The organism is Mangrovicoccus sp. HB161399, from assembly GCF_013184745.1.
In the GTDB taxonomy this organism is placed as follows: Bacteria; Pseudomonadota; Alphaproteobacteria; order Rhodobacterales; family Rhodobacteraceae; genus Mangrovicoccus.
In genome coordinates, this window is record NZ_JAATVU010000009.1 from 57,672 (window position 1) to 113,083 (window position 55,412).

53 protein-coding genes and 1 pseudogene (2 of these 54 cut by a window edge) are annotated in these 55,412 nt (G+C 68.3%); 29 read left to right on the top strand and 25 right to left on the bottom strand.

The features are described from left to right. Positions 1-587, bottom strand: the start of a protein-coding gene (locus tag HCC78_RS07020; protein WP_172328039.1) for a pentapeptide repeat-containing protein. It extends 1,078 nt beyond the left edge of the window; the window shows 587 of its 1,665 coding nt (coding positions 1-587); its start codon is at positions 585-587; the stop codon falls past the left edge of the window. 160 nt (positions 588-747) lie between these two features. Here HCC78_RS07020 and yajC point away from each other — a divergent pair, with 160 nt between their 5' ends. The 4 genes from yajC to HCC78_RS07040 all read left to right on the top strand — a co-directional run bounded on the left by yajC (position 748) and on the right by HCC78_RS07040 (position 4,780). After that, positions 748-1,077 (top strand): preprotein translocase subunit YajC, encoded by a 330-nt coding sequence (gene yajC / locus HCC78_RS07025; RefSeq protein ID WP_172328040.1) that lies wholly within the window; start codon positions 748-750, stop codon positions 1,075-1,077. Beyond that, positions 1,077-2,741 carry a protein translocase subunit SecD gene (gene secD / locus HCC78_RS07030; protein ID WP_172328041.1) on the top strand — a complete coding sequence of 555 codons (1,665 nt, stop codon included), beginning with the start codon at positions 1,077-1,079 and terminating at the stop codon, positions 2,739-2,741. Before yajC ends, secD begins: the two co-directional genes overlap by 1 nt. 1 nt (position 2,742) lies before the next feature. Next, complete coding sequence (secF, locus tag HCC78_RS07035; RefSeq protein WP_172328042.1) at positions 2,743-3,720, top strand: protein translocase subunit SecF; 978 nt, start codon at positions 2,743-2,745, stop codon at positions 3,718-3,720. A 193-nt stretch (positions 3,721-3,913) separates the two neighbouring features. Then, positions 3,914-4,780 (top strand): 5'-nucleotidase, lipoprotein e(P4) family, encoded by an 867-nt coding sequence (locus HCC78_RS07040; RefSeq protein WP_172328043.1) that lies wholly within the window; start codon positions 3,914-3,916, stop codon positions 4,778-4,780. Between the two features lie 101 nt (positions 4,781-4,881). Here the strand turns inward: HCC78_RS07040 and HCC78_RS07045 are convergent, their stop codons facing one another. Then, the gene (locus HCC78_RS07045; RefSeq protein ID WP_172328044.1) at positions 4,882-5,241 is read right to left on the bottom strand and encodes a hypothetical protein; all 360 of its coding nucleotides are present in this window, start codon (positions 5,239-5,241) and stop codon (positions 4,882-4,884) included. A 6-nt stretch (positions 5,242-5,247) separates the two neighbouring features. Further along, the gene (locus HCC78_RS07050; RefSeq protein WP_172328045.1) at positions 5,248-5,766 is read right to left on the bottom strand and encodes a hypothetical protein; all 519 of its coding nucleotides are present in this window, start codon (positions 5,764-5,766) and stop codon (positions 5,248-5,250) included. A 186-nt stretch (positions 5,767-5,952) separates the two neighbouring features. On the opposite strand from HCC78_RS07050, the gene HCC78_RS07055 reads away from it, so the two are divergent. Beyond that, positions 5,953-6,345: a ketosteroid isomerase-related protein gene (locus HCC78_RS07055; RefSeq protein WP_172328046.1), complete on the top strand. Its 393-nt coding sequence runs from the start codon at positions 5,953-5,955 to the stop codon at positions 6,343-6,345. Positions 6,346-6,414: 69 nt separating this feature from the next. Here HCC78_RS07055 and HCC78_RS07060 read toward each other — a convergent pair whose 3' ends face one another. The 4 genes from HCC78_RS07060 to HCC78_RS07075 all read right to left on the bottom strand — a co-directional run bounded on the left by HCC78_RS07060 (position 6,415) and on the right by HCC78_RS07075 (position 10,994). After that, entirely contained in the window at positions 6,415-7,887 is a 1,473-nt protein-coding gene (locus tag HCC78_RS07060) for a carboxypeptidase M32 (RefSeq protein WP_172328047.1), read from the bottom strand. Between the two features lies 1 nt (position 7,888). Further along, a complete protein-coding gene (gene ctaA, locus HCC78_RS07065) occupies positions 7,889-9,028 on the bottom strand; it encodes a heme A synthase (protein WP_172328048.1) in 1,140 nt (379 codons plus the stop codon). Between the two features lie 395 nt (positions 9,029-9,423). Next, the gene (locus tag HCC78_RS07070) at positions 9,424-10,128 is read right to left on the bottom strand and encodes a phosphotransferase (protein ID WP_172328049.1); all 705 of its coding nucleotides are present in this window, start codon (positions 10,126-10,128) and stop codon (positions 9,424-9,426) included. Between the two features lie 107 nt (positions 10,129-10,235). Further along, positions 10,236-10,994, bottom strand: coding sequence for an RNA methyltransferase (locus HCC78_RS07075; protein ID WP_172328050.1), 759 nt, complete (start codon positions 10,992-10,994; stop codon positions 10,236-10,238). 114 nt (positions 10,995-11,108) lie between these two features. On the opposite strand from HCC78_RS07075, the gene HCC78_RS07080 reads away from it, so the two are divergent. Then, positions 11,109-11,753 carry a thiamine phosphate synthase gene (locus HCC78_RS07080; RefSeq protein ID WP_172328051.1) on the top strand — a complete coding sequence of 215 codons (645 nt, stop codon included), beginning with the start codon at positions 11,109-11,111 and terminating at the stop codon, positions 11,751-11,753. A 36-nt stretch (positions 11,754-11,789) separates the two neighbouring features. Here the strand turns inward: HCC78_RS07080 and HCC78_RS07085 are convergent, their stop codons facing one another. Next, positions 11,790-12,548 (bottom strand): ion transporter, encoded by a 759-nt coding sequence (locus HCC78_RS07085; RefSeq protein ID WP_172328052.1) that lies wholly within the window; start codon positions 12,546-12,548, stop codon positions 11,790-11,792. A gap of 172 nt (positions 12,549-12,720) precedes the next feature. Here HCC78_RS07085 and HCC78_RS07090 point away from each other — a divergent pair, with 172 nt between their 5' ends. After that, complete coding sequence (locus tag HCC78_RS07090; protein ID WP_253949083.1) at positions 12,721-13,608, top strand: DMT family transporter; 888 nt, start codon at positions 12,721-12,723, stop codon at positions 13,606-13,608. A 19-nt stretch (positions 13,609-13,627) separates the two neighbouring features. On the opposite strand, the gene HCC78_RS07095 is transcribed toward HCC78_RS07090, so the two are convergent. Continuing rightward, on the bottom strand, positions 13,628-14,023 hold the full coding sequence (locus HCC78_RS07095) for an ArsC/Spx/MgsR family protein (RefSeq protein ID WP_172328053.1): 396 nt from the start codon (positions 14,021-14,023) through the stop codon (positions 13,628-13,630). Between the two features lie 324 nt (positions 14,024-14,347). On the opposite strand from HCC78_RS07095, the gene HCC78_RS07100 reads away from it, so the two are divergent. The 3 genes from HCC78_RS07100 to htpX all read left to right on the top strand — a co-directional run bounded on the left by HCC78_RS07100 (position 14,348) and on the right by htpX (position 16,955). Further along, a complete protein-coding gene (locus HCC78_RS07100; RefSeq protein ID WP_172328054.1) occupies positions 14,348-14,980 on the top strand; it encodes a hypothetical protein in 633 nt (210 codons plus the stop codon). Positions 14,981-15,307: 327 nt separating this feature from the next. Next, positions 15,308-15,913 carry a hypothetical protein gene (locus tag HCC78_RS07105; protein ID WP_172328055.1) on the top strand — a complete coding sequence of 202 codons (606 nt, stop codon included), beginning with the start codon at positions 15,308-15,310 and terminating at the stop codon, positions 15,911-15,913. 136 nt (positions 15,914-16,049) lie between these two features. Next, positions 16,050-16,955: a zinc metalloprotease HtpX gene (gene htpX / locus HCC78_RS07110; RefSeq protein WP_172328056.1), complete on the top strand. Its 906-nt coding sequence runs from the start codon at positions 16,050-16,052 to the stop codon at positions 16,953-16,955. A 2-nt stretch (positions 16,956-16,957) separates the two neighbouring features. On the opposite strand, the gene HCC78_RS07115 is transcribed toward htpX, so the two are convergent. Next, the gene (locus HCC78_RS07115; RefSeq protein ID WP_172328057.1) at positions 16,958-17,854 is read right to left on the bottom strand and encodes an autoinducer binding domain-containing protein; all 897 of its coding nucleotides are present in this window, start codon (positions 17,852-17,854) and stop codon (positions 16,958-16,960) included. Between the two features lie 133 nt (positions 17,855-17,987). Between HCC78_RS07115 and HCC78_RS07120 the strand changes: the two genes are divergently transcribed. Continuing rightward, complete coding sequence (locus tag HCC78_RS07120; protein WP_172328058.1) at positions 17,988-18,605, top strand: acyl-homoserine-lactone synthase; 618 nt, start codon at positions 17,988-17,990, stop codon at positions 18,603-18,605. A 4-nt stretch (positions 18,606-18,609) separates the two neighbouring features. On the opposite strand, the gene HCC78_RS07125 is transcribed toward HCC78_RS07120, so the two are convergent. Together HCC78_RS07125 and HCC78_RS07130 are read right to left on the bottom strand one after the other, a co-directional pair. Then, positions 18,610-20,097 (bottom strand): replicative DNA helicase, encoded by a 1,488-nt coding sequence (locus tag HCC78_RS07125; RefSeq protein WP_172328059.1) that lies wholly within the window; start codon positions 20,095-20,097, stop codon positions 18,610-18,612. A gap of 151 nt (positions 20,098-20,248) precedes the next feature. After that, positions 20,249-21,439 (bottom strand): cytochrome P450, encoded by a 1,191-nt coding sequence (locus HCC78_RS07130; protein WP_172328060.1) that lies wholly within the window; start codon positions 21,437-21,439, stop codon positions 20,249-20,251. An 82-nt stretch (positions 21,440-21,521) separates the two neighbouring features. Between HCC78_RS07130 and HCC78_RS07135 the strand changes: the two genes are divergently transcribed. Together HCC78_RS07135 and HCC78_RS07140 are read left to right on the top strand one after the other, a co-directional pair. After that, positions 21,522-23,315, top strand: a complete 1,794-nt coding sequence (locus HCC78_RS07135) for an ATP-binding protein (RefSeq protein WP_172328134.1) — start codon at positions 21,522-21,524, stop codon at positions 23,313-23,315. Further along, positions 23,312-24,526: a sigma-54 dependent transcriptional regulator gene (locus tag HCC78_RS07140; protein WP_172328061.1), complete on the top strand. Its 1,215-nt coding sequence runs from the start codon at positions 23,312-23,314 to the stop codon at positions 24,524-24,526. Before HCC78_RS07135 ends, HCC78_RS07140 begins: the two co-directional genes overlap by 4 nt. Here HCC78_RS07140 and HCC78_RS07145 read toward each other — a convergent pair. Both HCC78_RS07145 and HCC78_RS07150 read right to left on the bottom strand, forming a co-directional pair. Continuing rightward, positions 24,523-26,160: a pentapeptide repeat-containing protein gene (locus tag HCC78_RS07145; RefSeq protein ID WP_172328062.1), complete on the bottom strand. Its 1,638-nt coding sequence runs from the start codon at positions 26,158-26,160 to the stop codon at positions 24,523-24,525. The genes HCC78_RS07140 and HCC78_RS07145 overlap by 4 nt on opposite strands. A gap of 57 nt (positions 26,161-26,217) precedes the next feature. Next, positions 26,218-27,615, bottom strand: coding sequence for a calcium-binding protein (locus HCC78_RS07150; protein WP_172328063.1), 1,398 nt, complete (start codon positions 27,613-27,615; stop codon positions 26,218-26,220). Positions 27,616-28,023: 408 nt separating this feature from the next. Between HCC78_RS07150 and HCC78_RS07155 the strand changes: the two genes are divergently transcribed. The 3 genes from HCC78_RS07155 to HCC78_RS07165 all read left to right on the top strand — a co-directional run bounded on the left by HCC78_RS07155 (position 28,024) and on the right by HCC78_RS07165 (position 31,194). Continuing rightward, on the top strand, positions 28,024-29,016 hold the full coding sequence (locus tag HCC78_RS07155) for a DctP family TRAP transporter solute-binding subunit (protein ID WP_172328064.1): 993 nt from the start codon (positions 28,024-28,026) through the stop codon (positions 29,014-29,016). Between the two features lie 72 nt (positions 29,017-29,088). Further along, positions 29,089-29,793: a TRAP transporter small permease gene (locus tag HCC78_RS07160; protein ID WP_172328065.1), complete on the top strand. Its 705-nt coding sequence runs from the start codon at positions 29,089-29,091 to the stop codon at positions 29,791-29,793. 6 nt (positions 29,794-29,799) lie between these two features. After that, positions 29,800-31,194 (top strand): TRAP transporter large permease, encoded by a 1,395-nt coding sequence (locus HCC78_RS07165; RefSeq protein ID WP_172328066.1) that lies wholly within the window; start codon positions 29,800-29,802, stop codon positions 31,192-31,194. Positions 31,195-31,417: 223 nt separating this feature from the next. On the opposite strand, the gene HCC78_RS07170 is transcribed toward HCC78_RS07165, so the two are convergent. Then, positions 31,418-31,654: a hypothetical protein gene (locus tag HCC78_RS07170; protein ID WP_172328067.1), complete on the bottom strand. Its 237-nt coding sequence runs from the start codon at positions 31,652-31,654 to the stop codon at positions 31,418-31,420. Positions 31,655-31,954: 300 nt separating this feature from the next. On the opposite strand from HCC78_RS07170, the gene HCC78_RS07175 reads away from it, so the two are divergent. The 5 genes from HCC78_RS07175 to ftsH all read left to right on the top strand — a co-directional run bounded on the left by HCC78_RS07175 (position 31,955) and on the right by ftsH (position 37,003). Next, the gene (locus HCC78_RS07175) at positions 31,955-32,314 is read left to right on the top strand and encodes a rhodanese-like domain-containing protein (RefSeq protein ID WP_172328068.1); all 360 of its coding nucleotides are present in this window, start codon (positions 31,955-31,957) and stop codon (positions 32,312-32,314) included. A 125-nt stretch (positions 32,315-32,439) separates the two neighbouring features. Then, positions 32,440-32,955, top strand: a complete 516-nt coding sequence (gene pal, locus HCC78_RS07180; RefSeq protein WP_172328069.1) for a peptidoglycan-associated lipoprotein Pal — start codon at positions 32,440-32,442, stop codon at positions 32,953-32,955. A 1-nt stretch (position 32,956) separates the two neighbouring features. Next, a complete protein-coding gene (locus HCC78_RS07185) occupies positions 32,957-33,781 on the top strand; it encodes a tetratricopeptide repeat protein (RefSeq protein WP_172328070.1) in 825 nt (274 codons plus the stop codon). Further along, positions 33,778-35,007, top strand: coding sequence for a tRNA lysidine(34) synthetase TilS (gene tilS / locus HCC78_RS07190; RefSeq protein WP_371743788.1), 1,230 nt, complete (start codon positions 33,778-33,780; stop codon positions 35,005-35,007). Before HCC78_RS07185 ends, tilS begins: the two co-directional genes overlap by 4 nt. Positions 35,008-35,083: 76 nt before the next feature. After that, a complete protein-coding gene (ftsH, locus tag HCC78_RS07195; RefSeq protein ID WP_172328072.1) occupies positions 35,084-37,003 on the top strand; it encodes an ATP-dependent zinc metalloprotease FtsH in 1,920 nt (639 codons plus the stop codon). 523 nt (positions 37,004-37,526) lie between these two features. On the opposite strand, the pseudogene HCC78_RS07200 reads toward ftsH, so the two are convergent. The 3 genes and pseudogenes from HCC78_RS07200 to HCC78_RS07210 all read right to left on the bottom strand — a co-directional run. Then, positions 37,527-38,232, bottom strand: a pseudogene (locus HCC78_RS07200) (transposase); the annotation flags it as partial. Positions 38,233-38,321: 89 nt separating this feature from the next. Then, positions 38,322-38,894 carry an integrase core domain-containing protein gene (locus HCC78_RS33610; protein WP_253949084.1) on the bottom strand — a complete coding sequence of 191 codons (573 nt, stop codon included), beginning with the start codon at positions 38,892-38,894 and terminating at the stop codon, positions 38,322-38,324. Between the two features lie 412 nt (positions 38,895-39,306). Then, positions 39,307-39,609: a hypothetical protein gene (locus HCC78_RS07210; protein ID WP_172328074.1), complete on the bottom strand. Its 303-nt coding sequence runs from the start codon at positions 39,607-39,609 to the stop codon at positions 39,307-39,309. A gap of 1,402 nt (positions 39,610-41,011) precedes the next feature. Between HCC78_RS07210 and HCC78_RS07215 the strand changes: the two genes are divergently transcribed. Continuing rightward, positions 41,012-41,311, top strand: coding sequence for a transposase (locus HCC78_RS07215; protein WP_172328075.1), 300 nt, complete (start codon positions 41,012-41,014; stop codon positions 41,309-41,311). 970 nt (positions 41,312-42,281) lie between these two features. Here the strand turns inward: HCC78_RS07215 and HCC78_RS07220 are convergent. The 7 genes from HCC78_RS07220 to tldD form a co-directional block, all read right to left on the bottom strand. Next, the gene (locus tag HCC78_RS07220; protein WP_172328076.1) at positions 42,282-42,911 is read right to left on the bottom strand and encodes a CoA transferase subunit B; all 630 of its coding nucleotides are present in this window, start codon (positions 42,909-42,911) and stop codon (positions 42,282-42,284) included. Between the two features lie 20 nt (positions 42,912-42,931). Continuing rightward, on the bottom strand, positions 42,932-43,549 hold the full coding sequence (locus HCC78_RS07225) for a hypothetical protein (RefSeq protein WP_172328077.1): 618 nt from the start codon (positions 43,547-43,549) through the stop codon (positions 42,932-42,934). Between the two features lie 24 nt (positions 43,550-43,573). Continuing rightward, positions 43,574-44,278 carry a CoA transferase subunit A gene (locus HCC78_RS07230; protein WP_172328078.1) on the bottom strand — a complete coding sequence of 235 codons (705 nt, stop codon included), beginning with the start codon at positions 44,276-44,278 and terminating at the stop codon, positions 43,574-43,576. Positions 44,279-44,404: 126 nt separating this feature from the next. Next, positions 44,405-44,995, bottom strand: a complete 591-nt coding sequence (locus HCC78_RS07235) for a GNAT family N-acetyltransferase (protein WP_172328079.1) — start codon at positions 44,993-44,995, stop codon at positions 44,405-44,407. Positions 44,996-44,999: 4 nt separating this feature from the next. After that, positions 45,000-47,633 (bottom strand): type I DNA topoisomerase, encoded by a 2,634-nt coding sequence (gene topA / locus HCC78_RS07240; protein ID WP_172328080.1) that lies wholly within the window; start codon positions 47,631-47,633, stop codon positions 45,000-45,002. Positions 47,634-47,722: 89 nt separating this feature from the next. After that, positions 47,723-48,964 (bottom strand): DNA-processing protein DprA, encoded by a 1,242-nt coding sequence (gene dprA, locus HCC78_RS07245; protein WP_172328081.1) that lies wholly within the window; start codon positions 48,962-48,964, stop codon positions 47,723-47,725. 103 nt (positions 48,965-49,067) lie between these two features. Further along, positions 49,068-50,489, bottom strand: a complete 1,422-nt coding sequence (gene tldD / locus HCC78_RS07250) for a metalloprotease TldD (protein ID WP_172328082.1) — start codon at positions 50,487-50,489, stop codon at positions 49,068-49,070. 177 nt (positions 50,490-50,666) lie between these two features. Here tldD and coxB point away from each other — a divergent pair, with 177 nt between their 5' ends. From coxB to thrC, 7 genes are all read left to right on the top strand, one after another. Then, positions 50,667-51,530, top strand: a complete 864-nt coding sequence (gene coxB / locus HCC78_RS07255) for a cytochrome c oxidase subunit II (RefSeq protein WP_172328083.1) — start codon at positions 50,667-50,669, stop codon at positions 51,528-51,530. Between the two features lie 58 nt (positions 51,531-51,588). After that, the gene (cyoE, locus tag HCC78_RS07260; protein WP_172328084.1) at positions 51,589-52,530 is read left to right on the top strand and encodes a heme o synthase; all 942 of its coding nucleotides are present in this window, start codon (positions 51,589-51,591) and stop codon (positions 52,528-52,530) included. Then, on the top strand, positions 52,521-52,709 hold the full coding sequence (locus tag HCC78_RS07265; protein WP_172328085.1) for a hypothetical protein: 189 nt from the start codon (positions 52,521-52,523) through the stop codon (positions 52,707-52,709). Before cyoE ends, HCC78_RS07265 begins: the two co-directional genes overlap by 10 nt. Continuing rightward, entirely contained in the window at positions 52,706-53,290 is a 585-nt protein-coding gene (locus HCC78_RS07270) for a cytochrome c oxidase assembly protein (RefSeq protein ID WP_172328086.1), read from the top strand. Before HCC78_RS07265 ends, HCC78_RS07270 begins: the two co-directional genes overlap by 4 nt. Before the next feature lie 6 nt (positions 53,291-53,296). Further along, on the top strand, positions 53,297-54,100 hold the full coding sequence (locus HCC78_RS07275) for a cytochrome c oxidase subunit 3 (RefSeq protein ID WP_172328087.1): 804 nt from the start codon (positions 53,297-53,299) through the stop codon (positions 54,098-54,100). A 109-nt stretch (positions 54,101-54,209) separates the two neighbouring features. Continuing rightward, positions 54,210-54,896, top strand: a complete 687-nt coding sequence (locus HCC78_RS07280) for an SURF1 family protein (protein WP_172328088.1) — start codon at positions 54,210-54,212, stop codon at positions 54,894-54,896. Positions 54,897-54,900: 4 nt separating this feature from the next. Further along, a protein-coding gene (gene thrC / locus HCC78_RS07285; RefSeq protein ID WP_172328089.1) for a threonine synthase crosses the window boundary here: on the top strand, positions 54,901-55,412 show its 5' portion. 880 nt of this gene lie beyond the right edge of the window; 512 of the gene's 1,392 nt are visible here — the first part of the coding sequence; the start codon lies at positions 54,901-54,903; its stop codon lies off the right edge, out of view.

Here is a 55,412-nt window from a genome sequence, read left to right on the forward strand (position 1 = left end):
GTTTTCCGGCCCTTCGACCATTTGTCCACGCGCCGCTTTGCCGATTTCTCGGCCCCGAGCGCCTCCACCGCCTTGCTGATCCGGTCGGTGATGTGGCCTTGCTCCGCAGCGTGCGTCTGGCGGGCGTTGTACTGCGTCCGCAGGATCGTGAACGGGAAGGCCACCAATGCCCCGAGCGCCGCCGTCAGCGCCGTGATGCCCAGAAGGGTCAGGCGCAGGGGCAGCGGATCGGGTGCGGTGCCAGCGTGTCGCAGGAGGTCCGGCAGCGACTGGATGAGTTCGTAGAGTCCCCAGATGATCGAGGCGAATAGCGGGAGCCAGATCACGGCCGCCGCCATCTTGATCAGCCAGAGCAGCGGCCGCCTGACAATGGCACTGTGGGTCAGGGGATGGAGAAGCGAATATCGCAGGCTGCGGTCGGGCTTGGCGTAGCGCTCGCGCAGGCTGCGGTAGTATCGCATCTGCCGCGCTTCCCAGCGGCGGCGGAAATGGGCGGCGATGTCCCCGCGTTTCGTCGCCAGCACCGCTAGGACGCAGAGCGCCAGAAGGACGGCAATCAGCTGGAGCGGTGTCGTCTCGAATGCCATCCGGAGCCTGCATTAACCAATATCTCCGACGCTAGCGCCGCGTCTTCGCCGGGGCAAGCGCCCTGCGCCCTGCGTATTTCGCCGCCCCGCCTTGCCATTCCCGCCGCCCGTGCATAGGTTCCGCCCGACTTTGCACCTGCCCCGAGGAGGGACCCCCAGAATGTTCGCGACACCTGCCTTTGCCCAAGCCGCTGGAGCCGGCGGTCCGATGGCTGCCATCCAGGGCTTCGTGCCGCTGATCCTGATCTTCGCCATCATGTATTTCCTGCTGATCCGGCCGCAGCAGAAGAAGGTCAAGGAACACAAGGCGATGATCGAAGCGGTCCGCCGCGGCGACCAGATCGTCACCCAGGGCGGCGTCATCGGCAAGGTGACCAAGGTCAAGGAAGACGGCGAAGTCGAAGTGGAGATCGCCCCCGAGGTGCGCGTCCGCGTCGTCAAGTCCACCATCGCCCAGGTGGTGTCGAAGACCGAGCCGGCAGCCTCCTGATGCTGGACTTCCCGGTCTGGAAGCGGGTCCTGATCTGGGGCCTGTGCGTGGCGGGGCTGCTATTCGCAGCCCCGAACCTGTTCTACTCGCGCGTGGAGAGCCATAACGACGCGGTCCAGGCCATCGAACGGACCGGGACGGCGACGCCCGAGCTGGAGGCGGATGCGGGCAAATGGCCCTCCTTCCTGCCCTCCGGGCTGGTCAATCTGGGCCTCGACCTGCGCGGCGGCGCCCATCTCCTTGCCGAGGTGCACACCTCGGACGTCTATGCCGACCGCATGGACAATCTCTGGCCCGAAGTGCGCAACGCGCTCAGGGCCGAACGCGACGCCATCGGCACGATCCGCCGCCAGGACGGCCCGGCCGACGAGCTGCGCATCCGCGTCAGCAAGCCCGAGAACATCCAGGCCGCGGTGCAGGCGGTGCAGGACCTGTCCTCGCCCATCGTCTCGCTGACCGGCGTCGGCGCGCGCGATTTCGAGGTCTCGGCCGAAGGCGCCGACATCGTCGTCCGCCTTTCCGAGGCCGAGCGCGCCGCCACCGACGACCGGACCATGCGCCAGTCGCTGGAAATCATCCGCCGCCGGGTCGACGAGGCCGGGACGCGCGAACCGACCATCCAGCGCCAGGGCGAGGACCGCATCCTGATCCAGGTGCCGGGCATCGGCTCGGCGCAGGAGCTCAAGGACCTGATCGGCACCACCGCGCGGCTGACCTTCAACCAGGTGACCGGACGCACCACCGACGAGCACCAGCCGGTGCAGCCGGGCGAGGCGCTGCTGCCGTCGATGAACGAGCAGGGCACCTACTATGTCGTCGACACCGCACCGGTGGTCTCCGGCGAGGACCTGACCGACGCGCAGCCGAGCTTCGACCAGAACGGCCGCCCGGCGGTCAGCTTCCGCTTCAACCCCGGCGGGGCGCGGCGCTTCGGTGACTACACCGCCGAGCATATCGGCGAGCCCTTCGCCATCGTGCTGGACGACGAGGTGATCTCGGCCCCGGTGATCCAGAGCCACATCGCCGGCGGGTCGGGGATCATCACCGGCAACTTCAACGTCGAGGACTCGACCCAGCTCGCGGTGCTGCTGCGCGCGGGCGCGCTTCCGGCGCAGATGACCTTCCTGGAGGAACGCACCATCGGCCCCGAGCTCGGCGCGGATTCGATCCGGGCGGGAACGCTGGCCTGCGCGGTCGCCTTCGTCGCGGTGCTGATCTTCATGTGGGGCGCCTACGGGATGTTCGGCATTTTCGCCAACATCGCGCTGGTCATCAACATCGGGCTGATCTTCGGATTGCTGTCGCTGATCGGCGCGACCCTGACCCTGCCGGGCATCGCGGGCATCGTTCTGACCATCGGCATGGCGGTGGACGCCAACGTGCTGATCTTCGAGCGGATCCGCGAGGAGCTGAAGACCGCGCGCGGACCGGCGCGGGCGATCGAGCTTGGCTATGAAAAGGCGTTCAGCGCCATCGCGGATGCCAACATTACCACGCTGATCACGGCGGCGATCCTCTATTTCATGGGCTCCGGCCCGGTGAAGGGCTTCGCCATCACGCTGGGCATCGGCATCATCACCTCGGTCTTCGCGGCGATCTACGTCACGCGGCTGATCGTGGTCGCCTGGTTCGCCCGGGCCCGCCCGAAGACGCTGGAGGTCTGACATGAGACGGCTGAGACTCGTTCCCGAAACGACCAACTGGGACTTCTTCCGCCTCACGAAGGTCTTCTTCGCGGCCTCCGGCGCGGCGATGATCGCCTCGGTGGTGCTGTTCTTCGCGATGGGGCTGAATTTCGGCATCGACTTCCGCGGCGGCACCACGATCCGCACGGAAAGCGCCCAGCCGGTCGATGTCGGCGGCTACCGCGCGGCGATGGCGCCGCTCGGCCTCGGCGACGTGGCGATCACCGAGGTGTTCGATCCGAGCTTCGCCTCGGACCAGCATGTCGCGCAGATCCGCATCGAGGCGCAGGGCGACGGCGATGCCTCGGTGGCGCAGCAGGTCATTGCCGACGTGGAAACGGCGCTGAAGACGGTCGATCCCTCGATCACCTTCCCGTCGGTGGAAAGCGTCGGCCCAAAGGTCTCCGGCGAGTTGGTGACCGAGGCGGTCATCGCTGTCTCGCTCGCGATCGCTGCGGTGCTGGTCTACATCTGGCTGCGCTTCGAATGGCAGTTCGCGGCCGGCGCGGTGCTGTCCCTGGTGCATGACGTGACGCTGACCATCGGCATCTTCGCGCTGCTGCAGATCAAGTTCGACCTCGCCATCATCGCGGCGCTGCTGACCATCGTCGGCTATTCGCTGAACGATACGGTGGTGGTCTTCGACCGGGTCCGCGAGAACCTGCAGAAGTACAAGAAGCGGCCGCTGAAGGAGGTGCTGAACCTCTCGATCAACGAGACGCTGAGCCGGACGACCATGACCTCCTTCACGACGCTGATCGCGCTCTTCGCGCTTTTCGCGCTCGGCGGCGACGTGATCCGCGGCTTCGTCTTCGCGATGATCTGGGGCATCGTGGTCGGGACCTACTCCTCGATCTACGTCGCCTCCGCCATCCTGCTGAAGCTCGGGGTCAAGCGCGACTGGTCGAAGAAGAACGACGGCAAGGGCGGCACGCAATTCGCCAATATCGACGCCTGATCCGGCAGGATCGCGCGCACGGCCAGGGGCCGCCCTCCGGGGCGGCCCTTTGCGTTGCGGCGCGTGGCCGGGGGATGCCACGTCAGCCACGCGGAGGACATTATTGCGAAATTCAAGTTTGACAGATTTGTGACAGAAGGGGCAGGCTCGGGACGGCATCCTTCCGGATCACTGACAGTCAAAGGAAATTTACATGTCCCTGTGCGCCTGCCGTTCCGTCTCCGCTCTTGCCCTTGCCGCCGCGCTTGCCCTGCCTGCCGCCGCGCCGGTCCTCGCGCAGGAGGCGGTGCCGCAGAACGACCTGATGAATGCCACCGTCTGGATGGAGACTTCGGTCGAATACAAGGCGACGGTGATGCAGCTCTACAAGATGGCGCAGGCGCAGCTCGATGCCGCGCTGGCGGACAGCTCCTGGACGGCGGTGCCGGACAAGCAGGGCGAGGGCTACGAGGACCTGCCGGTCGCGATCATCTCCGATCTCGACGAGACCATGCTCGACAACGGCAACTACGAGGCCTCGCTGATCACCCGCGGCACCAGCTACAGCTCCTCCGAATGGGCGGACTACGTCGAGAGCAAGACCTCGGACGCGGTGCCCGGCGCGGTCGATTTCGCCAATTACGCCGACAGCAAGGGCGTGAAGGTGTTCTACGTCTCGAACCGCAAGGAGCCGGGCAAGGAGGCGACCATCGCCAACATGGAGGCGCTCGGCTTCCCGATGGGCGGCAATGTCGACACGGTGCTCCTGCGCGGCGGCATGGAGGAATGGGGCTCCGCCAAGGAGAACCGCATCGCCTATGTGGCCGAGAACTACCGCGTGCTGCTGCTGATGGGCGACAACCTGGGCGATTTCACCGACAAGGCCGAGGGCAGCCTGGAAGAGCGCGACGCCTTCCTGTCGGAGGCGGCGGACCATTTCGGCCATGACTGGATCATGTTCCCGAACCCGGAATACGGTTCCTGGGAATCGGCCACCTTCGGCGGGGACTGGTCGCTGTCGGGGGACCAGCGGCGCCAGATGAAGATCGACTCGATGGACGCCTGGGCTCCGGCACAGTAAGCTAGGGACAACGGAACCGGTCCGGCGCGGGGAGGCGCCGTGGACCGCAGCGCCCTCCTGCCATGCGGGAGGGCGCAGTCGTGGCGGGCCCTGGCCTGCGCTCAATGCGGGATCGGCAGCCCCGGCAGGCCGGCACCGGAGAGCGCGGCGTTCATCGCCGTCCAGACGATGCCAACCATGGCGTTCCAGGCTTTCTCCAGCGTCAGGACCGTCATGGCGGCCACGGTCTGGGCGAGATGGCGGACCTGCACCTTGAGCTGGTCGGCGAAGAATTCGTCCAGCACGCTGCCGGTGCCCGCGGCAGCGCTTTCGATGCGCGACTGGACGAGCAGCTCGGCCTGTGCGGCGATGCTGGCGGCATGGGTGCCGACGATCTGGCGGATGCGCTGGAAGTCTGCGCCGGCCTGCACGCGCAGGGTTCCGGCGATTTCGGCTGTGACGGATTCTGGGTCGAAGGCCATGGGACTCTACCTTTCCAATGCGGTTTCGAAGGCGACCGCCAGGGAGAGCTCGTTCTCCAGCAGGGCGGCGAATTGCAGGATGCGCGTGTCGGTCAGGCCGCCGGCGCGATGCGTGTCCCGCATCGTCTCCAGCACCTTGGCGACATTGTCGAGGATGCCCGGCGTCGGCGCGATGCAGGCACCGGGGGTGTCGTCGCAGACCGGCGGCAGCAGCCCGCGGGCGCGGAGCGTCTCCTGTCCGCGCGCCGACAGCTGCGGCACCGGGCGCACCCGGACCAGCAGGGCCGTCGCCCGGACCTTGCCGATCGCCGCGGCATAGGTCCCTGCGGTGCCGGGATAGCCGGCGGCCGAGGGGGCGGCGGCGGCGGTTTCGAGGAGGACATGGACCTGTTCGTTGGCGGCGCCGAGGTCATCGGCAATGCGCTGGTCGAAATCCGGAGACAGCTGCACCGTGCAGCCGGCCAGCGCGGCGATCAGGATCAGGGGAAGCGCCAGGCAGCGCCCGGCGCGGCGGATGAAGTGCATTCGGAACCTCGTGAAATGGCTTTCTTCAATGGATGGCAGCGTTCCGGAGCGTTCCGGCGCTGTCAACGGAAACATGACCTGAGGGCATGGCGCAGACGACGGCGCATGCCGTCGCGACACCGCCGAAGGGCTGGGTTGCGGCGGCCGATGGCGGGCCCTAAGGGACGGAAAACCAACGGAGGGTCCATGAGCACCAAGGCCATCATCACCGCCTATTTCGAGGCATTCAATGCAGGCGACACCCAGACCATGCTGGACCTGCTGGCCGGCGACGTGGAGCATCACGTCAACCAGGGCGGCATCCGCGAGGGCAAGGAGGCCTTTGCGGAGTTCTGCGCCCATATGGACCGCTGCTATTCGGAAAACCTGACCGATATCGTGATCTTCGCCGAGGGCGACCGCGCGGCGGCGGAATTCGTCGTCAACGGCACCTACAAGGCCGATGACGAGGGGCTGCCGCCCGCCAAGGGCCAGGCCTACCGGCTGCCCGCGGGCACGTTCTTCGCGCTGCGCGACGGCAAGATCACGCGGGTGACGACCTACTACAATCTAGAGGACTGGATCGAGCAGGTCTCCTGACGGGCGCATCCCCCGCCGCCCGGGCGCGGGGGAGGGACCGGGAGGGGGCGGTCCCCCTCCCGGCCTCGCTCAGAAGCCGTAGATCGCGCCGAACTTCTCTTCCAGATAGTCCAGCAGCGGTCCGGCCTCGGGCTCGGCGCCGCAGGCGCGGGCCACGGTCTCGCGCGGGACGTAGCGGCTGCCATGCTGCTGCAGGTTCTCCGCCAGCCAGGCAAGCGCTGCCGAGAGATCGCCCTCGGCCAGCTGCGCGTCCAGGTCCGGCACCGCTTCGCGCAGCGCCCTGTGCAGGCAGCCGGCATAGACATTGCCCAGGGAGTAGGTCGGGAAATAGCCGAACAGCCCCACCGGCCAGTGCACGTCCTGCAGCACGCCGTTCGACGGCTTGTCCACCGCCACGCCGAAATCCCGGGCGAAGCGCTCGTTCCAGGCGCCGGGTAGGTCGGCCACGGCCAGATCGCCCTCGATCAGCGCCCGCTCCAGGTCGAAGCGCAGCATCACGTGCAGGTTGTAGTGCACCTCGTCCGCCTCGGTGCGGATATAGCCGGAATGCACCCGGTTCACGGCGGCATAGAAATCGTCCGGGCCGCCGACGCGCAGGTCGCCGAAGGTCTCCTGCATCTGGTGGAACAGCCAGGAAGTGAAGGCGCGGCTCCGGCCCAGCTGGTTCTCGTAGATCCGGCTCTGGCTCTCGTGCACGCCCATAGAGGCGCCGGAGCCCAGCGGCGTCAGCAGGTAGGCCGGGTCGACCTTCTGCTCGTAGGTGGCATGCCCGACCTCGTGGATGGTCGAGTAGAAGCAGTTGAACGGATCGGCCGGGTCGGTGCGGGTGGTGATGCGCACGTCCATGCCCGAGCCCGAGGAGAACGGGTGCACCGCCTTGTCGATCCGCCCCTTTGACAGGTCGTAGCCGAAGGTCACGGCCAGCCGCTCGGCGAGCTTCAGCTGCGCCGCCTCGGCGAAGTCGCCGGACAGCTGCGGCGCGGTCGTGCCGCTGCCGAGGATGCGCTCGCGCAGCGCCACCAGCCGCGGCCGCAGCCCGCCGAACAGCGCGGCGATCTCGGCGCCGGTGGTTCCGGGCTCGTAATCCTGCAGCAGCGCGTCATAGACGTCGCCGCCCGCGGCAAGCGCCTGGCCTTCCTCTTGCTTCAGCTTCACCACCTGGGCAAGGCGGCCCTGGAAAGCGGACCAGTCATCGGCCCTGCGCGCCGCCGCCCATTCGCCCTGCGAGACCGAGGTGACGCGGGCCAGTTCGGTCGCCAGCCGCGCGGGCAGCTTGACCGATCGCTCGTAGCTGCGGCGGATCTCGCGCAGCTGCGCCTTGGCCACGTCATCCGCGGGCGCGGCGGCCTCCAGCCAGTCGCCGATGCGCGGATCGGTGCGGCGGGCATGGAGAACGCCTTCCAGCGCCGCCATCTCCTCGCCGCGCTGCTCGGCCGCGCCGGAGGGCATCATGGTTTCCTGGTCCCAGCCGGTGCGTCCCGCCACGGCGGACAGCGCCTCGGTCTCGCGGACGAAGGACATCAGCTCGTCATATGCAGTCATTTCAGCCTCTCACCGACTGTGCCTTGGGATACTGGGCGAAGAACCGCGCCCGGATGATGGCGATCCACAGCAGGATCGCGGTGAACTGGTGCGCGATCGCCAGCTGCAGCGGCGCGGCGTGCAGGACGGTGGCGATGCCCAGCGCCAGCTGCCACAGCAGCAGCCCGGCGGCGATGCTGAACGCCATGCGGGTGTTGTCGTTGCCCGAGCGGCGCGAGCGGCGCCAGACGACGATGCCGAAGATCACCAGCAGATAGCCCGAGAGCCGGTGCATGAACTGCACGGTGCCCGGGTTCTCGAAGAAATTGGTCCAGAAGGGCGACAGGCTCCACATGTCGAGCGGGAAGATGCCCCCGGCCATCAGCGGCCAGTCGGTGAAGGTCCGGCCGGCATCGATCCCGGCGACCAGCGCGCCCAGCAGGATCTGCAGCATCGCGAAATGCATCCAGCCGGTCGCCATCGAGAACAGCTTCGGTTCCTTGGCGCGGCGTGCGGCGATGAGTTCGTGCGAGGGCCGCGACAAGAGCAGCATCGTCCAGGTGATCAGCCCGAGGATGGTGAAGGCAAGGCCCAGATGCACGGCCAGCCGGTAGCTCGCCACGTCGGTCATCTCGCCGCCGAGCCCGGAGGAGACCATCCACCAGCCGATCGCGCCCTGGAGCCCGCCCAGCACGCCGAGGAGCCCCGTGCGCTTGGCAAAGCCCGGCGGCATGCGCTTCGTCGCCAGGAAGAAGGCGAAGCCCGCCGCCCAGACAAGGCCGATGATCCGGCCGAGCTGGCGGTGGCTCCATTCCCACCAGTAGATCGACTTGAAGTCCTCGAGGCTCATCGCCGAGTTCTGCAGCGCGAATTCCGGGATTTGCTGGTACTTGCCGAATTCGCTTTCCCAGCCCGCCTGGGACATCGGCGGCAGCGCGCCGGTGACGGGCTTCCATTCGGTGATCGACAGGCCGCTGTCGGTCAGCCGGGTGAGGCCGCCGACGGCAATCATCGCCACGACGAGCAGGCCGAGGACGAAGAGCCAGATCCGGACGGCACCGCGGCCCCGGTCCTGGCCGCGGTCGATCAGCCCTGGCGTCGGGGCCGCCTTCTGGGTCGCGCCTTCGGGGCCGACCTCTTCGAAAATGCTGCGTTTGCTCATGGGATGCTCCCTCACACGGTCGCGGGTTTCCTAAGCGACGCAGCGGGTGCGGGCAAGGGACCGGGTGGGGCGCAGCCGGTCACGGCGCGGTGCGGACGGGACAACGGCGGCAGGCGGAGAAGGGCCGGCTCGGACCGGCGGGACCGGTCTGCCCGGCTTCGGCCAGGTCTTCCGCGATCCCCAACGTGGCAGGGCTGCCTGCGAAGGCCATGAGGAGGGCGACGGGGAACCGCCGTGCGCAGCCAGGGACCGGCCGCACCGGCGCGTTGTTTCGGACGATGGCGCGGCGGCCGGAGAGCACGCAGCTGGCGACGGACGCCCGGTGCAGCCGGAGAGGGAGGCCGGTGGACCGGCCGGACGATCCCTAAGGCTCCGCGGCTCGCCATGGGGCGCCCTCAGAGGCGCTTGAGGATCCGCTCGGCATAGGCGGGCTCGCTGGCCCAGGAACAGGCGACCTCCCAGGCGAGGATCGCGCGCCATTCGCGGCTGTCCACCGGGCCAAGCTGGCCCTGGTCGAACAGCGCGAGATCGCGGCGGCTCTCGTCCCAGTCGATCAGCGCGATGCGCCCGTCGGGGCATTGCAGCAGGTTGCCCGGCGTCAGGTCGCCGTGGATCGCCGTCTCGGCACGGTGCGCCAGGGCTTGCCATGCATCGCGCAGCGTTCCGGCCACCTCGGCGGGCAGGGCTGCAAGATCGATGTCGCCGCCGCCGTCGCGGTCCAGCAGGTCGCGGGCGGAGGCGAAGCCGGGGCGCTGGGGCAGTCCGCGGCAGGCGGCGTGCAGCCGGGCCAGCGGGTCCTGCAGCAGCCGCATCCGCGCCGCCGGCAAGGGCCGCCCCTCGATCAGCGCCTCGCAGGTCCAGCCCGCCTCGCAGAGCCTGCCGCGGCGGCTGGGCAGCGGCCGGGCCACACGCAGACCGGCGGCCTCGGCGGCGTCATGGACGGGGGCGAGCCAGCCGAGCGCCGCCTCGCTGCGGCGGGTGGACTTGAAGACCAGGTCGCGCGCGAGGCCGGTGGTGCGGAACGCGCGGTTGCGGTGCCCGCCCCGGATGGGAACGAGGGGCGCGCTGCAGTCCCAGGCGTCGAGCGGCGGCCTTTCCAAGCGGCTGTCTCCTTCGGTCTCTCAACCGAAGGTAGCGTCGCGCGGACGCGAGGCCATGCCGCTGCGTCAGGCCGGCGGCTGCTGTGGCGCCGCTGCCGCAGGACGGCTCAGCCGTGGTCCTTCCAGCGCACCATCTGGCGCAGAATCCCGTGGAAGATCTGCACGTCCGAGCGGGTCAGCGGCATCCGCGACCAGAGGTTGCGCAGCACGATCTTCATGCCTTCGGCCTTCTCCGGCGGAAAGAAGAACCCGGCCTCGTCGAGGCGGCGGTCGTAATGTTCGGCGAGCTTCTCGATCTCGAGGGCGCTGGCCATGTCGGCACCGGCCAGTTCCAGCCGCTCCGGCGCGACCTCGTGCACTTGGCGGCGCCATTCGTAGGCGGTCAGCAGCACGCATTGCGCGAGGTTGAGCGAGGCGAATTCCGGGTTGACCGGCACGTTGATGATCGCGTTGGCGCGAGCGATGTCGTCATTCTCAAGCCCGGCGCGCTCCGGTCCGAACAGCACGGCGGTGCGCTGGCCGTTCGCGGCGAGCTTCGCGGCATGCGCCATCGCGGCCTCGGGGGTGAAGACCGGCTTGGTCAGCCCGCGCGCGCGCGCGGTGGTGGCGAAGACGTAGGCGCAGTCCTCCAGCGCCCCGGCCGTGTCATCGGCATGGACGGCCTCGTCCAGAAGCCGCCCGGCGCCCGAGGCCATGGCGACCGCCTTGGGGTTCGGCCAGCCGTCGCGCGGCGCGACCACCCGCATCCGGTCCAGCCCGAAATTCCACATCGCCCTTGCGGCGCCCCCGATGTTCTCGCCCATCTGCGGGCGGACGAGGACGAAGACCGGGGCGAGTTCGGGGGGGATTGCGGCGTTCTGGCTCATGGCGCGCGCATAGCGCAGCCGCGCCCGGCCGGCAATGGCCGGTTCGCCCGGGGGCTTGCCTTGCGGGGGCGGCGCGAATAGGAGGTCGCTCCAACCCCAGAATGGAATGCCCCGATGTCAGACGAAGCAGATCCCAAGGACCGCACCCAGCTTTACCTGATCACCCCTGCGGGGATCGATCCGGACACCTTCCCGGACCGGCTGGCCGCCGTGCTGGACTCGGTGGAGATCGCCTGCCTGCGCCTGCGCCTGGGCAGCCAGGACGCCGATGCGGTGGCGCGGGCCGCCGATGCGGTGCGGCTGGTGGCGCATGAGCGCGACGTGCCCTTCGTTGTGGAGAAGCATTTGGCGCTGGCCGAGCGGCTGGGGCTCGACGGCGTCCATCTCGAAGGCACGCGCAACGTGCGCAAGGCGCGCGAGACGCTGGGCGAGGACGCGATCGTCGGCACCTTCTGCGGCACCTCGCGGCATGACGGCATGACCGCGGGCGAGGCGGGGGCCGATTACGTCAGCTTCGGCCCGGTGGCCGATACCGGCCTGGGCGAGGAAATCGCCGACACCGAGCTGTTCTCCTGGTGGAGCGACATGATCGAGCTGCCGGTGGTTGCCGAAGGCGCGCTGATCGGGCGCGGCGGCGACAAGCTGGCCAAGGTGCGGGAACTGGCGCCGATCACGGATTTCCTCGGGCTGGGCGACGACCTCTGGGCCTGCGAGGATCCGGTCGCGACGCTGCGCGAAATCGAGAAGCTGCTCGTCTGAGACCGGCCGGCCCCGGCCGCGGCGGCCGTCCGGGGCTCAGGTCATCCCTTCGGTGTCGATATGGATGATCTTGCCGCAATGCTTGCAGTGGATCGCGTCGGCATCGTGCAGGCTGAGCCCGCAGCGCGAGCATTCGACGCGCACCTTCGAGGGACGGAACATCACCTGCGCCAGCCGCAGGAACAGCGTGACGCCGAAGATCATCACCGCCACTGCCAGCATCCGCCCCGTCGTGCCCATCAGCGTGATGTCGCCGAAGCCCGTCGTCGTCAGCGTCGTGACGGTGAAATAGAGCGCGTCGGCATAGTTGTTGATCTGCGGATTGATGTGGACCTGGCTGGCATAGATCATCCCGGTCACGATGAAGAGGAAGACGAAGAGGTTCACCGTGGCGAGGAACACGTCCTCGTGCTTGCGGAAATAGCGCGAATCCTGCCGCAGCCGCGCCAGCAGCTGGTAGGAATGCAGCAGCCGCAGCGTCCGCATCGCCCGCAGGAATCCCAGCCCCTCGCCGGTGATCGGCGCCAGGAACGAGAAGATCGCCGCCATGTCCGCCCAGGTCGAGGGCCGGGTGAAGAACCGCCAGCGTTCCTGTTCCAGCCAGACCCGGATGATGAAGTCGGTGATGATGAAGAGGCCCAGAGCCATGTCGGCCACTTCGATCCACGGTTCGCGCGGCAGGAAGGAGGTCACCACGATGAAGCCGATGGTGGCCAGGTCGAAGGCGACGAGGGCGTAGCGGAACCGGTGCGCATCGCGGCTGTCGCCGTGATAGAGTTCCCTGAGCCGCTCCATGTCCTGCCTCCGCTTTTGCTTTCCAAGGGATAGCGGTCCCGCGGCGGGCCGCCAAGCGAAAGGCGCCGGTGCCGCCGCTGTGCCGCGGATGCTTGACGGCGGCCGGACGCTGGGGCAGGGCTGCCGCGCAGCCCGCGGCACGGATGCGCGGCACTCGGGAAAGAGACAGGCAATGGCAGCAGCTTCCGGGATCGTCACGGGCCGCAGGGCGAACATGGCGGGCAGCCTCTGGATGATCGCGGCGATGGGCGCCTTTTCGGTCGAGGATGCCTTCGTCAAGGCGGCCTCCGCGGGGCTGCCGGTGGCCGAGGTTCTGGTCCTCTTCGGGCTGGGCGGCGCGGCCGTCTTCGCGCTGGCTGCGCGGCTCTCCGGGGCGCGGCTGCTGTCCCCGGCGGTGCTGTCCCGCGCGATGTGCGTCCGCGCCGTGTTCGAGGTCACGGGCCGCCTGTTCTACGTGCTGGCGCTGGCGCTCACGCCGCTGTCCTCGACGACGGTGATCCTGCAGGCCACGCCGATCCTCGTCGTGGGCGGTGCAGCGCTTTTCCTCGGCGAAACAGTCGGCTGGCGCCGCTGGACGGCGATCGCGCTTGGGCTGGCGGGCGTGGTGCTGATCGTGCGGCCGGGCGCGGACGGCGTCTCGGCTCTGTCGGTTCTGGCGGTGATCGGGACCATCGGCTTTGCCGGGCGCGATCTGGCCAGCCGGATGGCGCCGGCTTCGCTGGGGGCCGCCGTGCTGGGCTTCTACGGCTTCCTGGCCGTCGTCGCCGCGGGCGGGCTTTTCGCGCTCTGGGCGCGCGAACCGTTCCTGGCGCCGGCGCCGGGGCAGGCGCTGAGCATCGCCGCGGCGGTGGCGGCCGGCGCGCTGGCCTATGGCTGCCTGATGACGGCGATGCGCACCGGCGAGGTGGGGGCAGTCACGCCGTTCCGCTACACGCGGCTGCTCTTCGGGATCGGTCTCGGGATGGCGGTCTTCGGCGAAACCCCCGGCGCGGGCACGCTGCTGGGTGCCGGGCTGATCGTGCTGTCGGGCCTCTTCATCCTCTGGCGCGGCCGGCGCTGATGCGCGCCCGGGCCCAGCCTCAGACGGTTCTGGGGCAGGCATCGCCGACGTCGCTTGCCGGGTCGGCGAGACCGATCCAGGCATGGACTGCCGCCGCGTCGAAGCCCGACCGGCAGCTGTCGCCGACCTGCATGAGGGGCCTGCGGATCAGGATCGGATCGGCGCAGAGCGCCTCCAAAGCGTCGGCTTCGGACAGCAGGTTCGGCAGGATCTCGCCGGTTTTGACGCGCGGCGCAGTCGGGTTGAACCATTCGTTAACCGGGCTGTCTCCGAAAAATGGCCTGAGCGTTTCCGGCGTCCAGGGGTGCTCAAGCAGGTTGCGCACCCTGAGCAGGTGGCCGGACGCCTTCAGCAGCCGCTTCTGGCGCGTGTTGGAGATGCATCCGGGCTTTTCGTAGAAGATGATGATTGTCATGCATTTTTCCGTATGGGTCCGCCATGGTCCGTTAGGTCCAGCATGAAGCGTGCCATGCCCGCAAGAAGATGCTTGGGTCCCCGAATCAATCTTGACAATGCTTAACTTGTTCTGCATCTGGAGGCTGTGCCGGTGGGCTGCCATCCGACAAATCTACGCTGTTGTGTAAAATGAACTGCCTTTGCCGGGCAGATTTTGCCTCATTTCCGAACAAAACCCGCAGGGTGAACCGGAATTAATCAGATTCGAGTGTAAAGAACAGGCTCGGATAGTGTATAGATTTGATGAGGGAAAACCCCGTGAGTTTCAGAAGGATTATTCCAAATGAAGATGGCAAACGCTATCCGGAGCTTGGCCGCCGCCGCCGCCTTCACGACGATGGCGACCGCAGGTGCCCAGGCTTCCGTGATGTTAGACACTGCAGATTGTGACGGGGTCGTTGGGATCAGCGACGTTTGTTACGTTGCTGACAATACCACCTACACCATTGACGTGATCTACACGGACGCCGCCGATACGACCGGAGGCACTTTCGGCCTCAGCTCGTTCACGATCCTGATCCAGGACGAGGTCGAGATCGAGTCCATGTCCTTCTCCTTCGCCAACAACATTCTTGGCCTGGTCAAGGACATCAGCGCCGATGTCGGCAAGCCGGCCCTTGGCATCGGCTACACGCTGCTGGGCATTTTCAACACGCTGCCGCTGACCGACGGGTTCGTGATCGGCACGCTGACCTACACCACCGGCACGGTCGGCATCACCCCGGATGACGATGTCTTCGACATCAAGATGGCAGGCAGCCTGACCACCGGCACCACCGTCTACGACCCGGTCTATGGCGTGATTTCGCGCATGGGCACCGACGTCCAGGCGTCTGCGGTTCCGGTTCCGGTTCCTGCACTGCTGCTGCTGGGCGGCATCGGCGCCCTCGTCGGCCTGCGCCGCCGCGCAGCCTGATCCTGCTGCCCTCCGGGGCTGCAGACCTCAAATTTCGGCAGAGGGCCCCTCCGGGGGCCTTCTCTCGTTTCGGGGGCTGGAGTCGGCGCTCCGCTTGCCCCGCCGGGTTTGCCGCGGGGCATTTCCCGTCTGAACCGGACGCCCGAGGCGGGCTGGCCCGGCAGCATCCCCCGCCGAAACGGCCGGATGGCGGGCCCGATGCCTTTCCCTCGCGGGAGCACGCATTTTTCCGGGGGAAACTATATTCAAATTTAAGAAGAAGAGATGTATCCGTTCTGCGTTCGCCCGGGGGAAAAGGCCCGACGGGATTCAGGAGGAGTGGATGCCATGAAAATGGTGAATGCATTCAAGTGCATGGCAGCTTCCGCTGCGATGATGATGGGCGCGGCTGCTGCAGACGCGTCCGTGATGTTCGACAGCGGGGATTGCGACAACGTCGTCGGCATCAGCGACGAATGCGGCGTGTCCAGTTATTCGACCTATACCGTCGACATCCTCTACACCGATGCGGTCGACACGACCGGCGGTTCGGCCGGCTTCTCGGCCTTCACGGTGCTGGCCTTCGACCCGGTCGAGATCACCTCGCTGAGCTTCGCCTTCAACGGCATTCTCGGCACCACCCGGGACCTGCTCCTGACGAATGGCCTGCAGGCGCTCGGCGTGGGCTATTTCCTGGTGGACGGGCTGAGCGACGGCGACGTGATCGGCACGCTGACTTACACGACCGGCCTGGTCGGCGTCACCCCCGATGACGACGTGTCCGACCTGAAGCTGGCGGGCAGCTCCCTGTTCGGCACCACCGTCTACGACCCGATCTACGGCCTCGCCGCGCGGTCGAATGTAGATGTGCAGGCGGTTCCGGTTCCCGTTCCGGCGCTGCTGCTGCTTGGCGGGATCGGCGTCCTGGCCAGCCTGCGCCGCCGCGCGGCCTGACCGGCCCCCGCCGCGGCCGCGGCTGAGGGCGCAGAATGTTGCAGAAGGCCCCGAAGGGGCCTTTTCGCTTTTCCGCGATGGCCTTGCCCGCCGCGGCCGGACCGCCCATATCGGCAGGGCAGTACCGGAGGGCAAGATGGGCTACGTGAAGACCGCAATGCTTATGGCCGCGATGACGGCCCTGTTCATGGGCGTCGGCTACCTGATCGGCGGCAGCGGCGGCGCGCTGATTGCCTTGGTGGTGGCTGGGGCGATGAACGTGATCAGCTGGTGGAATTCCGACAAGATGGTGCTGCGGATGAACGGCGCGCAGTATCTCGCGCCCGGAGACCGCTACGGGCTGAACGACATGGTGGGCCAGCTTGCCGACCGGGCCGGGCTGCCGCATCCCGCCGTATACCTGATGGACCAGCCGCAGCCGAACGCCTTCGCTACCGGGCGGAACCCGCAGAACGCCGCCGTGGCCGTGACTTCGGGACTACTGCGCAATCTCAGCCGCGAGGAAGTCGCGGGCGTCGTGGCGCACGAACTTGCCCATATCCGCAACCGCGACACCGCGATCATGACGGTGACGGCGACCTTTGCCGGCGCGATCTCGATGCTGGCCAACTTCGCGCTGTTCTTCGGCGGCAGCCGCGAGCGGGCCGGGCTCTTGGGGACGATCGCCCTGATGATCCTCGCGCCGCTGGCGGCCACGTTGGTGCAGATGGCGATCTCGCGCTCGCGGGAATACGAGGCGGACCGGATCGGCGCCGAAATCTGCGGCAATCCCGAATGGCTGGCCTCGGCGCTGGAGGGGCTGCAGCGCACCGTCCCGCGGATCGACAACATGGCGGCGGAGCGCAACCCGGCGACGGCGCACATGTTCATCATCAACCCGCTGCATGGCGGCAAGATGGACAATCTCTTCGCCACCCACCCGGCGACCGAGAACCGCGTCGCCGCGCTGCGTGCCATGGACGGCGGCGCGCGCCCGGCAGCCTCTGCGGTCTCCCCGCAGCGCCCGCGTCCCGCGTCCCCGCGCAGCGGTCCCTGGGGCTGATCTCAGTCCGGCGGGGCCGGGGTTTCGCCGGCGATGTCCGACCGCTCGTAGGGCAGGGCATCGAGATGGCGCAGCCGCATCGCGACCATGGCGGCCTGCATGAGCGTGCGGGTGCCGTAATAGGCGCAGATCCGGCTCTCGGCCTCCTCGGCCGGCACGGTGCCGTAGCGCGCGCAGGCCTCTGCCATGGTCGATCCCTGGAACAGCGCGCGCAGCAGCCGCAGCAATTCCAGCGGCGGCCGCCTGTCAGAGCGGATCTCTTCCGACGCGACTTCGGCGAAGATGTGCAGGAGCTGGTCGGCGAGGAAATCGAGATCGGAGAGCTGGGGGGCCAGCGCCGCGCGGAACTCTGCGTCCGGCCGTTCCGAGGACAGAGTGAGCGCGACCCGGAGATCCTTCCAGATTCGCATCGGCAAAGTGTACCCGGCCGCGCCGACGCCCAGCTCGGCCGCGGAGGCGAAGAATCCGGCCACCCGGGGGAGGGAGCGGTCGAGGCTGTCCCAGAAGAAGCCCGCATCGGTGTTGCGCGCCCGCGCGATCACCGGGTCGATCGAGGAATAGCCGCGCTCCACGTAGCGGGCGATCCAGGCATCGGGATAGGTCGTGACCACGCGCGGGTCGATCAGCATCGACGGCGTGTCGGTCACGACATGGATGGTGGCATGGCTGGCATCGAAGCGTGCGGCAATGCCGTGGAGGACCTGCAGGAGGCCGGCCGTGTCGCGGACGCCGGCGATCTGCTCCGACAGGCGTTCGGCGGCTTCGTGGCGGAACACCCGGATCGTTTCCAGCTGGCCCGATTTCACCAGTCTCAGGATGTCCGCGGCCAATGTGTCTTCGCCCGCATCCCGCAGAGATCCGATGGAATTCACCAGTGAGGTATATACCCAGTTGGCCATAACTCCTGAACACTACCACCAATTCCGCATCTGAAAAGACAATTAAAATGCGGAAACGCATTGTCAATGAATCTGGGTCTTCCTGTTGATGTTTCCAATTTGTTCTAAATTGGCCAGACATCCGGGAGGACCCATGCTCACCATACTCGACCACGCAGAATTCGCCGCAAGGGCTGACCTGGCTTCCGCCGTGCACCGCGACCGCGCCGCCCAATTCGTCCGCCGCCATCGCTGGCCGCTGGATCTGACCGGCGAAGGGGCCGAGATCGACGGCTTCGACGCGCCGGGCACGGAATACCTGGTGGCCGAACGCGCCGGTCGCCATCTGGCGTCGCTCCGGCTGCGGCGGGCGGCGGCGGGCAGCATGGCCGAGGCCGCCTTTCCGGCGATCTGGCGCCGCCACGGCACGGCGCTTTCCGGGATGAGCGAGGTCACGCGGCTGTGCAGCGCGCCCGGGCTCGGCGGGGCCGCCTGCCGCGAGGCCATTGCCGAACTGCTGATCGGGCTCTGCCGCCACGGCCGCCGCAGCGGGCAGGAGCGGCTGTTCGGGATCGTCTATCCGGGGGTGGCGCGGGCCATCGCGCGGGACGGCTGGCAGGCGGAGCGGCTGGACAGCTTCGAGACCGGCGGCCGGGAAACCTGGCTCTGCCGCTGGGACTGCACGGCGGAGGCCGACTGGCGGCTGCAGGAATGTGCCGCCCGCCTGGCAGAGCGGGCGGCATCGGCGCGGCAGGACCGCCGCGCGGCATGACGGGTCAGAAGCTGTCGACGCCGTTCTGCCATGGTTTGATCAGGTTGCCGAAGCGGGTGAAGCGGCCCTCGAAGCTCAGCTCCACCGTGCCGATCGGTCCGTGGCGCTGCTTGCCCAGGATGACCTCGGCCTTGCCGTGGCAGCGTTCCATCGTCTCCTGCCACTTGGCCATCGCTTCGAGGTTGTCGTCCGAGGGCTTCTCGCGCTCCTTGTAGTATTCCTCGCGGTACACGAACATCACCGCATCGGCATCCTGCTCGATCGAGCCGGATTCGCGCAGGTCGGAAAGCTGCGGGCGCTTGTCCTCGCGGTTCTCCACCTGGCGCGACAGCTGCGACAGCGCTACGACCGGGATGTTCAGTTCCTTGGCGATCGCCTTGAGGCCCTGGGTGATCTCCGAGACCTCGTTCACCCGGCTGTCCTTGGCCGAGGCCGGGCGGACGAGCTGCAGGTAGTCGACGAAAAGAACGTCGAGACCGTGGGTCCGCTTCAGCCGCCGCGCGCGCGCCGCGAGCTGCGAGATCGGCAGGGCGGGCGTGTCGTCGATATAGAGCGGGCAGGATTCCAGCGTCTTCGCCGCCTCGACGAAGCGGCGGAACTCGGCCTCGGTCATGTCGCCGCGGCGGATCTGCTCCGACGGCACTTCGGAGGCTTCGGACAGCACGCGCGCGGCGAGCTGCTCGGAGGACATTTCCAGCGAATAGAAGCCCACCACGCCGCCGTTCACCGCGCCCTCGGTGCCGTCGGGCAGTATGCCCTTCTTGTAGGCCTTGGCGACGTTGAAGGCGATGTTGGTCGCCAGCGATGTCTTCCCCATCGAGGGACGCCCGGCGAGGATTAGGAGGTCGGACCGGTGCAGGCCGCCCAGCTTCTTGTCGAGATCGTCGAGCCCGGTGGAGATGCCAGCGAGCCCGCCGTCGCGCTGGTAGGCGGCGTTGGCGACGTTCACCGCCTCGGTCACCGCGCGCAGGAAGGACGTGAAGCCCTTAGAGGCCTGGCCCTGCTCGCCCATCGCATAGAGCGCCTGCTCGGCCTGGACGATCTGGTCCTTCGGTTCGCTGTCGGCCTCGACGCGGCGCGCGCGCTCGGAGATGTCGCGGCCCAGGTTCATCAGCTGTCGCCGCATGTACATGTCGTGGATCAGCTGCGCGTAGTCCGCCGCCGCGAATGTCGAGATCGCCGCGCCCGCCAGACGGGCCAGATAGGCCGGGCCGCCGAGCTCGCGCAGGCCCGGATCGTCCTCCAGGAACGCGCCCAGCGTCACCGGGCTGACCAGCGCGTTCTTGGCGAAGCGGCTGGCCGCGATTTCGAAGATGCGCCCGTGCACCGGGTCGTAGAAATGGTCTGCCTTCAGGATCGACGCCACGCGGTCGAAGACCCGGTCGTTGGTCAGGATCGCGCCCAGAAGCTGCTGCTCGGCTTCGATGGAGTGCGGTAGCGCGTCGCTGACTTCCTCGGCGCTTTGCGCGCCGATCTGACCCATGTCGTTCATGGTTCCTGCCTCGTTGTCACCCGTACCGGGCGGGATAGCCCCCCGCGGCTGTGAGGCGCAAGGCGGATATCCTGTGGATAAGATTGTATAACTGCTCGCGTCCAGATTACGGGTCTGGCCGGATTCTGTCCACAAGGGATTGTGGGCGGACCTAGCGCTGTCCTTGTGTCACCATCAGCCGCTGCAAGCCGCGGAAATGGTAGGTCGGCGCATAAACCGGCAGTTCGGCCATCGCGAGTCCCGGGCAGCGCGCGAAGAGGACCCGCAGCGCGATCTGCATTTCCAGCCGCGCCAGCGGCGCGCCCAGGCAGAAATGCACGCCCGCGCCGAAGGAGGTCAGCGCCTTGGCGTTGCGGCCCGGACGGAAGGCGGCCGGCCCGTCGAAGACCTCCGGGTCGCGGTTGGCGGCGCCGAGCAGGCAGGCGACCTGCTGGCCGGTCCGGAAGGTATGGCCCGCCACTTCGGTGTCGCGCTGCGCATGGCGGGCGAAGAGGTGCAGCGGCGGATCGAGGCGCAGCGCCTCTTCCGCTGTCGCCGCCACGGCCTCAGGCGCGGCCAATGCTGCCGGATCGTCCGTCTCCAGCATCAGCTTCGCCGCGTTTCCGATGGCATGGACCGTCGCCTCGTGCCCGGCATTCAGCAGCAGCACGCAGGTTCCCAGCACCTCGTCCGCGCTGAGCCGCCCGGCCCCGGATTCGGCCTTCAGCGCCTGGGCGAGGTCGCCGTCGGGGCGCGCCTCCTTCGCTGCAAGGGAGGCCTCCAGATGCGCGGCGAACTCTTCCGAGGCCCGCTCCGCCGCAGCCCGTTCCGCATCCGTCGGCGCCTGGGTGTAGAGCCGCACCATCGCATGCGACCACTCCAGCAGCTTCGGCGCCAGCGAGTCCGGCTCGCCCAGCATCTCCGCGATCACCGTCACCGGGATCGGCGTGCAATAGGCCGCGATCAGGTCGAATGGGCCGTCGGGGAAGCCGTCGATCAGCCGGTGGCAGAGCGCCTCGATCTTCTCCGCCATCGCCTGCACGCGGGCATTGGTGAAGGCGGTCACGACCGAGCGGCGCAGAACCGGATGGCGCGGCGCCTCGTTCGACAGCATGGAGGCCTCCTCCAGCCGCCGGAAGGCGGGCAGGGCGTCCCAGGGGGGCGGCGCCTCGTGCCCGGCGGGCGGCAGCCGGGCGAAGTCGCGGCTGCGCAGGATCGCCTGCACCGCTTCGTGCGACGCGGCGGCGGCCATGCCGTAGTCGTCCCAAAGGACGATGCCGCCCTGCGCGCGCATCGCCTCGTAGGCGGGATAGGGGTTCTGGACGAAGGCGGGATCGGTCGGCGGCTGGCGGAAACTCTGCATGCGCCCCCGATACGCCGCGCCGCCGGGCTTGCCAAGATGCCGGCCCTTGGCCCGGACAGGGCGGCGTCCTATGGTCCGCTCCATGACGCTGATCCGCCGCCGCCTCCTGCTCGTTCTCCTTGTCCTCTGCGGTTCGGCCGCGGTCGGGCTGGCAGCGTGGCAGCTCAGCTGGTCCTCGGCGCTGCGGCTGGTCGCGGCGCGCGCCGAGACCGACCTGACCCAGACCTCCGAGCGGCTGATTGCCCAGCTGCAGAGCTACCGCGAGCTCGCCGTCCTGCTGTCGGACCATCCCGAGGTCGAGGCGCTGCTGCGCCCGGGCTTCGCCGCGCTCGGCCAGACGCTGCAGGAGGTGACGCTGCGCGAGGCCGAGGAGCTGCTGCAGTCGATCGGCGACAAGACCGGCGCGCTGAGGATCGCGGTCTACCGCCGCGACGGCCACGTCACCGCGCGCAGCGACCTGGAGCGCGAGACGCCCTTGCCGCTGCTGTGGCAAGAGGCGGCCGAACGCGCCTTCCAGGGGGCGCTCGGCCTCGCCACCGGCGTCGATCCCGAAACCGCGCGGCGCAGCTTCGCCTTCGCCGCCCCGGTCTTCGGCCAGCGCGGCGCGGCGCCGACCGGCGTGCTGGTCGTGGCGGTCGACCTGGAGGCGATCGAGGCCGAGTGGCGCGCCGATCCCTCCGCGGTGTTCTTCCGCGACATGCGCGGCCGGGTGATGCTGTCGAACCGCAGCGAGCTGGTGCTGGCGACGATGGGGGCGACGGGCGGCGCCTTCCCGGAATACCAGGCGCGGCAGGCGGCCGGGCATGACCTGTGGCGGATCCCGGCGGGCGGGCGCTACCTGCCGAAGCTGGCGCTGCATGCGAAGCGCGAGCTGCCGCAGATCGGCATGCAGGCCGACGTGCTGGTGAATGTCGCCACCGCCCGGCGGATGGCGCTGACCCAGACCGGGCTGGCGGCGCTGGCCAGCCTGTCGCTCGGCGCGCTCGGCCTCTGGCTGCTGGCCCGCCGCGACGCGCTGCGCGGGCGGCTGCTGGCCGAGGCGGCGGCGAAGGAGGTGCTGGAGGCCCGCGTCCGCGACCGCACCCGCGAGCTGTCGCAGGCCAACGAGCAGCTGCGCCACGAGGTGGCCGAGCGCAAGGACGCCGAGGCGCAGCTGAAGGCGGCGCAGGACCGGCTGGTGCAGGCCGGCAAGCTCTCGGCGCTCGGCGAGATGTCCGCCGGGATCAGCCACGAGCTGAACCAGCCGCTGATGGCGATCCAGTCCTTCTCGGAAAACGCCCAGCTGCTTCTGGAGCGCGGCCGCACCGAGGTGGTGGCGCAGAACCTCGCTCGGATTTCCGAGCTGGGCGACCGCATGGCGCGGATCATCCGCAACCTGCGCGCCTTCGCCCGGCAGGAGAACGCGCCGGTCCGCGCGGTCGACCCGGTGCGCGTGATCAACGCCGTGCTGGAAATGTCCGCGGCCCGGATCCGCGACAGCGGCGCCGCGATCGACTGGCAGCCGCCCGCCGCGCCCCTGCGCGTCATGGCCGGCGAGGTGCGGCTGCAGCAGGTGGTCACAAATCTCGTCCTGAACGCGCTCGACGCGATGGGGACTGCGGGCGGCGCGCTGACCATCCGCGCCGAGGAAGCCGGGGCCGAGGTGCGCATCTCCGTCGCCGACCGCGGTCCGGGCCTGGCCCATCCCGACCGCATCTTCGATCCGTTCTACACCACCAAGGAGGTCGGGCCGGGCGAGGGGATGGGGCTCGGCCTTTCCATCTCCTACGGCCTGGTGCAGAGCTTCGGCGGCAATATCGAGGGGCACAACCGCGAGGGCGGCGGCGCGGTCTTCACCGTGACGCTCCCGGCCCCGGGCAAGGAGGCGGCGGCATGACGGGCGAGGTGCTTCTGGTCGAGGACGACCCGCTGGTGCGCGAGGCGCTGGCGCAGACGCTGGATCTGGCCGAGTACAAGGTCCATGCCGCGGGCAGCTTCGTGGCGGCCAAGGACGTGATCGGCCCCGGATTTCCCGGCGTGATCGTCACCGATATCCGCATGCCGGGCCGCGACGGGTTCCACCTGCTGGATTTCGCCCGCGCGCAGGATGGCGAGCTGCCGGTGATCCTGCTGACCGGCGAGGGCGATATCCCGATGGCGGTGCGGGCGATGCAGGACGGCGCTTTCGACTTCCTCGAAAAGCCCTGCGATCCCAAGACCCTGCTCGCCAGCGTCGAGCGCGCGATGAGGCTGCGCGCGCTGGTGCTGGAGAACCGCGCGCTGAAGCGGCGGCTGACCCGCGGCGACCATGCGGCGCGGATGATCCCGGGGAAAAGCGCGGTGGCCCAGAACTACCGCGACCGGCTGCGCGCGGTGGCGGCGGCGGGGCAGGCGGTGCTGGTCACCGGGCCGGACGGGGCGAACACGCCGAAGGTCGCGGATGTCGTGCGGCGCCTGGCCGGGCGCGAGGCGGAGATCTTCGAACGGCGCGTCTCGTCGGGCCTGTCCGTCGCCGATCTCTCAGCGGCCTTCGGTGCCGTCGGGGCGGGGACGCTCTTCCTCGACGAGGTGGCTGCGCTGCCGGCGGACACGCAATTCGCGCTCCTGGAGCGGCTGGAGGCCGGGACCGAGGCGCTGCTGATCGCCGGGACCTACAAGGATCTGGGCCTGGAGCCCGGCTTCAACGCCGATCTGCGGCTGCAGCTCGACGCGGTGCGGGTCGACATCCCGGCGCTGAAGGACCGGGTGGAGGACATCCCCGACCTCTTCCTCTACTACGTCGCCGACATCGCCGAGCGCTCCCGCGTGCCGGTGCCGCCGGTGCCCGACGGCTATCTCGCCGATCTGATGGCGCGCGACTGGCCGGGGAACGCGCGGGCGCTGATGAACGAGGCGACGCAATTCGTGCTGGGGCTAGACGGGCCGGAGGCGGGCGAGGGGCTGGGCCTGGCCGAGCACATGGCGCAGGTCGAGAAGACGCTGCTGGTGCGGGCCTTGCAGAGGAACGCCGGCGCCGCCAGCCGCGCGGCGGAGGAGCTGAAGCTGCCGCGCAAGACCTTCTACGACAAGCTCGCGCGGCATGGGCTGAAGCCGGAGGAGTACCGCTAGAGAGCGCCGGGCAGCGGGGAGGTGTCCCATTGGCAGTCCGGGGGCGGCAAGATGGCCTGAACTTCCCGCCATGGATCGGGAGCAAAGTCCTCCCAATCACTGCCCCAAGTTCCCGCTTCCAGCCACCCGCGCCACTTGCCGAAGAACTCCACATCCTCTTCGATCGGCGCAGTGATCCAGCCACAGGCGCGGGTGACGGGTTCGGGAAAGCCCGCAGGCAGGATGACGGAGCCGTCGAGAAAGGCAATGCGCCAGTCGGTCGCCGCGTCGAACTTGATTCCGCGGAGGAAAACGAACCTGAGCGCGCCGCCATAGTTTAAGCTCGCGCTCAGGTTCGTGCCGTTCAACGCAATGGCGGCCTCTCGGGTTCCGGCCAGATACGCAAAGCTGAGGTCTGCCCCTTCCATCTGTGCCTCGCTGAAGTTTGCCCCTTCCATCTGCGCCAAACTGAGGTCTGCCCCCTCCATCCGTGCCGAGCTGAAGTCTGCCCCTTCCATCCGCGCCTCGCGGAGGTCTGCCGCCTGCAGCCCGGCGGAGCTGAGATCGGCGCCGCGCAGGTCGGCATGGTCCGGGGCCCAGCGGGTCAGCATCCCGCGCTTGGTGCTGCGCTCCATCGCCCAGGCATCGGGGAAGCGCTTGTCAAGTTTCGCGAAAAACGTGGCGCAGTCCTCCGTCCCGAGCCTCCGGGACCAGTGCTTGCACCAGACCTCCCGCAGCCTGTCCAGATGTGGTACCTTTTCCGCGTCCGAGAAATGCGGCGGGCCGCAGGTTTCGGCATCCAGCCCCTCGCGCGCGCACCACTCGATGCGGAACCGCCGCTTGTGGATCTCGTAGGGCAGCCAGTCCGCGGGCTGGGGCGTCAGCACCGCTTCGCGGAGGTTCGCTCCGGCGAGGTTGCCCTCGACCACCTTGTCGGCGGTCATCGCGCCAAGAACCAGCATGGTTGCAGTCGCGGCCAGTTCCCAGATCAGCGCGGCCTCTGCCCGGCGGGGGCGGCGCGCGAGGTCGCAGCGCATCTGCAGCAGGCTGACGAGGCTGGCGTAGAGCGCGACGGCGAAGGAGGCGAGCGCGAGGCAGCTCATCACCGGATCATGCGCGGGCCAGCTGCGCCACCATGCATAGCCGAGCATCAAGGGGCCTGCGCACCAGATCAGCAGGATCGCGGTGACGGTGGCGAGCAGGTCGAGCGGGCGGGCCTCTGCCGATCCGTCGCCGCGCCAGCGCAGGACGAGGTCGTTCAGGAGCCAGGGCAGGACATGCGCCTCCAGCCGCGCGCCGTTCACCTCGGCGGGCGGGACCATCAGCGCGGCGGTGGATTTGCGCACGAAGAGATGCAGGTAGACATGCAGCGCCGCGCCGAGGATCGGGGCGGCGACGAAGAAGCTGGCCGTGGGGATCGACACGCCGACCAGCGGCAGCTCGGTCTGGCGGCTGTCGAGGAAGAAGTCGATATTCTCGACGCCTAGCAGCGTCACCGTGACGAAGGCCAGATAGGCCAGCAGCCCGAACCAGTTCGCCCGCCCGGCCCGCGTGAGGTCGTTGATCCGCGCGATGGCCAGGCCGGTGCCGTCCTGCTCCGGGCTGACAGGAAGCGCGGCGCGCGGGCGGCCATCGGGGAAAAGGCGGCTGGTCATAATGGCAGGAGCCTGCCACAGGGGCAGGCTCCGCGGGAAGGGGCATCTGACGCAGGGTCAGAGGAACAGGTTCTCCGCCCCGAGGCCGGGCGTGCCCTCGAAGGTGACGGTCGCGCCGGTCGCCAGGAAGGTCAGCACCGTGTCGGTGGCGGTTGTCTCCAGCGTCCAGGCCGAGCTGTCGGCGGTGCCCAGCACCACCTGGTCGATCCCGGCCTCGAAATCGAGGACCACGTCCTGCTGGGCTGCGGCCAGCCCGGCCTCCAGCACGAAGGTGTCGGCGCCGAAGCCGCCGATCATCGTGTCGTTGCCCATGCCGCCGTCGATCAGGTCGGCATTCAGCCCGCCGCGCAGCCGGTCGTCGCCGTCCCGGCCGAAGAGCAGGTCGTTGCCGCCGCCGCCGCGCAGCGTGTCGCTGTCGGCGCCGCCGTCGATCCGGTCGGCCGCATCGCCGCCGGTCAGCAGGTCGTTGCCGAAGCCGCCGTAGATCTCGGCCGCGCCTCCGGTCGCGGTGACGGTGTCATCGCCGAGCCCCCCGCCGGCCTTGCCGTTCTCGCCCTGAAGCACCAGCTGGTCGCGGCCGAGCTGGCCCCAGAGCGCGTCGCCGTCGCCGGTGCCCGAGCGCAGCAGGTCGCCGCCGTCGCCGCCGAAGATGGTGTCGGCGCCGTCGCCGCCGTCGATCACGTCGGCCCCCTCGTCGCCGTAGACCAGGCCGTCGCCGCCGCCTTCGAAGATGCGGTCGGCGTTGATGCCGCCCTTGATCGTGTCGCCGCCTGCGCCGCCGAGGATGGTGTCGTAGCCGAGCCCGCCGACCAGCTGGTCGCCGAAGGCCGAGCCGGTCACGTGGTCATCGCCGCCGAGCGCGTTGAAGGCCACGAGGCAGGAGCTGTCCGAGAAATCGTGCACTTCGCCCGCATCGGTGCCGTAGGCGACCAGCACATCGTCCGGCACGATGTCGGCGAGCAGCAGCGGCGTGCCGAAGGTCCAGAACGCATTGTCGGTGTAGGCGGTCGAGCCGCCGTCGTAATCCAGGTACCACCAGCGATTGTAGTGGGTCAGGCCGGTCAGCGCGCCGAGCTCCTCGTCGAGGCTGAAATAGAGCCCTTCGTACCAGTATTCCCATTCATAGGGATCGTAGCGGCTGTGGTTGTCGAGCCGCAGCACCAGCTGGTCCGGCGTCTCGAAGCTCATGTAGCTGGGCTGGCCGTATTCCAGCAGGTTCTGGTCGGTCAGGTAGTGGTGCCAGTTGGAGAAGCTGACGCGGCCGTCGTACTGGACCGTGCCGGTGCCCTCCGAGGGCGGGTCGTAGCCCGGCTCGAAGAAGCCGCCGAAGATCGGCATGCCGATGGTGAAGGGAACCAGGTCGCCGTCCTCATAGGCAAGGGTTCCGGTGATGGTCAGCCTGTCGGCAAGGTAGTCGAAGGCAAATGTCGGGGTGTCTGGCAATGGGGTGGACATGGCCCGCACTCCTTTCTGGAATGTCGCTGGTCCGCAGCATGCCCGCGCGCGGCGCGACGCGCCATGATCTGGCGCAATCCGGAGTTGCATTGCCGCGGACCCGTCCGCCGGGCGGCAGGCGGGTCCGCGGCCGCCGAACCGGCCGCTCCGGCCGGGGCCGCCGCGATTCGGACGGGCGTGTGCGGAATTCCGCACAAGCTGCGCAGGGGCTGTGCGGAATTCCGCACACGCTGTCGGGCCATGACCAGGGCGCAACCCCGCTATGCACCGGAAAACCGTGATGGGTCAGCAGCTTAATCGGCTTCTGCGCAAGAATATTGCCGCCCGCTTGTGCGGTCGGGGCGCATCGTTGCTTAACGGCGTCAGGCCCCGCCGGGCCCTGACATCGAAAACGAGGGAGGACATCTCGTGAAATTCCTGACCACCGTGGCCGTTCTGGCCCTGTCCGCATCTGCTGCCTTCGCCAATTGCGACGAGGGCGAGATCGTCATCAAGTTCAGCCATGTCACCAACACCGACAAGCACCCCAAGGGCATCGCCGCCTCGCTGCTGCAGGAGCGCGTCAACGAGGAGATGAACGGCAAGGCCTGCATGGAGGTCTATCCCAACTCCACCCTCTACAACGACGACCAGGTGCTGGAGGCGATGCTGCAGGGCGACGTGCAGATGGCCGCGCCGTCGCTGTCGAAATTCGAGAAGTTCACCAAGAAATTCCGCATCTTCGACCTGCCCTTCATGTTCAAGAACATGGAAGCCGTCGACGCGTTCCAGACCTCGGATGCGGGCCAGGACATGCTGCACTCGATGGAGCGCCGCGGTCTCGTCGGCCTCGGCTTCTGGCATAACGGCCTGAAGCAGTTCTCGGCCAACAAGCCGCTGCTGCTGCCGGAAGATGCCAAGGGCCTGAAGTTCCGCGTCCAGCCCTCCGACGTGCTCGTCGCGCAGATGCAGGCGCTCGGCGCCAGCCCGCAGCCGATGGCCTTCTCCGAGGTCTACGGCGCGCTGCAGACCGGCGTGGTGGACGGCCAGGAGAACACCTGGTCCAACATCTACGGCCAGAAGTTCTTCGAAGTGCAGGACGGCATCACGGAGACCAACCACGGCGTGCTCGACTACATGCTGGTGACCTCGACCGACTGGTGGGACAGCCTGCCGGAGGACGTCCGCGAGCAGCTGGGCACGATCGTCACCGAAGTGACCAACGAGCGCAACGCGGCCATCGCCCAGGTCGATGCCGAGAACCGCCAGGCGATCCTCGATGCGGGCGGCGTGATCCGCGAGCTGACCCCCGAGCAGCGCACGGCATGGGTCGACGCGATGAAGCCGGTCTGGGAGCAGTTCGAGGGCGATGTCGGCGCCGACAACATCGCGGCGGCGCAGGCCATCAACGAAAGCATGTAATCCGCGCCAAGCGGGCAGGGGCCGGGCGCGAGTCCGGCCCCCTTTCCGACTGCATAACCGGGGGAGTGGCCCATGAGCGGGCAGAGACATCAACCAGAGACCATGTTCGGGCAGTTCGTCGCCCGCGCCGAAGAGGTCATCATCGCCTTCCTGCTGGGCGCGATGGTGCTTCTGACCTTCGTCAACGTCGTGCTGCGCTACGTGTTCAACCACAGCATCATCTGGGGCCTCGAGGTCGTGCTGGTGCTCTTCGCCTGGCTCGTGCTGTTCGGCATCAGCCACGCCTTCCGGATCACCGCGCATCTGGGCGTGGACGCGGTTCTGAACATCGTGCCGAAGAACGCGCAGAGGATCCTCGGCGTGATCTCGGCGCTGTGCTGCATCCTCTATGCCTTCCTGCTTCTCAAGGGGGCCTACGACTACTGGGCGCCGTTCGCGGGCCTCGACGCGACCTCGGGGCGCTGGTTCCCGACCGGCTTCGAGAACAGCCGCGACCAGGCCTGGTACGAGACCGACCAGATCCCGATGCTCGACTTCCTGCGCTGGATGGAGCCGGTCTTCAACGCGGGCGAGAGCTACGAGAAGCTGCCGCGGATGATCCCCTACCTGATCCTGCCGGTGGGCTGCCTGCTGCTGTTCGTGCGTGTGATCGAGGCGCTTGTCGGCGTGCTGAACGGCACCCATGACAGCCTGATCGTCAGCCACGAGGCCGAGGACCAGGTCGACGACCTCTCCGCCACCCATCACGACCACGACCACCCCTACTACAAGGACTGATCCGCGATGGAAATCGTTCTCCTCTTCGTCGTGATCGTGGCGCTGCTGCTGATCGGCGTGCCGATCGCGGTCTCGCTCGGCCTCAGCTCGATCCTGTTCCTGCTGATCAATTCGGAAAGCTCGCTGGCCTCGGTGTCGCAGTCGCTCTACCAAGCGATGGCCGGGCACTACACGCTGCTGGCGATCCCGTTCTTCATCCTGGCCTCGTCCTTCATGTCCACCGGCGGCGTCGCCAAGCGGATCATCCGCTTCGCCATTGCCTGCGTCGGCCACCTGCCGGGCGGCCTCGCCATCGCCGGCGTCTTCGCCTGCATGATCTTCGCTGCGCTCTCGGGCTCGTCCCCGGCGACCGTCGTGGCGATCGGCTCCATCGTCATCGCGGCGATGCAGAAGGTGGGCTATTCCAAGGACTTCGCGGCGGGCGTGATCTGCAACGCCGGCACGCTCGGCATCCTGATTCCGCCCTCGATCGTTATGGTCGTCTACGCCTCCGCCACTGACGTCTCGGTCGGCCGGATGTTCCTGGCGGGCGTCATCCCGGGCCTGATGGCGGGCGGCATGCTGATGGTGGCGATCTACGTGATGGCCAAGGTCAAGAACCTGCCCAAGGGCGACTGGCTCGGCTGGGACGAGATCGGCGCATCGTTCCGCGACGCCTTCTGGGGGCTGATGCTGATCGTCATCATCATGGTGGGGATCTACGGCATTCCCGGCATCACCGGCGCGATCTTCACGCCGACCGAAGCGGCCGCCGTGGCCTCGGTCTATGCCTTCATCGTCGCCTGCTTCGTATACCGCGACATGGGCCCGCTCTCGGGCGGCGAGTCCGGCCGCCACATGACGCTGCTCGAGCGGCCCTATGCGCTGGTCACCGCCTTCTTCCACCGCGACACCGTGCAGACGCTCTATGACGCGGGCAAGCTGACGATCACGCTGATGTTCATCATCGCCAATGCGCTGATCCTGAAGCACGTGCTGACCGACGAGCAGGTGCCCCAGCACATCGCCGAGGCGATGCTGGGCTACGGGCTGGGCCCGATCGGCTTCCTGATCATGGTCAACGTGATCCTGCTGATCGGCGGCCAGTTCATGGAGCCCTCGGGCCTGCTGGTGATCGTCGCGCCGCTGGTCTTCCCGATCGCGATCGAGCTGGGCATCGACCCGATCCATCTGGGCATCATCATGGTGGTGAACATGGAGATCGGCATGATCACCCCGCCGGTCGGCCTGAACCTCTTCGTGACCTCGGGCGTCGCGGGCATGCCGATGATGGCCGTTGTGCGCGCCGCCGCGCCCTTCCTGGCGGTGCTCTTCGTCTTCCTGATCCTGGTGACCTACGTGCCCTTCCTGTCGACCTGGCTGCCGACGCTGATGATGGGGCCGGAGATCATCACCAACTGATCCCGCCGAGGCAAAGCGCCATGCAGGGGGCCGCCGGTGGACAACCGGCGGCCCCTTCCGCTTGTGCGGGTGCAGGCACCGCGAAGGGCATCGCGCGCCGCCCGAAGACTGCATCGGTCCCGCGCGGGACCGCGGGGGCCGGGTCGGGCGCTCCCGCGCATCCTGTTCCGCCGCCGTTGTCCGGCAGCCGCCGGCGCGGCCGGGCGCGGGTCCGCCGTCCGGCTCAGTCGGTGGAGCTGGAGGAGCTGTGGGTCTGCGCGGAGATGGCGACGGCCACGCCGATGGCGGCAGCGGCGGCAATGCCGATGCCGATGGCGGCCGGACCGATCCCGCCCGCAAGCGCGCCGCCGGCACCGGCGCCGGCCATCTGGGTCACCTGCGGCGCGGCGGCCGGTTCTGCGTGGGACATCTGTGCGGCCATCGCGCCGCTGACGGCGATGGCGAGTACGATCTTTTTCATGGCGGCCTCCAATGCCGGTAAATCATCGACCGGACAGGCGGCGCAGACGGGCCGCGGGGCGCGTCAGGGCCGGCTGTCCCCGTGGCCGGAGGTTGCGCGGCCCGCCGTGAACGGAGCGTAAACATCGGGCGGATTCGGCCATGCCGCGGCGCAGGAATTAGGCCGCATTTTAAACGCTTTCGCGGCTGCACCATTCCTGCGCCCGCGACAGCTTGCACCTGTGCAGCCCGCCCCGCGCCGCCTATCTGGAGTACGGCATGCCCCGCGGTGGCGCGGAGGCCCAAGCGGAAAGGAAAGACCATGTCCCAGCTGGAAAACTGGAGCCCGGCCCAGGTCAAGGCGGCGCTGGACGCCGAGGAAATCGTGCTGATCGACGTGCGCACCCCGGCGGAATACGCACTGGAGCATGTCGAGGGCGCCTTCCTGATGCCGATGGCCTATTTCGTCCCCGGCGCGCTGCCGGACCAGAACGGCAAGCGGATCGTGCTGCATTGCGGCTCCGGCATGCGCTCCGCCAAGGTGGCGGAGCTGGCTGCCGGGGCCGGGGTCTCGCCGCTGGCCCATATGGAAGGCGGCTTCGGCGCCTGGAAGGCCGCGGGGCTGCCCTATATCGGCACCAACATGGCCACTGGCGGACCGCAGCGCATGCCTGGCGCCTGACCGAGGCGGAAACCGGCGGAATTGCGCCGCGATCAACCCTTCGTGACGCATTCCGGCAGTGGTGGGCTCTCCGCCGATCTGCTAAACAGGACGTTAATACGAGCAGTGGAATTAAGGGTCCATTCATGAATCGCATCGCTTCCCTGGGCCTGGTCGCGGCCCTGGCGCTGACGGCCGCCTGCAGCAACCGTGCCGACAACCTCAGCGGCAGCACGGATCTGGCCGGCGACCGCTACGGCTATGGCAGCGGTGCGGACGGCATCGCCAACCCCGCCTCGCCGGCCTATTTCCAGGCCCGCGTCGGCGACCGGGTGCTGTTTCCCGTCGACCAGTCCAGCCTGACCTCCGAAGCGCGCGGCATTCTCGACGGCCAGGCGCAGTGGCTGGCCTCGAACCCGTCCTTCTCGGCGGTGATCGAGGGCCATGCCGACGAGCAGGGCACGCGCGAATACAACCTCGCCCTCGGCGCGCGCCGCGCCAGCGCGGTCTATGACTACCTGATCTCCCGCGGCGTGCCCTCGAGCCGCCTGAAGACGGTCAGCTACGGCAAGGAGCGCCCGATCGAGGTCTGCTCGGAAGAGAGCTGCTATGCCAAGAACCGCCGCGCCGTGACCGTGGTCAGCGCCGGGGCAGGGGTCTGACATGCGCCGCGTCCTGCTTCTGACCGCATTTCTGCTGCCTACGGCGCTGATGGCGCAGGACCGGGCGGCAACGCTGGCGGATATCCGTCTCCAGCTCAGGGCGCTGAACACCGAGATCCAGGGGCTCAAGCGCGAGCTCGAGCCTTCGGGCGCGGCCAACGCCCCGGCCACGGTTTCGGGCGGCGCGCTGGAGCGGCTCGACGGGCTCGAGGCCGAGCTGCGCCAGCTGACCGCGCGCACCGAGGAGCTGGAATACCGCATCGACCGCGTGGTCGATGACGGCACGACCCGGGTCGGCGACCTGAATTTCCGCCTGACCGAGCTGGAAGGCGGCGATCTGGGCCAGATCCAGCCGCCCGCGCCGCTGGGCGGCCAGTCGGGACTTGCCGTGACCGCGCCCCCGGCCTCCGGCCAGGCGGCCGCGAAGCCCGAGCTCGCCACCGGCGAGTCGGCCGATTTCCAGGCGGCGCAGGCCAAGCTGTCCTCCGGCGATGCCGCGGGCGCGCTGGACGGGTTCGACCGCTTCCTGTCCGATTATCCGCGCAGCCCGCTGGCGGCGGCGGCGCAGCTGGCGCGCGGCAAGGCGCTGACCTCGCTCGGCCGCCATGCCGATGCCGGGCGGGCCTATCTGGAGGCCTTCACCCAGACCGAGACCACCGACGAGAGCATCGCCTCCGCCGGGCTGCTCGGCCTCGGGCAGAGCCTTGCGCAGCTCGACCAGACCCGCGAGGCCTGCCTGACGCTCGGCCAGGTCGAGGCGCGCTTCCCGGGCACGCCGGCAGCCGGCGAAGCCCAGACCGCCCTGGCCCGCCAGACCTGCGGGTGACCGATCCGGCGGATGCGGCGTTCCGGCGGCTGCTTGCGGCGGCCGGACCCGGTCCAGCCGGGCTGGCGGTTTCGGGGGGCAGCGACAGCACAGCCCTGATGCATCTTGCCGCCCGGATCGATCCGGCGCGGGACTGGCGCGTGGTCACCGTCGATCACGGGCTGCGCGCGGCCTCCGCCGATGAGGCCCGGGCGGTCGGCCGGGCTGCCGCGGCGCTGGGGCTGCGGCATGACATTCTCGAATGGCGCGGCTGGGACGGTAGCGGAAACCTGCAGGATGCGGCGCGTCGCGCGCGCCAGCAGCTGATCCGCGGCTGGGCGGCGGCGGCGGGCATCGCCACGGTCTGCCTCGGCCATACCCGCGATGACCAGGCCGAGACCGTGCTGATGCGGCTGGCGCGCGGCTCCGGTGTCGATGGGCTGTCCGGCATGGCCGAATCCCGGCGCGACCAAGGACTTGCCTGGCTGCGGCCGCTGCTGGGAGAGAGCCGGGAAACCCTGCGGGACTGGCTGCGCGGGCAGGGCATCGGCTGGACCGACGATCCCTCGAACGAGGACCCGCGCTTCGACCGGGTGCGGGCGCGGCAGCTTCTGGCCGCCTGCGGGGGGCTTGGCATCACTGCCGGGGGGCTGGCCGAAACGGCGGAACGGATGGCCGCGGCGCGGGCCGTGCTGGAACAGGCTGCGGCGGCGCTGGCCGCGGAGATTGCGGATGCGGCAGCCGGGGCGGTGACCCTCGGCTCCGGCCTCTGGCAGGCCCCCGACGAGACCCGCTGGCGGCTGCTCGCGGGCGCGGCCTGCTTCGTGTCGGGCAATCCCTACCGGCCGCGTCTGGCGGCGCTGAAGGCCGCCGAGGCCGCCGCACGGGCGGGGCGCAGGCACACGCTGCATGGCTGCCTGCTGGTCCCCGTCCGCACCGGCCTGTGCATCCAGCCCGAGCCGGAGGCGCTGCGGAGCGCCGTTTCGGGCGCGCCGGGAAGTTGGGCGGGCTGGCGGATCGACGGTCCGGAGCAGCCGGGGCTATCTGTCGCGGTGCTGGGCGAGGCGGGCTTGGCACAGTGCCCCGATTGGCGCGGATCCGGGCTCCCATGGCTGCTGGCACAGGTCACGCCGGGCATTTGGCGCAACGGAAAGCTGGTCGCCGCACCCGCTCTGGAACGCACGGAATGGCAGGCGGTTCCCTGCCGCGACAGGGATGCGTTCATACGTTCGTTCATATCTCATTGAAGATCACGCCCGTATGTCTATCTTAGGGGGGACGTGCCGGCCCCGCCTGCGCCGGCCCATAACTAGGAGAATTGCCTTGGGCAACGCGCGAAACATCGCCTTCTGGGTGGTCCTGTTTCTGCTGATCCTCGCTCTGTTCAATTTGTTCAGCGGCGGTCAGTCGACCATGTCCTCCAGATCCATCAGCTATTCCGAATTCGTGGAGTCCGTGGAAGCCGGCGAAGTCCACAGCGTAACCCTCGACGGCGAAAAGGCCTTGATCCGCGGAAATGACGGCAAGGACTATGTCGCCATCATTCCGCAGGGCACGGACATCACCAGCGAGCTGATCGCCAAGAACGTCGCCGTCACCGCACGGCCGCAGGAACAGTCCGGCTTCACCACGCTGCTCATGACCTTCCTTCCCTTCCTGCTGCTCATCGGCGTCTGGATCTACTTCATGAACCGGATGCAGGGCGGCGGGCGCGGAGGCGCCATGGGATTCGGCAAGAGCCGGGCCAAGCTGCTCACCGAGAAACACGGCCGGGTGACCTTCGACGACGTCGCGGGCATCGACGAGGCCAAGGACGAGCTCGAGGAGATCGTCGAATTCCTGCGCAACCCGCAGAAATTCTCCCGCCTCGGCGGCAAGATCCCGAAAGGTGCGCTGCTCGTCGGCCCGCCCGGGACCGGCAAGACCCTTCTGGCGCGCGCCATCGCAGGCGAGGCGGGCGTGCCCTTCTTCACCATTTCGGGGTCGGACTTCGTCGAGATGTTCGTCGGCGTCGGCGCGAGCCGCGTGCGCGACATGTTCGAGCAGGCCAAGAAGAACGCCCCCTGCATCGTCTTCATCGACGAAATCGACGCTGTGGGCCGGTCCCGCGGCGTCGGCTACGGCGGCGGCAACGACGAGCGCGAGCAGACGCTGAACCAGCTGCTCGTGGAAATGGACGGCTTCGAGGCCAACGAGGGCATCATCATCGTGGCGGCGACCAACCGTCCCGACGTGCTCGACCCGGCGCTGCTGCGTCCCGGCCGCTTCGACCGCCAGGTCCAGGTGCCGAACCCGGACATCAAGGGCCGCGAGAAGATCCTGTCGGTCCATGCCCGCAAGGTGCCGCTCGGTCCCGATGTCGACCTGCGCATCATCGCGCGTGGCACGCCGGGCTTCTCGGGCGCCGATCTGGCGAACCTGGTCAACGAATCCGCCCTGATGGCGGCACGCGTCGGCCGCCGCTTCGTCACGATGGAGGATTTCGAGAACGCCAAGGACAAGGTGATGATGGGCTCCGAGCGGCGCTCCATGGTCATGTCCGAGGAAGAGAAGAAGCTGACCGCCTATCACGAGGCGGGCCATGCCGTGGTCGGCCTGAACGTCCCGCAGCATGATCCGATCCACAAGGCGACGATCATCCCGCGCGGCCGGGCGCTCGGCCTCGTGCTGTCGCTGCCGGAACGCGACCAGCTGTCGGTCACCTACACGAAGTACACCTCCAAGATCGCCATGGCGATGGGCGGCCGCGTGGCCGAGGAGCTGATCTTCGGCAAGGAGAACGTGACGTCGGGCGCGGCGTCGGACATCCAGCAGGTGACCAAGATCGCCCGCGCGATGGTCACCCAGTTCGGCTTTGCCGAAGAGCTGGGCTATGTCGACTACGCCAACGAGCAGCAGAGCTATCTGGGCAATTACGGCGGCGGCAAGGACCATTCCGAGGAGACCCAGAAGCGCATCGACTCCAAGGTGCGCGACTTGGTCGACGAGGGCTACGCCACGGCCAAGCGGATCCTGACCGAGAAGAACGAGGAACTGCACCGCCTGGCGCAGGGCCTGCTGGAATACGAGACGCTGACCGGCTCGGAGATCACCAAGGTGATCAACGGCGAGCCGCTGAACCGCGGCGACGACGACGAGGACAGCACGCCCTCGGGCAATGCCCCGTCGGTGACGGCGATCCCGAAGACCAAGGGCCGCTCGAAGCCGTCGGATTCCGGCATGGAGCCCGAGCCGACGGCCTGATCCGCGGCAAGGCGATGAAATGGCGAGGGCCGGTTCCGAAGGGGACCGGCCTTTTGCATGTCTGCCCCACATGCAGCGCGATTGCGGTCCTCCGGCCGGGCGCCCGCGGATGCCGGCAGGTTCCGTCGCGGCTCCGGCTGCGCTGTCCGGCCTGCTCTCGACGCGCCGCATTGGATGCAGGCGATCGCGGGTCCCGTGAGTGGTACCGAGCTGCACGCAAGTTCGACCAACGGTTCTACCGGACGCGGCGTGTGGACCTGAGGCTCCGTTCGGAGGATGACATCATGCGTGTCGCGTCCCATCCCGCCGGTTCCGTGGAATTTGAGGCAACCTTTCCCGGCGGATGGGATGTTCCGGGGGGTCTGTCGGCGCGGCACGCTCCGTCGGGGGAAGGGCTTGCGGTCGGTCATCCGCAGCAAGGCATGGCCGCGGAGCCGGCGGCCCGACAGTTGCGTCCGGACCGACATTGTTGCAGGACTCAACGTCGGGGGGGGGCGGGGGGTGCCCCTTTCCCAAGCTGAGGTCAGGCCGCGCGTTCAATCTCGGCGGTGCCGAGGGCGCTGAAGCGGTTCATCAGGGCAACTCGGATGTGGATTTCGGCGGTCTGGCGGCCGGGGTCCCTTGAGACAATCCGTTCGCCGGAGGATTTCAGGTTCCTCATCCTCGCCTCGATCCGGCTCCGGACATGATAGCCCGACAATCGTTTCCAGATCGTCCTGCCTAGGCGCCGGGGGAGGCGCTGGATGTCGTTCCGAGCGGACGCAGCAGGACAGCCCTCCTTCCCGAGACGGTCGTTCCTGCGGATCGGGATGACCGCTTTGCCTCCGCGCGCGAGGATTGCCGAGTGGCACCGGCGGGTGCCGAAGGCGTCGCCAGCGGTGCTCGAACAGATGGCGTACCCGCTTGCGACTCGCCGATGAGGGTGCCGATTTGCTCGTCATCGGGGATCTGGTCCGGGAGATCAGGCAGAACCAGGCTGTCGCCCACGCGGCTGGACGTGAATTCCACCGCGCGGATGTCGCCGGCGGCCATGTCCATGGCAGAGGGACCTCGCGGTACTGGCGGCGGCGGTGCGTGCCGAGCTTCCTGGCCAGCCACGCATTCATCGGGCTTTTGCGGCACCACAGGGGCCACGGTCCCGTCTCACTCTGTCGCCGGCTGAGCGTGGAGAAGTCCGGCACCGGCCAGTCCAGACCCGCCGTTTTCAGAATGCCGGACGCCGTGCCTGTTCGCCAGAGGGCTCGAACCAGTGGCGCCGCGCTGGCTCACTCCGCCGGAGTGGCAGGCCGGTGTTTTTCAAGGTTGTTGTCACCGGTGCCTATTTTGAGGCTGCGCACTCTCCCGGCCCGGCCAAGGGGCCGCCGCCGACTGCTTCCCTGGCGAGCGCGCCGGCGGCCCCTTGGCCTCCCGGCATCTCGTCGGGCCGTTCCGGGTTGAGCCAGACCGATCCGATCGGCGTCCAGAGCTGCGTGCTGCCTGACCAGCGCTCTGGCCGCGCCGCCCGGGCCAGCTCGCAGACTTGGCGGCGCTTTTCCAGGAGAGCACGCTCCCCGCCGCGGTGGCGCTGCCCGGGCGTGACGAAGCGGATGGCGCTGTGGCGGTGCTCGCGGTTGTGCCAGGCGACGAAGGCCTGGACCCAATCCCGAGCCGCCCCGATGCCGACGAAGCTGCGCGGAGGCCAGCCCGGACGGCGCTTGCAGGTCCGGAACAGCGCTTCGGAGAAGGCATTTCCATTCGATGCGCGGGACCGGCTGAAGGAGGCCGTGATGGCGAGCCGCTCCATCGTCGCCCTCATGGTCGCGCCTTTCATGCGCTCCCCTGTCGGGCATTGCCCAGCAATGCCCGACAGGGGACTGCCGTTGTCGGAGTGCAATACCAGCGGGCTGGCCACGCATTTCTCCGCCCGGACCGCGCGCTCCAGAAGAGCCGCGGCATTCTCCGGCGTCTCGCGCTCATGGACCTCCCAGCCGGTGATCCTGCGGCACCAGATGTCGGTGATGATGCAAAGGTGGAAAAACCGCCCCGCGACCGGCCCCGGGAGCCGGGTGTTCGGCACTTCAAACCGTCCCCCGGACGGTTTGATCCCGGCATTGCCGGGCCGTGCCTCACTCCCAAGCCCGCACCTGGCAAGGCCCCTTTGGCGTCGAAGCTGGCGGGCGGCCTTCTTTTCGTCGGCGCCCGGGCGCGGCCCCTGCGGTGGTTCTGGCCGTGCTCTCGCAAGACCGCGCAAAAGCTGGATTCCGACGCAATGCAGGTGCCCTCGTCAGCCAGCCTGGGCACGATCTGGCTTGGGCGAGAAGCGTTCAGGCGCAGCCTGATTGGCCCGTCCGGGGGACGGGGCAAAGCGGCGAAGGGCTGGCGAACTCGGGCAGGGCGCAGGTGGCAATGATGCGGGCGCGCTCCTCGCTGCCGAGCTTGTTGGCAGGCACGGGCCGGGGCACCAGGGGACGCTTGTCCTCGCGGATGCCGACCTCCGGGTCGCGCCACCGGGCCAAGGCATGCGGATGCAGGCCGGGCCCGGCACGGGCGGCCGCACGGCGCGCCCCTGCGGCCATCGCCTCGTCGGCGAGCTCCGCGAGCTTCCGGCGATCGGGAGCAGAGGTCATTCGCCCTCGCCGTCCGCCCGTCGGCCCTTCGCACGGCTCCGGGCGTTCCGTGCTTCGGTCCGTCCACAGGACGGCCCGATCCGGCTCGGCCGGACCGCGTGTCCCCCCAGATCGCCGCCGCCCTTTTCTCAGGACCACGAGCGCCGCGGCCTCCGCCAGAGCCTTCTCCTTGCGCCTCAGCTCCCGCTCATTCGGCGGGCGGACAGTCCCCCGGACTGTCCTCCAATCCGCCTCATTGCTGGATCCGCTTCCGGTCGTCCTTGTGCTGCGGGCTTTAGCGGCACCACTGGCGCCACGGTCCCTCCGCACTCCCTGGCGATCCGCGCCGAGGCCGTCCGGTCCCAGCCGTTTGCCTGCTCGCACGCCTCCCGCCAGATGGCGATCTGCTCGGGAAAAATCCCGCGGCGGCGGCAATAGTCGCCCAGCTCGGTCAAGTTCAGCGCGGCCGCTTCTGTCACCGCCGCGGTCGCCTCGTCCCTCGGACCGGTGGCGGTCCCGAGACGTCCAGCCTTCGACATGCGCATCCGCTTCGGGCAGCAGCTTGCCCTTCGCCCGCGCCTCGGCGCGCCGTTTCGCGAGCGTGCCCCGCGAGATCCCTTCCTCAGCCGACAGCCGGTTCAAGGACATTCGCCATGGCCGCTCGGACCAGCGGTGCGGCATGGCCCATTGTTCGGCGGCAGCATCTTCGCGGAAACCGCCGCCTTTCGTTCCGGCGAACAGCCCACTGGCCATCCTGTCCCGCCCGCCTCGACGCAAGGTCTCAGATCGAAGGACGGTGACAACTACCCTGCACGAGGGGGGGAGACGCATGCTGTTAGTCCCGCCGCCAGGAGCTGGGTTTGGACCGAGGCAGCCCATTTTCGCTGGGGCAGATTCCGACCTGAGCGGCTCGGACTGCCGCCGATGTCATCATCGCTTGGTCCGCCGTGGTCGCGGAAAGGCCGGAGGAGGCCATGAGGTCAGGGGGGATCCCTGCCCAGCTACCCGAGCACCGCATCAGGCGCCAGAGTATCCTCGTGGAGTGCAAGCCAGCACGGCGCGATGGTCTGCATTTCCGAGTTCGCCGCCGCGTTCTCGCCCGGTCTCTGGGCGGCAATGCGGCGGACCAGAGCGATCCGTGCAGGACCTGCCTGAAAGCGTCGCGCAAGTCGGCGGGTGGTTTCGGATCGGAGCCTTCAAGGGAACGTGGCCTGCGGCCTGGCCATGACCGCGGTGTCCCGCGCGATCTCGATGTGTCGGATCATTTTTCAGGAGCCTGTCGGTTCGGGATGGACCTGGCTCTGCATCCACGTTGCCAAGCCTGCCGCGACGATGCCGCAGGGGGCGGGCGGGCCGCATGACTGAGCCTCGCCCGCGGGTCCCGGACTGGGAGTTGCTTCGCTCTCAGGGAAAAGGGCTCCCTATGAGCACACAGTGCCGCCGCCACTTCCCGGCGGAGTTCAAGGAACGGCGCCTAGCCCGGCTTTCCGAGCCGGATGCCGCCCGAACCAGCGTCAACCGGGAACTGGGCGCGACGCCGCCGCAGCTGAAGGGCTGGCGGCTCGAACCGACAGCCGCAGGCTCGGCCGAGGCGATCCGCAAGCAGCAGGCCGAGGCTACGGAATTGGCCGAGCTGCGCTTGGAGAACCGGTGCCTCAATGAAGAGGCGGAAGTGATGGGTAAGGCATCGGCCTTTTTCGCGCAGTGGGCGGAGAAGCCGTGAAGGACAAGCTCGCCTTCATCGCTGCCCACGTTGCCGACCGCGCCGTCCGCGCGCGGACGGCGCGGTCGGACGGATAGCGCTCTGGGCCGCGCCCTGCCGGGCTTTTCGGTGAGCAGGAGCTGGCCGCATTCTTGGCGCGCCAGGCTGCGGAGGATGCGCCGTTGCCGCAGATGCGAGCAGTCGTCGAGGCCGGCCACCGGCGGTACGGCGCGCCGCGCTTCCATGCCGAGCCGTGCGACCAGGGCATCCGCAGAGCCAAGAAAGACGGTGGCCAACCTCATGAAAGACATTGGGCTCTTGCCTCGACGCCGGGGGCGCATGCAGCGGACGACCGAAAGCCGACGCAAACCATGGATCGCGCCAAACCTCCCTCAGCGGAATTTCGGCAAGTTGTCCTGGCGCGTGAAGCCCGCGCTGGAATGCCGAGTGTCCTGATTGAGGAGGATAGGACCGCAAGAGCACGCCGACCCTCCCATCAGGTCACTTCCTGCTCGGCTCCGCCGAGATGGCCACCTGGAAAATGCGACAGTGCGATGTCGTAAGATCAAATGAGATATAGGTCAGGCCATCAGGCCGCGGTGGCATGTTCACGGTCTGGCGGATGCCCACTTGCTCCGTGCGGACGGCACATGTGTCCGTACCAAACTGGCGTGGGCCTGTTCCAGCCTGTCATGCCCGATCGGCCGGAAGCCGATCGCGCGGTCTCGGGCCAGGAGGCAGCGGATCGTGCCCCAGTGCCGCCGGTCGGGCCCGTCGAAGGGGAAGGCCCGGGCGGCGCGCGGCTTCGCCGCGATGCAGTCCGTCTGTATCCCTGGGGCGTCCTGCAGGACGACACAGGTGCCGGTGCCGCATGAGCCGGGCCTGGTGGCTCCCTGGGCCGGTTCCGGTCCGGGGAGCGGCGTTGGAGCCTGCAGCATGCAAGAGGGCGCCCCTGAGGGCGCCCTGGAAATGCAATGCTGCCGGGGACCGATCAGTCGACCAGGGTCGCTTCGGTTGCGGCGCGCAGCTCTTCCTCGGAGACGCCGTCGGCCAGCTCGACGATCTTCAGGCCGCCCTCGACCACGTCGAGCACGCCCAGGTTGGTGATGATCCGGTCGACCACGCCCTTGCCTGTCAGCGGCAGGGTGCATTCCTTAAGGACCTTCGATTCGCCGTGCTTGTTGGCGTGGTCCATGACGACGACCACGCGGCCGACGCCGGCCACCAGGTCCATCGCGCCGCCCATGCCCTTGACCAGCTTGCCCGGAATCATCCAGTTAGCCAGGTCGCCGTTCTCGGCCACTTCCATCGCGCCCAGGATCGCCGCCGCGATCTTGCCGCCGCGGATCATGCCGAAGCTGGTCGCGCTGTCGAAATACGCGGTGTTCGGCACCTCGGTGATGGTCTGCTTGCCGGCGTTGATCAGGTCAGGATCCTCTTCGCCCTCGTAGGGGAAGGGGCCCATGCCGAGCATGCCGTTCTCGGATTGCAGCGTCACCGTCACCCCCTCGGGGATGAAGTTCGGAACCAGGGTCGGGATGCCGATCCCCAGGTTCACATAGGTGCCGTCTTCGAGTTCCTTCGCGGCGCGTGCCGCCATCTGGTTGCGGTCCCAAGGCATGTCGGTGCCTCCCTCATCTGTTAACCTGTCTGGAATGCCGCGGAGATCAGCTCGATCATGCCGAACCCCGCGGTTTGGAAACTCAGGGCCATGGACACTGGCCTGGCCCTCAGAGATGCGTCCCACCAGCCGGTGCCGCCGGATCCCGCCGCGGCAGGGCCTTCCTCCACCTCGAGCCGTCCCGCCCCGAAGCGTGCCCGGATCTCCGCCCGCGATGCCAGGGCAATCCGCGAGGGCGCGCCGGTGACAAGGAAGGCGAAATACTGCGCCGGCGCGATCACCATCAGCCAGCCCAGCACGGCCGCCGCGAAAAGCAGCGCCCAGGGGATCATCAGGAGCCTGTCGAGCGGTCCCACCGGCCCGCCGCGGTTTCGGCTGCGCAGATGGGTGCCCATCACCCGGAGCGGGAGCCCCGCCACCTGCAAAGCCGCGCCGCAGAATTCCCGCGGATTGGCCGAGATCAGCCCGGCATTCGCCTCCCAGCCGGGCCAGGCCCAGCCGATGGCGGCAAGTCCGAGGCTGATCAGCGCGCCGGAGGCGAGATACCACTGCGCATAGCTCTGGCCGAAGGCGGCGAAGACGGCCGAAGCGGCGACGACCAGTCCGGCCGGCAGGGCCAGCCAGGCAAGATCCCGCATCGGCGCCTCCGGCCGCATCCTGCGTCAGGCCTCGGCGCGGGCGCGGGTGGTGACCTTCTCGATCCGCTTCTCGTGCTCGCCCTGGATCAGGCGGTGGACATAGATGCCCGGCATGTGGATCTGGTCGGGATCGAGCGTGCCCACCGGCACGATTTCCTCGACCTCCATCACGCAGACCTTGCCGCACATCGCGGCCGGCGGATTGAAGTTGCGGGCGGTCTTGCGGAAGATGCAGTTGCCGCTCTCGTCGGCTTTCCAGGCCTTCACGATGGAGAGGTCGGCGAAGATGCCCTTCTCCATGATGTAGGTCTCGCCGTCGAAATCCTTGTGTTCCTTGCCCTCGGCGATCTGGGTGCCGACGCCGGTCTTGGTGTAGAATCCGGGGATGCCGCAGCCGCCGGCGCGCATGCGCTCCGCCAGGGTGCCCTGCGGGTTGAACTCCAGCTCCAGCTCGCCGGAGAGGTACTGGCGCATGAATTCGGCGTTCTCGCCCACATAGGACGACATCATCTTCTTGACCTGCTTGGTCTGCAGCAGGATCCCCAGGCCGAAATCATCGACGCCGGCGTTGTTCGAGGCGACGGTGAGGTCCTTGGTGCCGGCTTCCTTGATCGCCTGGATCAGGAGCTCCGGAATGCCGCACAGGCCGAAACCGCCTGCCGCGATCAGCATCCCGTCGAACAGAAGGCCGTCGAGCGCCTCGGCGGCCGATCCGTAAACTTTCTTCATTGGGTATCCCCTTTGCCTCCACTCCCGAGCGTTTTGACGCGCCGCAGCGAAGGTGTCAACGGAATGGCTGCATACCAAATCGGGTATCGTTCGGGCAGCTTCGCGGCGGATGCATTGCTGTGCGGTTCAGAGCCGGTGGACCAATCGCGTGGCGCGGCGGAAGCCCAGCACCGGCGCCAGCGGACCGGCGCGGACGGCCTCCTGGGCCCGGTAGCCGCGCCGCTCGTAGAGCGCGCGGGCGCGCGGATTGCGGTCATCGACCTCCAGCCGGATCGCGCCCAGGCCGCGGCGGCGCGCCTCGGTCTCGATCCCGTCGATCAGCCGCGAGCCGATTCCGAGGCCGCGCAGGTCGGACCGGACGCAGAGCGCTTCGAGCATCAGCTCGCCGTCCCGGGCCTCCCGGCCGAAACGCTCGAGCAGCCAGCTGCGCCAGAGCGTGCCGAAGCGGCCGTAGACCGGGCGCAGCTGTTCGGGCCCCAGCTCGACCAGTCCGGCTCCGCAGGGCAGGCGGAAGCCCGCCACACCGAGGATGGCGCCGCCGGGCGAGGCGGCGGCAAGGGCGCAGTCGGGGCGGATGGCCTGCGCCAGCACCGCCAGCGCCTTGGGCTCCGGGAAGAGAGCCGTGCCGAGCTTGCGCGAGAAGGCCTGCCAGACCAGCGCCGCGGCCGCGCCGCGTTCGGTCCCGGAGAGCATCCGGACGTGGCAGGCAGGGGACACCGCGCTATTCCAGGACGTCCGGGCCTTCGCCGTCCTTCTTCGCCGCCTTCTTGGCAGCGGGCTTTTTCGCTGCGGTCTTCTTGGCGGCCGGTTTCTTGGCCGCAGCCTTCTTCGCCGTGCCCTTCTTGGCGCCGGACTTGGTCGCGCGGGCATTGACCAGCTCGACCGCCAGATCCAGCGTCACGTCCTCGGGCTCCACCGTTTCCGGCAGCGTCGCGTTGACCTTGCCCCATTTGACATAGGGCCCGTAGCGGCCCTTCATCACCGACAGCTCGCCGCCTTCGGGATGCTCGCCGAGTTCCTTCAGCGGCTTGGTCGCGGCCGGCTTCCCGCGCTTGGGCTTGGCGGCCAGCACCTCCACCGCGCGGTTCATGCCGATGGTGAAGACCTCTTCGACATCATCGAGGTTGGCGTTCGTGCCGCCCTTGTTGGAAATCGAGTCGGCGTGCTTCAGATAGGGCCCGTAGCGGCCGAGATTGGCCCAGATCATCACCCCGTCCTCGGGGTGGGGGCCGATCTCGCGCGGCAGGGACAGCAGCTTCACGGCCTGTTCCAGCGTGACATCCTCGGGCGGCCAGGCTTTCGGCACGGACTGGCGCGGCGGCTTCGGATTCTCGTCGGTCGCCGGGCCGCGCTGGACATAAGGGCCGAACCGGCCCTTGAAGACGCGGATTTCCTCGCCAGCATCCTCGCCCAGCAGCTTGCCTTCGGGCGGGATCGCGCGGGCGGCCTCGTCGCCTTCGAGCGGCGGGCCGAAGGGGCGGGTGAAGCGGCATTCGGGATAGTTCGAGCAGCCGATGAAGGCGCCGCCGGAGCGCGCCGTGCGCATCGACAGCCGTCCGGTGCCGCAATTCGGGCAGATCCGCGGGTCGGTGCCGTCTTCCTTGGGCGGGTAGAGATGCGGCGCCAGCGCCTCGTCGATCTGGTCGAGCACTTCGGAGATGCGCAGGTCGGCGGTTTCCTCGATCGCCGCCGAGAAATCGCGCCAGAACTGCCGCAGCACCTCCTTGTAGTCGCGGCTGCCCGCCGAAACGTCGTCGAGCTCGTTTTCCAGCCCGGCGGTGAAGTCGTACTCGACGTAGCGCCGGAAATACTTGGTGAGGAAAATCGTCACCAGCCGCCCCTTGTCCTCGGGGATCAGCCGGTTCTGTTCCTTGGTGACGTAGCCGCGGTCCTGGATCGTGGTGACGATCGAGGCATAGGTGGAGGGCCGCCCGATGCCGAGCTCCTCCATCTTCTTCACCAGCGTTGCCTCGGTATAGCGCGGCGGCGGCTGGGTGAAATGCTGCTCGGGCGTGACCCCGTCCTTCTTCATCGGCTCGCCTTCGGCGACCTGCGGCAGGCGGCGGTCGTCGTCATCCTCGGGCTCGTCGCGGCCTTCCTCGTAGACCTTTAGGAAGCCGTCGAACAGGATCACCTGTCCGGTGGCGCGCAGCCCGACCTGGCCGTCGGCGGAAAAGACCTCCATCGTGGTGCGTTCCAGCCGCGCGGCCTCCATCTGGCTGGCCAGCGTGCGCTTCCAGATCAGGTCGTAGAGCTTGCGCTGGTCGGCATCGGAAATCTTCAGCTCGTCCGGCGCGGTCGACATCTCGGTCGGCCGGATGCATTCGTGGGCTTCCTGCGCGTTCTTGGCCTTGTTCTTGTAGGTCCGCGGCTTTTCCGGCAGGTATTCGGCGCCGTAGCGCGCCTTGATCGCGTCGCGCGCGGAGGTCACCGCCTCGGGCGCCATGTCGATGCCGTCGGTCCGCATGTAGGTGATGTGGCCCGCCTCGTAGAGCCGCTGTGCCGCCGACATGGTCTGGCGCGCGCCCATGCCGAATTTCCGGCTGGCTTCCTGCTGCAGCGTCGAGGTCATGAACGGCGGCGACGGATTGCGGCTGCCGGGGCGCGCTTCGACCGACTTGACCGAAAGGTCGCGTGAGCGGATCGCCTGCACCGCTAGGTCCGCAGCTTCGCTGGTGGGAATGTCGAACTTGTCGAGCTTCTTGCCGCCCAGAACGGTCAGGCGGGCCTCCAGCGTCTGGTTGCGCGGCGTCTTCAGCAGCGCCTTGACGGTCCAGTATTCCTGGGCGCGGAAGGCCTCGATCTCCATTTCGCGCTCGACGATCAGGCGGAGGCAGACGGATTGCACGCGGCCGGCGGACTTGGCGCCGGGCAGCTTTCGCCAGAGCACCGGCGACAGGTTGAAGCCGACGAGATAGTCGAGGGCACGGCGGGCCAGGTAGGCCTCCACCAGTTCCATGTCGACATCGCGGGGCGATTTCATCGCGGTGGTGACGGCCGACTTGGTGATCGCGTTGAAGACCACGCGCTTGACGTCGGTGGTCTTCTTGATCGCCTTGCGCTTGGTCAGCGCCTCCTGGAGGTGCCAGGAAATCGCCTCTCCCTCGCGGTCGGGGTCGGTCGCGAGGATCAGCGCGTCGTCATTGGCCAGCGCGTCGGCGATCGCCTTGACGTGCTTCCTGCTGTCGGAGGCGATCTCCCACAGCATCTCGAAATCCTTGTCGGGATCGACGGAGCCGTTCTTGGGCGGCAGGTCGCGGACATGGCCGTAGGAGGCCAGGACCGTATAGTCGGATCCCAGATACTTGTTGATAGTCTTGGCTTTGGCCGGGGATTCGACGACGACGACGGGCATTCACGCTCTTCTCGGACTGACAGTCTTGAAACTGCCGGGTAGATGTGGCCGTTGCATCCTGAATGTCAATCCATGCAGGCTAGACCCGGTCAGTCGGCCAGGCTGACGAGTCCGCCGCTCTGGCGGGCGATGCGGCCCTCCAGCTCCAGCGCCAGAAGCACCGGCGACAGCTCGCTGGCGGGCAGGCCGAGATCGCGGATCAGCTGGTCCTCTGCGATGGGCGAAGGACCGATGCGGGAGAGGATTTGCTGATGCAGGGGCACGACCTGGGCCGCCGGGCGCGGGTCGGCGGGGGCGGGCGGATGGCCGCCATTCGCGGCGCGTCCGCTGCCGCGCCGCAGCGGCGCCCGGGCAGGGTCGGGACGGGAGATCGCGGCCTGGTGCTGCAGCGCCTGATCGCGCCAGTTTGACGCAACCCGCTTCTCCGGCAGGGCGAGCGGCCCCAGCGCCTCTACGATGTCGTCGATTCCGCGCACAAGGCGGGCGCCGTCGCGGATCAGCATGTTGCAGCCCGAAGCGCGGGCGTCGAAGGGATGGCCCGGCACCGCCATGACCTCGCGCCCCTGGTCGAGCGCGGCACGCGCGGTGATCAGGCTGCCGGAGCGCGCCGCTGCCTCGACCACGACGACGCCATGCGCCAGCCCCGAGATGATGCGGTTGCGGGGCGGGAAGTGCCGCGACTGCGGCTGCAGCCCGATCGCCTGTTCCGACAGGCGCAGGCCATCGCGGCCGATTTCGCGGAAAAGCACTGCGTTTTCCTGCGGGTAGACGGCATCGACGCCGCCTGCGAGCACGGCGACGGTGCCGGTGCGGAGGGAGGCGCCATGGGCGGCCGCGTCGATGCCGCGCGCCAGTCCGGAGACCACGGCGAAGCCTGCCTCGCCGAGCGCGCCGGCGAGCAAACGCGCCATGCGCTCGCCCAGAGACGACGCATTGCGGGCGCCCACAAGGGCGATCATCGGGGCGTGGAGAAGCTCGGTCCGCCCGGCTGCCCAGAGCAGCGGCGGCGCGTCGGCGGTTTCGGCGAGTAGCGCCGGATAGTCGGGATCGCCAAGGCAGACGAGGCGCGCGCCGCATTTGCGGGCCGCCTTCATTTCCGCCCGCGCGGCCTCGACGGAGCAGGGCGCGTAATCCGCGACTCCGGCTGCGCGCGCCACCTCGGGCAGGGCCTCGAGCGCCGCTGCCGCGGTGCCGTGTTCGTCGATCAATCTGTGGAAAGTTGCCACCCCGACCCGGCGGGATCGAAATAGGCGGAGCCACGATAACCTGTCTTCTTCCAACTTGGGTGGGGTGAGGGGTGTGGGGATGGAAGAATACAGTGTCTTGGTCATCGCAGCTCCGCCCGAGGGGTGAAGCCAACATGGCGTTCTTAAGGTTAACGCTGGGTGAACGGATGCAGGGCCAGTCGAGAAAAAATGGAATATCTCGCTTTTTTCACGATCCCGCGCCACCGACCGTCAGGCCGCCCATGAGAAGCGTCGGCTGGCCCACGCCGACCGGCACCCATTGCCCGGATTTTCCGCAATTGCCGATTCCCGGGTCGAGCGCCATGTCGTTTGCGATCGCACGGATTCGCTTCATTGCCGCCGGTCCGTCGCCGATCAGGGTTGCGCCGCGCACCGGCGCGCCCACCTTGCCGTCCTTGACGCGGTAGGCCTCGGTGCAGTTGAAGACGAACTTGCCGTTGGTGATGTCGACCTGGCCGCCGCCGAAGCCGACGGCATAGATCCCGTCCTTCAGTTCCGACAGGACGTCATCCGGCGTGGCGTCGCCGCCCAGCATGTAGGTGTTGGTCATGCGCGGCATCGGGATATGGGCATGGCTCTGGCGGCGGCCGTTGCCGGTGGGCTTCACGCCCATCAGCCGCGCGTTCTGGCGGTCCTGCATGTAGCCGACCAGCACGCCGTCCTCGATCAGCACGGTGCGCTCCGAGGGCGTGCCCTCGTCATCGACGGTGATCGAGCCGCGCCGGTCGGGGATCGTGCCGTCGTCCAGAACCGTCACGCCCTTGGCCGCGACCTGCTGGCCCATCAGCCCGGCAAAGGCGGAGCTGCCCTTGCGGTTGAAATCGCCTTCCAGCCCGTGGCCCACCGCCTCGTGCAGCATGACGCCCGGCCATCCGCAGCCCAGCACGACGTCCATCTGGCCCGCGGGGGCGGGGACGGCCTCAAGGTTCACCAGTGCGATGCGCAGCGCCTCCTTCACCGATGATTGCCACAGCTCCGGCTCCAGCAGCCCGGTCAGCGCGGTGCGGCCGCCGCCGCCGGCATTGCCGCTTTCGCGGCGGCCGTTCTGCTCGACGATGACGGAGACGGACAGCCGGGTCATCGGGCGGGTGTCCTCGACCATGTGGCCGTCGGCCCGCAGGATCACCACCTGCTGCAGGGAGGCCGCAATGGTCGCCGAAACCTGCACCACGCGCTTGTCGAGGTCGCGGGCGAAGGAGTCGATCTCGCGCAGGGTCTCCACCTTCACCGGGAAGGCGGCGTCCTCGATCGGGTCGAAGGCCCTGTAGAGATGCCGGTTGGTGCCCTGCGGCGCGTCGGCCATCACGCCGCCGCCCTCGCCAACGGCCAGCCGCGCCGTCGCCACGGCGCGGCGCAAAGCCTGCTCGGAGATTTCCGTCGAATGCGCATAGCCCGCGGTCTCGCCCTTCACCGCGCGCAGGCCGAATCCCTCGGAGGCATCGAAACTTGCCGTCCGGAGCCGCCCGTCGTCGAAGGCCAGGACCTCCGAGCGGCGGCGCTCCAGGAACAGCTCGCCGTCATCGGCGCCGCGGGTTGCCTCGGCGACAAGCCCCTGCGCGGTGTCGCGGTCAAGGCCCGTCTCGAACGGGGCGAAGGGCTGGAGTGCCATCTCGTTTCCTTTGTTTTCTGATCGAGATCAAATTCTTGTGGACCTCCGGGCACGGCTGCGTTTTAGTCGAATGCAGAAAGTGCCGGCGGAAGACCGGTCATCGGAAAGAACACCCCGCGCGGGCCGGAAGGTCAAGCCGCCGCGTCGCGTGCCGGGATGGCGTACATGGGAGGAAACATGCGACTGACCAAGTCATTGGCCAGTCCGGCAGCTGCGCTTGCGGCCATGCTGTCCGGACCGGCCGTTTTCGCGCAGGAAGCCCTCGGGCAGCTGGAGACCATCGGCAAGCCGCATCAGGGCGGCATCGGGTTCCAGCCCGCGGCGACCGAGCTGGCGCGCGACATCCACTGGCTCGACGGGTTCATCCTGGTGATCATCACCGTGATCGTGCTGCTGGTGACCGCGCTGATGGCTTGGGTGGTGATCCGCTACAACCACAGGTCCAACCCCAAGCCGGCGGGCTTCACCCACAATTCGCCGCTGGAAGTCGCCTGGACGATCGTGCCGATCCTGATCCTGGTCTTCATCGGCGCCTTCTCCCTGCCGATCCTGTTCAAGCAGCAGGAAATTCCCGATGGCGACATGACCATCAAGGTGACCGGCTACCAGTGGTTCTGGGGCTATGAATATGTCGACGAGGGATTCGGCTACGACAGCTTCCTGCTGCCGCGGGAACAGCTCGCGGAATACGGCTACAATGACGACGAATACCTTCTGGCGGTCGACTCTCCGCTGGTCCTGCCGGTGGGCAAGGTGATCGTGGTCCAGATCACGGGGGCGGACGTGATCCACTCCTGGGCGATGCCCTCCTTCGGAGTGAAGCAGGATGCAGTGCCGGGACGGCTTGCACAGGCCTGGTTCAAGATCGAAAAGGAGGGGGTCTATTTCGGCCAGTGCTCCGAACTCTGCGGCAAGGACCATGCCTTCATGCCGATCACCATCAAGGCGGTCAGCGAGGAGGCCTATGCGCAGTGGCTCGAAAGCGCTAAGGCGGAATATGCCGGCCTGCCGTCTTCCCTGAAGGTGGCTTCGGCCGATTGAACCTTGAGGGAGGCAACTTTGCGGGATCCGCGGCAGGCGGATCCTCATGGAAGGCTAGATGACTGATTCTGCTGTCATTACAAATGAGCGCGAAGCCGGTTTCGGCGACTACGTAGCCCTGTTGAAGCCGCGGGTGATGTCGCTTGTCGTCTTCACCGCGCTGGTCGGCCTGCTGGTCGCGCCGGTGCCCGTGCACCCCGTCGTCGGCTTCGCGGCGATCCTGTTCATCGCCATCGGCGGGGGCGCCTCGGGGGCGCTCAACATGTGGTGGGATGCCGATATCGACCGCATCATGACCCGCACGCAGCGCCGGCCGATTCCCTCGGGAAAGGTCGGATCCGAGGAGGCGCTGGCGCTGGGACTGGCGCTGTCGGGCCTGTCCGTGGTCATGCTGGGCCTCGCGGCCAACGTCATGGCCGGGGCGCTGCTGGCGTTCACGATCTTTTTCTATGTCGTGATCTACACGATGTGGCTGAAGCGCTGGACACCGCAGAACATCGTCATCGGCGGCGCCGCCGGGGCCTTCCCGCCGATGATCGGCTGGGCCGCGGCCACCGGCGGGATCTCGGTCGAGTCGGTGCTGATGTTCCTGCTGACCTTCATGTGGACGCCGCCCCATTTCTGGGCGCTCGCGCTCTTCATGAAGTCCGACTACAGCGAGGCCGGGGTGCCGATGCTGACCGTGACCCACGGCCATGACGCCACCCGCCGCCACATCCTGGCCTACACGGTGCTGCTCGCGCCGGTCGGCGTGGCGCTGGCCTTCACCTCGATCGGCGGCCCGGCGACCCTCGCCGCGGCGGTGGTGCTGAACCTGCTGTTCCTCAAGGGCGCCTGGGCGATCTTCCGGCGCAGCACGGAACAGGCGGTGGCCGACAGCTACGCAACCGAGAAGCGGGTCTTCAAGTTCTCGCTGCTCTATCTCTTCGCGATGTTCGGCGCGCTGCTGGCGGATGCCACGTTCCGCGCCCTCGGCTGGGGACTTCACATATGGCCATAACACGGCTGCATGAAATCCATGCGCGCCGCTTCGGGCGCAACCTTGGGGTCGGGCTCTGCCTTGCCTGCTTCGTGGCGCTGGTCTTCGGGCTGACCGTCGCGAAGGTGTCGGGCGGCGGCGCGACCCAGGCCTTCGACCACGTGGTCCGGCCGGAATTGGCACAGGGGCAGGGCGGATGAAGCTCGACGGCACCCGGAAGACGCTCGCTGCCACGATCGGCACGGTTCTCTTCATGGGGGCCATGGCCTGGGCCGCCGTGCCCTTCTACAGCTGGTTCTGCCGGGTGACCGGATTCGGCGGCGCCACCAGCGTCGCCGTGCAGGGCGCCGACCACGTTCTGGACCGGGAGGTGACGATCCGCTTCGACGCCTCCAAGGACCGCAACATGCCCTGGGAATTCAAGCCGCTCCAGCGCGAGATGAAGCTGAAGATCGGCGAGACCGGCATTGCCTTCTACGAGGCGACGAACCCGACCGACCGGACCATCGCCGGCTCCGCAACCTACAATGTCACGCCCTACGAGGCGGGCGGGTTCTTCACCAAGATCGACTGCTTCTGCTTCACCATGCAGGTGCTGAAGCCGGGCGAGACCGCGCAGATGCCGGTCACCTTCTATGTCGATCCGGAGATCGTGACCGACCGGGACGCGAAATTCGTCCACACGATCACGCTGTCCTACACGTTCTACGAAACCGATCTGCCCGAAGACCGTGCGGAGGCGGTCCCGGGCAGTGCTGCGGAGACGCCCAAGGGAGGATAAACCGAAATGGCGCATGCCAAGAACCATGACTACCACGTCCTGCCGCCTTCGATCTGGCCTTTCATCGGCGCGGTCGGGGCCTTCACGATGCTCTTCGGCGCGGTGCTGTGGATGCATGGCTCGATGCCCTGGATCTTCCTCGCGGGGCTGATCGCGGTGCTCTACACGATGTGGGGCTGGTGGGGCGACACCATCGCCGAGAATTTCGCGGGCGACCACACCCCGGTGGTGCAGATGAGCCTGCGCTACGGCTTCATCTTCTTCATCATGTCGGAGGTGATGTTCTTCGCGGCCTGGTTCTGGTCCTTCTTCAAGCATGCGATGTACCCGATGGGCCCGCAGAGCCCGCTGGTCGACGGCCAGTGGCCGCCCGCGGGGATCGAGACCTTCGACCCCTGGCACCTGCCGCTGATCAACACGCTGATCCTGCTCTGCTCGGGCTGCGCCGCCACCTGGGCGCACCATGCGCTGGTGCACGAGAACAACCGCAAGGACCTGCAGACCGGGCTGTTCATCGCCATCGTGCTGGGGGTGATGTTCACCGCCTTCCAGGCCTATGAATACAGCCATGCCGCCTTCGGGTTCGCCGGCAACATCTACGGCGCGAACTTCTTCATGGCGACGGGCTTCCACGGCGCGCACGTGATCATCGGCACGATCTTCCTGACCGTCTGCCTGATCCGGGCGACCCGCGGCCATTTCAGCCCCGAAAGCCATATCGGCTTCGAGGCGGCGGCCTGGTACTGGCACTTCGTCGACGTGGTCTGGCTGTTCCTCTTCGCGGCGGTCTACATCTGGGGATCGTCCTGAACCATTTGACGCCCGGGGCGCGGGTCCGCTTGCGCCGGGGCGGGATTTCGGACAAGAGCAGGGGCGCGGATCGGAGGATCCGCGCCCCTGCCGCGAGAGGAGGCCGTGCATGTCCAGGTATATCGCCCCGCTGCTGATCGGCGTGCTCGGCACCGCGATCCTCGTCGGGCTGGGCGTCTGGCAGGTGCACCGGCTGCAGTGGAAAGAGGCCCTTCTGGCCGAGATCGCCGCGCGCATGGAGCTCGATCCGGTCGCGCTGCCAGAGCATCCCGACCCGGCATCGGACCGGTTCCGTCCGGTGGCTCTGCATGGCCGCGTCGGCAGCGAGCTGGCGCTGGTCTTCATTCCCCAAGCGGGCGGCGGCGGCGTGCGCATGCGCCTCATCCGGCCGCTGGAGCTGGAGAACGGCCGCCGCGTGCTGCTGGAGATCGGCAATGCCGCACCGGAGGTTCTGGACCAGCTGGAGACGCTGCCGCGCTTTTCCGGCACCGGCATCCTCTACTGGCCGCAGGAGGTCGACCTGTTCACCCCCGGGCACGATGCGGGCACCAATGTCTGGTACGCGCGCGATCTCCCGGCAATGGCCGAGGAACTGGGGACCGAGCCGCTGCTGGTCATCGCCAGCGCCCGCGACCTGGGCAATCCGCTGATCCTGTCCTCGGAGCCCGATCCGTCGCGGATCGCGAACAATCATCTGCAATATGCCGTCACCTGGTTCGGTCTCGCGATCGTCTGGGCGGGCATGACCGTCCTATGGCTGGCCCGCATCCGCCGGCGGCGGTATCTGGAAAGGTAACGAAATGCGCTATGTCTCGACCCGCGGAAACGCGCCCGTCCTGAGCTTCGAAGAGGCGATGCTGACCGGTCTTGCGCGCGACGGCGGGCTCTACGTCCCCGAGGCCATCCCGTCCTTCAGCGAGGCGGAGATCGCCGCTCTGGCCGGGCTCTCCTACGAGGAGGCGGCCTTCCGCGTGATGCGCCCCTTCACCGGCGATGCCTTCACCGACGAGGAATTCCGCGGCATCATCGCCCGTGCCTACGAAGGCTTCGGCCATGCTGCCCGCGCGCCGCTGGTGCAGCTGGGCCCGAACCATTTCCTTTGCGAGCTGTTCCACGGGCCGACCCTGGCCTTCAAGGACTTCGCGATGCAGCTGATCGGCCAGATGTTCGAGACCGCGCTGAAGCGGCGCGGCGACCGCGTGACCATCGTCGGCGCGACGAGCGGTGACACCGGCTCGGCGGCGATCGAGGCCTTCGGCGGTCTCGACGCGGTCGATGTCTTCATCATGTACCCGCATGGCCGCGTCTCCGA

What these genes read in the sequence shown, in the direction of transcription:
- HCC78_RS07165 (WP_172328066.1), top strand. Translation starts at nt 29,800, where the DNA reads ATGGAAATCGTTCTCCTCTTCGTCGTGATCGTGGCGCTGCTGCTGATC.
- HCC78_RS07185 (WP_172328070.1), top strand. Translation starts at nt 32,957, where the DNA reads ATGCGCCGCGTCCTGCTTCTGACCGCATTTCTGCTGCCTACGGCGCTG.
- HCC78_RS07275 (WP_172328087.1), top strand. Translation starts at nt 53,297, where the DNA reads ATGGCGCATGCCAAGAACCATGACTACCACGTCCTGCCGCCTTCGATC.
- HCC78_RS07160 (WP_172328065.1), top strand. Translation starts at nt 29,089, where the DNA reads ATGAGCGGGCAGAGACATCAACCAGAGACCATGTTCGGGCAGTTCGTC.
- secD (WP_172328041.1), top strand. Translation starts at nt 1,077, where the DNA reads ATGCTGGACTTCCCGGTCTGGAAGCGGGTCCTGATCTGGGGCCTGTGC.
- yajC (WP_172328040.1), top strand. Translation starts at nt 748, where the DNA reads ATGTTCGCGACACCTGCCTTTGCCCAAGCCGCTGGAGCCGGCGGTCCG.
- cyoE (WP_172328084.1), top strand. Translation starts at nt 51,589, where the DNA reads ATGACTGATTCTGCTGTCATTACAAATGAGCGCGAAGCCGGTTTCGGC.
- HCC78_RS07090 (WP_253949083.1), top strand. Translation starts at nt 12,721, where the DNA reads ATGGCAGCAGCTTCCGGGATCGTCACGGGCCGCAGGGCGAACATGGCG.
- HCC78_RS07280 (WP_172328088.1), top strand. Translation starts at nt 54,210, where the DNA reads ATGTCCAGGTATATCGCCCCGCTGCTGATCGGCGTGCTCGGCACCGCG.
- HCC78_RS07045 (WP_172328044.1), bottom strand. Translation starts at nt 5,241, where the DNA reads ATGGCCTTCGACCCAGAATCCGTCACAGCCGAAATCGCCGGAACCCTG.
- HCC78_RS07040 (WP_172328043.1), top strand. Translation starts at nt 3,914, where the DNA reads ATGTCCCTGTGCGCCTGCCGTTCCGTCTCCGCTCTTGCCCTTGCCGCC.
- HCC78_RS07170 (WP_172328067.1), bottom strand. Translation starts at nt 31,654, where the DNA reads ATGAAAAAGATCGTACTCGCCATCGCCGTCAGCGGCGCGATGGCCGCA.
- dprA (WP_172328081.1), bottom strand. Translation starts at nt 48,964, where the DNA reads ATGACCAAGACACTGTATTCTTCCATCCCCACACCCCTCACCCCACCC.
- HCC78_RS07085 (WP_172328052.1), bottom strand. Translation starts at nt 12,548, where the DNA reads ATGGAGCGGCTCAGGGAACTCTATCACGGCGACAGCCGCGATGCGCAC.
- HCC78_RS07145 (WP_172328062.1), bottom strand. Translation starts at nt 26,160, where the DNA reads ATGACCAGCCGCCTTTTCCCCGATGGCCGCCCGCGCGCCGCGCTTCCT.
- HCC78_RS07150 (WP_172328063.1), bottom strand. Translation starts at nt 27,615, where the DNA reads ATGTCCACCCCATTGCCAGACACCCCGACATTTGCCTTCGACTACCTT.
- HCC78_RS07115 (WP_172328057.1), bottom strand. Translation starts at nt 17,854, where the DNA reads ATGGCCAACTGGGTATATACCTCACTGGTGAATTCCATCGGATCTCTG.
- HCC78_RS07075 (WP_172328050.1), bottom strand. Translation starts at nt 10,994, where the DNA reads ATGAGCCAGAACGCCGCAATCCCCCCCGAACTCGCCCCGGTCTTCGTC.
- HCC78_RS07080 (WP_172328051.1), top strand. Translation starts at nt 11,109, where the DNA reads ATGTCAGACGAAGCAGATCCCAAGGACCGCACCCAGCTTTACCTGATC.
- htpX (WP_172328056.1), top strand. Translation starts at nt 16,050, where the DNA reads ATGGGCTACGTGAAGACCGCAATGCTTATGGCCGCGATGACGGCCCTG.
- HCC78_RS07225 (WP_172328077.1), bottom strand. Translation starts at nt 43,549, where the DNA reads ATGCGGGATCTTGCCTGGCTGGCCCTGCCGGCCGGACTGGTCGTCGCC.
- HCC78_RS07210 (WP_172328074.1), bottom strand. Translation starts at nt 39,609, where the DNA reads ATGACCTCTGCTCCCGATCGCCGGAAGCTCGCGGAGCTCGCCGACGAG.
- secF (WP_172328042.1), top strand. Translation starts at nt 2,743, where the DNA reads ATGAGACGGCTGAGACTCGTTCCCGAAACGACCAACTGGGACTTCTTC.
- HCC78_RS07215 (WP_172328075.1), top strand. Translation starts at nt 41,012, where the DNA reads ATGAGCACACAGTGCCGCCGCCACTTCCCGGCGGAGTTCAAGGAACGG.
- ctaA (WP_172328048.1), bottom strand. Translation starts at nt 9,028, where the DNA reads ATGAGCAAACGCAGCATTTTCGAAGAGGTCGGCCCCGAAGGCGCGACC.
- HCC78_RS07095 (WP_172328053.1), bottom strand. Translation starts at nt 14,023, where the DNA reads ATGACAATCATCATCTTCTACGAAAAGCCCGGATGCATCTCCAACACG.
- HCC78_RS07230 (WP_172328078.1), bottom strand. Translation starts at nt 44,278, where the DNA reads ATGAAGAAAGTTTACGGATCGGCCGCCGAGGCGCTCGACGGCCTTCTG.
- HCC78_RS07120 (WP_172328058.1), top strand. Translation starts at nt 17,988, where the DNA reads ATGCTCACCATACTCGACCACGCAGAATTCGCCGCAAGGGCTGACCTG.
- HCC78_RS07055 (WP_172328046.1), top strand. Translation starts at nt 5,953, where the DNA reads ATGAGCACCAAGGCCATCATCACCGCCTATTTCGAGGCATTCAATGCA.
- HCC78_RS07135 (WP_172328134.1), top strand. Translation starts at nt 21,522, where the DNA reads ATGACGCTGATCCGCCGCCGCCTCCTGCTCGTTCTCCTTGTCCTCTGC.
- HCC78_RS07220 (WP_172328076.1), bottom strand. Translation starts at nt 42,911, where the DNA reads ATGCCTTGGGACCGCAACCAGATGGCGGCACGCGCCGCGAAGGAACTC.
- HCC78_RS07050 (WP_172328045.1), bottom strand. Translation starts at nt 5,766, where the DNA reads ATGCACTTCATCCGCCGCGCCGGGCGCTGCCTGGCGCTTCCCCTGATC.
- HCC78_RS07100 (WP_172328054.1), top strand. Translation starts at nt 14,348, where the DNA reads ATGAAGATGGCAAACGCTATCCGGAGCTTGGCCGCCGCCGCCGCCTTC.
- pal (WP_172328069.1), top strand. Translation starts at nt 32,440, where the DNA reads ATGAATCGCATCGCTTCCCTGGGCCTGGTCGCGGCCCTGGCGCTGACG.
- HCC78_RS07270 (WP_172328086.1), top strand. Translation starts at nt 52,706, where the DNA reads ATGAAGCTCGACGGCACCCGGAAGACGCTCGCTGCCACGATCGGCACG.
- HCC78_RS07140 (WP_172328061.1), top strand. Translation starts at nt 23,312, where the DNA reads ATGACGGGCGAGGTGCTTCTGGTCGAGGACGACCCGCTGGTGCGCGAG.
- HCC78_RS07130 (WP_172328060.1), bottom strand. Translation starts at nt 21,439, where the DNA reads ATGCAGAGTTTCCGCCAGCCGCCGACCGATCCCGCCTTCGTCCAGAAC.
- HCC78_RS07265 (WP_172328085.1), top strand. Translation starts at nt 52,521, where the DNA reads ATGGCCATAACACGGCTGCATGAAATCCATGCGCGCCGCTTCGGGCGC.
- HCC78_RS07175 (WP_172328068.1), top strand. Translation starts at nt 31,955, where the DNA reads ATGTCCCAGCTGGAAAACTGGAGCCCGGCCCAGGTCAAGGCGGCGCTG.
- HCC78_RS07060 (WP_172328047.1), bottom strand. Translation starts at nt 7,887, where the DNA reads ATGACTGCATATGACGAGCTGATGTCCTTCGTCCGCGAGACCGAGGCG.
- tldD (WP_172328082.1), bottom strand. Translation starts at nt 50,489, where the DNA reads ATGGCACTCCAGCCCTTCGCCCCGTTCGAGACGGGCCTTGACCGCGAC.
- topA (WP_172328080.1), bottom strand. Translation starts at nt 47,633, where the DNA reads ATGCCCGTCGTCGTCGTCGAATCCCCGGCCAAAGCCAAGACTATCAAC.
- HCC78_RS07105 (WP_172328055.1), top strand. Translation starts at nt 15,308, where the DNA reads ATGAAAATGGTGAATGCATTCAAGTGCATGGCAGCTTCCGCTGCGATG.
- HCC78_RS07125 (WP_172328059.1), bottom strand. Translation starts at nt 20,097, where the DNA reads ATGAACGACATGGGTCAGATCGGCGCGCAAAGCGCCGAGGAAGTCAGC.
- coxB (WP_172328083.1), top strand. Translation starts at nt 50,667, where the DNA reads ATGCGACTGACCAAGTCATTGGCCAGTCCGGCAGCTGCGCTTGCGGCC.